Here is a 56,146-nt window from a genome sequence, read left to right as displayed (position 1 = left end):
CATGGCAGATGCTGCTCAAGGGCATCCCCGAGGTGCAGTCCTCCAACCGCCCGGTGAGCGCCGCCGAGATGGTGCTGATCCGGCTGGCGCACGCCGCCGACCTGCCGACGCTGGACGAGGCCTTGAGATCGCTCGAGGGCGCGGCGCCGGTTCCAAATGGCGCGTCGCGCCCCAACGGCGCGTCCACGGGTTCCGGCAATGGTGGCGGCGCCAGCGCGGTCGCACAGACCCGCATGCCGTCCGGGCCAGGCGGCGCGCAGACCATGCGGTTGGTCGAGGCCACGCCCGCGCCTGCCGCTTTCGTCGCGCCCCCGCAACCGGTGCCGGAGACGCTGCAGGTTCCGCTGAAATCGCTGGCCGACATCATTGCCCTGGCCGACGCGCAGCGTGACATCGCCTTCAAGGTGCTGGTCAAGAGCTGTATCCGTCTTGTGCGCATCGAGCCCGGCCGCATCGACGTCGGTCTGACCGCTGATGCGCCCAAGATGCTGCTCAACGACCTGACGACGAAACTGCGCGCCTGGACCGGCCGCAGCTGGCTGGTCTCGCTGTCGAAGGAAGAGGGCGGCCAGACGCTCGCCGAAATGGAATCGACCAAGCGCGAGACTGCCTTCCTCGATGCCAAGAGCGATCCCACCGTCGCCGCCATTCTGGCCCGTTTCCCCGGCGCCAAGATCATCGACGTGCGCATTCCCGACGCGCCGGAAGCCGATACGACCGAGGCCGAAGTGCCGGTCGAGCCCCCGGCGGACGACGACGAAACCTGACCACAGCACGAATCCGCAAAGGACGCGACCATGAAAGATCTTCTCGGCTTGATGGGCAAGGCGAAGGAAATGCAGGCCAAGTTCCAGGCCATGCAGGACGAGATCGCCACGCTGGAAGCATCTGGCCAGGCCGGCGGCGGCCTGGTCAACGTGACGCTGACCGGAAAATTTGAGATGAAGTCGCTGAGGATCGATCCGTCCCTGTTCAAGGAGGATGATGTCGAGATCCTGGAGGACCTGGTGCTCGCCGCGCACAACGACGCCAAGACCAAGGTTGAGCAGATCATGCAGGAGAAGACCAAGGCGCTGACCGCCGGCCTGCCGATCCCGCCAGGAATGAAACTGCCCTTCTAACGTTCGACGGCGTTACGCCCATGATCGAAGAGCCCTCCGAAAGACTGATCGAGCAGCGTGTCAGGAGCAGGATCTACGAGATCCTGGAAATCCTGGCCGATTGCGACGCCGGCGTCGATCTTGTCGGCATCAAGGGCTACTTCGACCTGTTCGAGGATTACGTGCATCGCCCGTCGATCGAGGCCGGCACATCGGCGCTGTCGAAGGACGAGCGGGCGATCGTGCTCGAGATCGCCGAATTCCTGGAGGCGGCCTGCGAGACAAATCCGGACTTCACCAAGGCCGAATTCATCGAAAGCGACTGGCCGGGAAAGATCGCGCCGACGGCCAGGGACGCGCTGGCGCTGTTCCTCAGGCGCGGACTGTTTTCGGAGAAAGTCGAAGAGGTCGAACCTGGTCAGCCGGTCTCGATGGCTGCGGCGCGTTGACAGAATAAAGCCATGCAACTGTGCCAGTTTGGCAACAGTGCCTCGCTAATAACGTTTTAGCCATCATTTTGCCTGAAAGTGTCTCATTCTTGCCGCAGCCTGGGGGCGGGCATCGAAGTGAGGGTTACCTGTTGATTTCCATGCGATGGAAGACGCCGCTGTTGCTCGGCGCCGTCATTTCACCCTTGTTTTTGTCTGCCTGCAGCCAGACCACCTCGCACGGCATGTCCGTCGCCAGCCTGACCGACGCCATCACGCCGAGTTTCCTGAGTTCCCGATCTTACAGTCACACGCCAAAGGACAGGGAATGCCTGGAACGGGCGATGTTCTTCGAGTCCAACCGGTCGAGCCGTGACGGCATGATCGCGGTCGGCACGGTGGTGATGAACCGGCTGCGCTCTGGCAACCACGGCAGCACCATCTGCGATGTGGTCGGCGAGCCCGGGCAGTTCGCGCCCGGCGTCATGACCCGGCCGATGAATTCGCGGGCTATGCCCGATGTCGAGGAAGCGGCCGACGCCGTGCTCAAGGGCGAGCGCAAGGCCAAGCTGAAGAACACGATGTATTTCCACACCGCCGGGCTGCGTTTCCCTTACAAGAACATGCACTACACCATGGTTGCCGGTGGCAATGCCTTCTACGAGAAACGTGGCCGCAATTGGCAGCCGCTGCCGGATGAGCCGCAGGTCGCCATTGCCTCGGCGGCGCCCGTGAAGCCGGCAGCACCGGTGATCCTCGTTGCTTCCGCCGAGCCGGTCCGTCCGGCCAAGGCGGCAACCGTCCGATCCGCGCCTGCCCAACAGACCTACGTGGCCGCCGCGGCGGTGCCAACCGCGAAACCCGCGCGTGCCCCGGCGGAGCCGACGGTTGTGGCTATGCAGGAGCCCATGGAAGAGCCGGATGCCGCCCGTTTTGGCGGAACCTTGAACAAACCGGTCATTTCCTCGGTTGCGAACGCCCCGCAAGAGGCGTCGATGGGATTCCAGTCGACGCCGGAGAACACTGACGCCATCGGCGCAATGATCGCCAGCCAGAGCCGTCCGCTCGAGGTCAACTGATCCGTACTCCATGGCCCGCCAGGACAATATGGCGGGTCATGCGGACGGGGGATGTTCCAAAACGCACTGAAAAATCCTAGATCAGAGCGATGTCCAAGCGAATCGCCGGTCCGGAGATCGAACGCCTGATCCAGCTCCTGGCCAAGGTGCCGGGGCTGGGGCCCCGTTCGGCCAGGCGTGCGGCACTGCATCTGATCAAGAAGAAGGAGCAGCTGTTGTCGCCGCTCGCCGCCGCCATGGCCGAGGCTGCCGACAAGGTGCGCATCTGCTCGACCTGCGGCAATGTCGATACGTCGGACCCCTGCATGATCTGCACCGATCCGCGTCGTGACGCCGGCACCATCATCGTCGTCGAGGACGTTTCCGACCTGTGGGCGCTGGAGCGGGCAGCAGCGATGAATGTGCGCTACCACGTGCTCAGCGGCACGCTGTCGCCGCTCGACGGTATCGGCCCCGACCAGCTCAACATCCGCTCGCTGATTGACCGCGTCGCCGGCGGCGAGGTCAAGGAGATCATCCTCGCCGTCAACGCGACGGTCGAGGGCCAGACCACCGCGCATTACCTCACCGACCAACTGTCCGGCTTCGACATCAAGGTGACACGCCTTGCGCATGGCGTGCCGGTCGGCGGCGAGCTCGATTACCTCGACGAGGGCACGCTGGCTGCCGCACTTCGCTCGCGGACGGCGTTTTGACGCAATTGGCGGAGAAGGATGCTCCTGAGATGACTGCATTCCTTCGCGCCCCCTATGAACTGGCCATTACGCTTTTCCTCGCAATCCTTATTGCGCTGGGTGCCCCCGCCCCCGCTTCCGCGGCAAAAATCGACGATCAATTCCGCGCCTGGCTGCAGAACGACTTGTGGCCGCAAGCCAAGGCGAAAGGCATTTCCAAAAAAACCTTCGATGCCGCGTTCGATGGCATCAAGCCCAATCTCAAGCTGCCCGACCTGGTCAAGCCGGGCGAAAAGGCGGCCACGCCGCAGAAACAGCATCAGGCCGAGTTCGGCTCGCCCGGCGCCTATTTCGCCGAGAAGACCATTGGTGCGGTGACGGCCGGCGGCCGGGCGCGCGAAGCGACCAATGCCCGCACGTTGGCTGCCATCGAAAAGCGCTATGGCGTGCCGGGCGAAGTGCTGCTGGCGATCTGGGGCCGTGAAACCGGCTTCGGCGCGGCGAAAATGCCCTACGATGCCTTCGAGGTGCTGGGCACCAAGGCGTTCATGTCGACCAAGAAGGAATTCTTTCGCACGGAGCTTTTGGCCGCGCTGGAAATCGTCGAGCGCGGACTGGCCCCGGTCGGCGCGATGAAATCATCATGGGCCGGCGCGCTCGGCCAGCCGCAATTCATGCCGACTTCGTTCCTGAAGCACGCCGTCGATTTCGACGGCGACGGCCGTGTCGACATATGGAACTCGACGCCCGACGTGCTGGCCTCGATTGCCAACTACCTCGTCCATTATGGCTGGGTGAGGGGGCGAGGCTGGGGTTTTGAGGTGACCGTCCCGGATACGGTCTCCTGTTCACTGGAAGGTCCGGACCAGGGCAAGACAATTTCGCAATGGGCTGACATGGGCATCAAGCGCGTTGGCGGAAAGCCGTTTCCGGCGAGCGAGCTGAAAGCCGAAGGCTTCCTGCTGATGCCGGCCGGGCGCAGCGGGCCGGCCTTCATCGCCACCCCCAATTTCTATGTGCTGAAGGAATACAACACCAGCGACCTCTACGCACTGTTCATCGGCCACGGCGCCGATCGCATCGCCCATGGCGACAGCAATTTTGCCGGCAGCTGGGGCGCGGTCGGCGGGCTCTACCGGTCGGATATCGCCGCCTTGCAGCGGGCGCTGGAGGCCAAGGGCTATGATGTCGGCAGCGCCGACGGGCTGCCCGGCTTCAAGACCCGCCGCTCGATCGGCAAGTGGCAGGCCAAGAACGGCCGGGCCGCCACCTGTTTTCCCGATGCCAATCTGGTCGCGACGCTGAAGTAGCTGCGAAATTAGCAGATTTTTCCGGATTGGCGGCATCAATTAGCCGGCGTGCGCATCGACTGACCCCAGCCCATTCTGGTCCAATACGCTGTCGTGCAAATGCTCGTTGCCGGCCAGAATACCGCCGGATATGGTGTTGACCAATTGGACAAAAACCACGACGGTAAGTGGGCAGAGGGCCATTGTCGGCCCCGAAAAGAATACTGCAATCCTGAGCCGGGAACTCAGGTCAACAAAACAGGGAACAATCACAATGATGATGGAAAAGTTTGCTCTACGCTCGCGCATCCTGCTCGCGGGTGCCGCCATGTCCGCGCTGCTTCTGGCCGGCGCGCCAGCGGGCGCGGTCACCCCTGCCGACACCCTGGTCGAAGGTTTCGCGATCGACGACATCATTTCCATGGATCCAGGCGAGGCGTTCGAGCTGTCGACCGCCGAGGTCACTGGCAACACCTATGATCTGCTCGTCCGTCTCGACCTCAGCGACACCTCCAAGGTCAAGGGCGACCTCGCCGAAAGCTGGACCGTTTCCGACGACGGCCTGACCTACACGTTCAAGCTCAAGCCCGGTCTGAAATTTGCCTCGGGCAATCCGATCACCGCGGCCGATGTCGCCTATTCGTTCGAGCGCGCCGTCAAGCTGGACAAGAGCCCGGCCTTCATCATCGGTCAGTTCGGCATCAGCGGCGACAACGTCACCGACAAAGCCAAGGCCGTCGACGACACCACCTTCCAGTTCACCGTCGACAAGGCGTACGCGCCGAGCTTCGTGCTGAACTGCCTGTCCGCAACCGTCGCTTCCGTGGTCGATGCCAAGCTGGTCAAAGAACATGTCGTCACGGCAGCACCCACCGCTGACTACAAATGGGACAATGACTTCGGCAATGCCTGGCTGAAGACCGGCTATGCCGGCTCGGGCGCTTTCAAGTTGCGCGAATGGCGGGCAAACGAAGCCGTCGTCATGGAACGCAACGACAATTATTACGGCGAAAAGGCCAAGCTGGCCCGCGTCATCTACCGCAACATGAAGGAAAGCTCGGCCCAGCGCCTGGCGCTCGAAGCAGGCGACATCGACGTTGCCCGCAACCTCGAGCCGAACGATCTCGACGCCATCGCCAAGAACGCCGATTTGACCACCACCAGTGCACCGAAGGGCACGGTCTATTACATCAGCCTCAACCAGAAGAACCCGAACCTCGCCAAACCCGAGGTGCGCCAGGCGTTCAAGTATCTTGTCGACTATGATGCCTTGGGCTCGACCATCCTTAAGGGCATCGGAGAGATCCACCAGACCTTCCTGCCCAAGGGGGTCCTGGGTGAACTGGACGAGAATCCGTTCAAGCTCGATGTCGCCAAGGCCAAGGAACTGCTGGCCAAGGCCGGTCTGCCCGACGGCTTCAGCGTAACCATGGACGTGCGCACTGGTCAGCCGACGACCGGCATGGCGGAATCGATCCAGCAGACGCTCGGCCAGGCCGGCATCAAGCTGGAGATCATTCCGGGCGACGGCAAGCAGACGCTGACCAAGTACCGCGCCCGCAACCACGACATCTATATCGGCCAGTGGGGCCAGGACTATTTCGATCCGAACTCCAACGCCCAAACCTTTGCCTCGAACCCGGACAATTCGGATGCAGGCAAGTCCCATACGCTGGCCTGGCGCAATGCCTGGGACATTCCGGACCTGACCAAGGAGACGGAAGCGGCGCTGCTGGAGAAGGATGCGGGCAAGCGCGCCGATATGTACAAGGATCTCGAGAAGAAGATCCTCGACACCAGCCCCTTCGTCGTTATCCACCAGCAGCTGGAGGTGGCTGGCCTGCGCAAGAACCTCAAGGGCTTCGCACTCGGCCCGAGCTTCGACAGCAACTTCGTCGGGCCGGTTTCCAAGGAATAATGCCGACAGGCGCGCCCATGAGCGCGGTTGAAAACGAGGGCGGGCGCAGCAGCGCCCGCGCCGTCGCCCTTGCATCATCGCTCGGCCGTTTCCTGGTCATCGCGATCACGACCTATCTTGGTCTGCTCGCGGTCACCTTCTTCATCGGCCGTGTCATCCCGATCGACCCAGTGCTGGCGGTGCTTGGCGACCGGGCGCCGGCCAATGTCGTCGAGCGCACGCGCCGCGAGATGGGCCTCGACCTGCCGCTGGTCGAGCAGTTCTACATCTATGTGAAAAGCGCGCTGCATGGTGATTTCGGTACTTCCGTGCTGACCACCAATCCGGTCATGACCGATATTCGCCGCGCCCTCCCGGCAACGACGGAACTGGCGACGCTGGGAACGCTGATCGGCGCGCTGTTCGGCGTGCCGCTTGGCGTGCTGGCCGCGGTCAGGCGCGGCAGTCTCATCGACCAGATCGTGCGCATCATCGGCCTCATCGGTTATTCCGTGCCGATCTTCTGGCTCGGGCTGCTGGCGTTGGTGCTGTTCTACGCCAAGCTGCAATGGGTCGCCTTCCCGGCCCGGCTCGACGTCGTTTACGAATACACCTTCACCCCGATCACCGGCTTCTATCTCCTGGATTCTCTGTGGCAGCGGCAGTGGGATGTCTTCTATGATGCCTTCCGCCACATCATCTTGCCGGCCTCGCTGCTCGGCTACTTCTCGCTCGCCTATATCAGCCGCATGACGCGCTCGTTCATGCTCAACGAACTCGCCCAGGAATACATCGTCGCGGCGCGCGCCAAGGGCCTGTCGGAAACCCGCATCATCTGGGGCCACGCTCTGCGCAACGCCGCGGTGCCGATGGTGACGGTGATCGCGCTCTCCTATGCCGGGCTGCTCGAAGGTTCGGTGCTGACCGAGACCGTGTTCTCCTGGCCGGGCATCGGCCTCTACATCACCAACTCGCTGCAGAACGCCGACATGAACGCCGTGCTTGGCGGCACCATCGTCATCGGCTCGGTGTTCATCGCTATCAACCTTCTCTCCGACCTGCTCTACCGGGTGCTCGATCCGAGGACGAAGTCCGCATGAGCGCCGACGCCATCCAGACCCGTCGCGACTGGCTGCTCAGCGAGCGGCCGGCGTCGCGCATGCAGGCAAGGCTCGGCCGCGCCTATGTCGCGTGGCGGCGCTTTTCCGCCAACCGGCTGGCCTTTCTCGGCCTGCTCATCATCATCGCCCTGCTGGTCGTTGCCGCCCTTGCCGGCGTGCTGGCGCCCTATTCGCCGACATTCGGCGACCTGAAGAACGCGCGCCTGCTGGCGCCGAGCGCCGAGCACTGGTTCGGCACCGACGACCTTGGCCGCGATATCCTTTCGCGCATTCTCTACGGCTCGCGCTGGACGCTCTACGTGGTCATCCTGGTTGCCATTATCGCCGCACCCATCGGCCTTTTGGTCGGCACCGTCGCCGGCTATGCCGGCGGCTGGACCGATGCCATCCTGATGCGCATCACCGACATCTTCCTCGCTTTCCCCAAGCTGATCCTGGCGCTGGCCTTCGTGGCGGCCCTGGGCCCCGGCATCGAGAATGCGGTGCTCGCCATCGCCATCACCTCCTGGCCGCCTTACGCTCGAATTGCCCGCGCCGAAACGCTGACAGTTCGCAATTCCGATTACATCAAGGCGGTGCAATTGATGGGCGCCTCACCTTTCCGCATCGTGCTGCGCCACATCATGCCGCTCTGCATCTCCTCGCTGATCGTCCGGGTGACGCTCGACATGGCCGGCATCATCCTGACTGCCGCCGGTCTCGGCTTCCTTGGCCTCGGCGCGCAGCCGCCGCTGCCTGAATGGGGCACCATGATCGCGTCGGGCCGCCGCTTCGTGCTCGACCAATGGTGGGTGGCCGGTGCGCCGGGCTTCGCCATCCTGATCGTCAGCCTTGGCTTCAACCTGCTTGGCGATGGGCTTCGGGACGCGCTCGATCCGCGCAGTGGTGACCAATGAGCACGCTTCTCGATGTCGAGGACCTGCGCGTCACTTTCCCGACCCGCACCGGGCTGGTCGAGGCGGTGCGTGGCGTCACCTTCTCACTCGGCCGCGAACGGCTCGGCATTGTCGGCGAGTCCGGCTCCGGCAAATCGCAGACCGGCCGCGCCATCATGGGGCTGACGCCCCCGCAGGCCCGTATATCGGCGAACAAGCTTGCCTTCGACGGCATCGATCTGCTCAGCGTCTCGCCACGCGAACGCCGTGCGTTGCGCGGAAAACGCATCGCCATGATCCTGCAGGATCCGAAATATTCGCTCGATCCCGTGATGAGCATCGGCCGCCAGATCGTCGAGACGCTGCGCACCCATGAAAAGGTCGGCAAGGCCGAAGCGCGCGACCGCGCCCTGGCGATGCTGGAAGCGGTGCAGATCCGCGACCCGGCCCGCGTCTTCGACCTGCATCCGCATGAAGTGTCCGGCGGCATGGGCCAGCGCGCCATGATCGCCATGATGCTGATCGCCGGACCGGAAATGATGATCGCCGATGAGCCAACCTCGGCGCTCGACGTCACCGTGCAGCTCGATGTGCTCGGCATCCTCGACCGGCTGGTCAGCGAGCGCGGCATGGGGCTGATTTTTATCTCGCACGATTTGCGCCTGGTTTCGTCCTTCTGCGACCGCGTCATCGTCATGTATGCCGGCAAGGTGGTCGAACAGCTCAAGGCGTCCGAACTCGGCCGCGCCCAGCATCCCTATACGCGCGGCCTGCTCAACTGCATGCCCAAGATCGGCGCTGACCGTCACCCGCTGCCGGTGCTCGACCGCAAGCCGGAGTGGGCGGCATGACAGCAGCGATTGCCGTCGACAGGCTGGGAGTGATCTTCGACCGCTTTCACGCGCTGAAAGGCGTCAGCCTCGATGTGCAGCCGGGCGAATCCTTCGGCCTGGTCGGCGAATCCGGCTCCGGCAAATCAACGCTACTGCGAGCCATCGCCGGCCTCGCGCCGGTCGCTTCGGGCAGCATCACCGTCAATGACAAGAAGCTTGGTACTCGCCGCGACAAGGCCTTCTACCGCGAAGTGCAGATGGTTTTCCAGGATCCGTACGGGTCGCTGCACCCGCGCCAGACCGTCGATCGCCTGCTGCAGGAACCGCTTGCCATCCATGGTTTTGCCGACGGCGAAAAGCGCATCCAGCGGGCGCTCGACGAGGTTGGCCTCGGTAACGGTTTTCGCTTCCGCTACTCGCATCAATTGTCGGGCGGCCAGCGTCAGCGCGTGGCGATCGCGCGTGCGCTTATCCTCGAACCGTCGATCCTGCTGCTCGACGAGCCGACCTCGGCACTCGATGCCTCGGTGCAGGCGGAAGTGCTCAACCTTTTGGAAGAGGTCCGCCGGCGGCGCAAGCTGACCTTCCTGATGGTCAGCCACGACCTCGCCATCATCACCCATATGTGCGAGCGGCTGATGGTGATGCAAAGCGGCGAGGCGGTGGAGAATCTGAGCGCGGACGACCTTGTCGAGCGGCGTGTGACGAAGGATTATACCCGCAATCTGCTTAGGGCGAGCGAAGGGTTTGTGAGGGCGTAGTTTCTATCGCGGGCGCGACCGAAATTTCTGCCTCAGGCTGCCCCACCTTCCGGCACCGTTTCACTGTGCGCGCCTTCGCTTTCCAGCCCCCGCCTCGGCTCCTTGATCCTGAACCACGCCACATAGAGCGCTGGCAGGAACAACAGCGTGATCGCGGTGCCGGCGATGATGCCGCCCATCATGGCATAGGCCATCGGTCCCCAGAACACCTCACGCGCGATCGGAATCAGCGCGAGACTCGCGGCCGCTGCCGTCAGCGCAATCGGCCGCATGCGGTGCTCGGTCGCCTCGATCACCGCCGCCCAGCGGTCCTTGCCTTCGTTGACGAGGTCCTCGATCTGCACGATCAGGATGACCGAGTTGCGGATCAGGATGCCGATCAGCGCCAGCACGCCGAGGATGGCGACGAAGCCGAGCGGCGCGCCGCTAGGCACCAGTGCGGCCACCACGCCGATCAGGCCGAGCGGCGCCACAGCAACGACCAGGAACAGGCGCTGGAAGCTCTGCAACTGCACCATCAGGATGGTCGCCATGACGAACAGCATCAGCGGCACGACGGCGGCGATCGGTCCCTGGCTTTTAGCGCTTTCCTCGACCGAGCCTGCCGTCTCGACCGAATAGCCCGGCGGCAGCTTGGCGATGAAGGCATCGACGGCTGGCTTCAGTTCGTTGACCACAGTGGCCGGCAGCGTGTCGCCGACCAATCCGGCGCGCACGGTGATCGTCGGAATGCGGTTACGCCGCCACACCGTCGGCTGCTCCAGCTCGTAGCGGAAGTTGGCCACCGCCGCGAGCGGGATCGCCTCGCCGGTGCCGGTCGGCAGCTGCATGTTCTGGAGCGTCCTGATCGAGCCGCGTTCGGCATCGCGTGAGCGCGCCACGACGTTGATCAGATAGGTGGCGTCGCGCACCTGCGTGATGGTGGCGCCGCCGACCGTGCTGTTCAGCTCGCTGGCGATATCGGAGGAGGTGATGCCGAGCTGGCGCGCCTTGTCCTGCAGCACGTCGACCCTCAGCACACGCTGCGGCTCGTTCCAGTCGAAGGTTGGCGCTGCAAGCTTCGGATTGGTCGAGATGAGGCCGGCGAATTGCTGCGCCAGGCCGCGCACCGTCTGGATGTCGGGACCGCCGACCCGGTACTGCACCGGGCGGCCGACCGGCGGCCCGAGCTCGAGCGGCTTGACGAAGGCATCGGTACCGACGAACTCCTCGCGAAGCAGCTTCTCCAGGAGCGGCTTCAGCCGGTTGCGCGCCTCGATGCTCTTGGTGACGATGACGGTCTGGCCGAAATACGGATTGGCCGGTTGCACGTCGAAGGCGAGCAGGAAGCGCACCGCGCCCTGGCCGATATAGGAGCTGAAATGGTCGATGTCGGGGTTGCCGGCCAGCGCGCGCCCTTCGAAACGCTCGATCTGGTCGCGCGTCTCGGTGATCGACGAGTTCTGCGGCAGGTTCCAGTCGACGATCAGCTCCGGCCGATCGGAAGGCGGAAAGAACTGCTGCTGGACGAGGCCGAAGCCGGCTATCGAGCCGGCAAACAACAACACTGTGGCGATGATGGTCAGCCAGTGATGCCGCACAGAGCCGAGTAGCACGCGCCGGAACAGTGACGTGAAGCGGCCCGGCCGGTCGTGGTGCTTCGTCTTCATCGTCGCCGGAAGAATTGTGACGCCGAGCAGCGGCGCAAACAGCACGGCCACGATCCATGATACCAGAAGCGATACCGCGATGACGACGAACAGGGTGAAAGTGTATTCGCCGGCGGCGCTGTTGTTGAGGCCGATCGGGATAAAGCCGGCGACCGTCACCAGCGTACCGGTCAGCATTGGGAAGGCAGTCGATGTGTAGACGTAAGTCGCTGCTTTGCGCAGATTGTCGCCGACTTCAAGCCGCGCCACCATCATCTCGACCGCGATCATCGCGTCGTCGACCAGGAGGCCGAGCGCAATGATCAGCGCCCCCAGCGAAATGCGCTGCAGCGAGATGCCGAGATAGGCCATGACCGTGAAGGTGATGGCCAGCACCAGCGGGATCGACAGCGCCACGACGAAGCCGGCGCGCATGCCGAGGCTGATGAAGGACACCGCGAGCACGATGGCGACCGCCTCGAACAGCGCGCGCGTGAAGCCCGAGACGGCCTCCTCGACGATGACCGGCTGGTCCGCGACCAGATGCACACCGACGCCGACCGGCAGGTCGGCCAGCACCCTGTTCATCTCCGTGTGCAGCGCCTCGCCGAACTGCAGCAGATTGGCGTTGGGCTTCATGCCGATGGCGAGCGCGATAGCGTCCTGGCCATTGAAGCGGAACAGCGCCGTCGGCGGATCGACATAGCCGCGCGTGATCGTCGCCACATCGCTCAGCCGGAAGAAGCGGTCGTTGACGCGCAGATTGATGGCACGCAGACTCTCTTCGGAAGTGAACTGGCCACCGACGCGCACGCTGATGCGCTCCGGTCCGGACTCGATGACACCGGACGGCGTGATCGCGTTCTGCGCTTGCAGGCTGGCAATGATCGCTTGCTGGTTGAGGCCAAGGGCGGCGATCTGGCGGGTCGAGAATTCGAGATAGATCGCCTCGTCCTGCGCGCCGACGAGATCGACCTTGCCGGCATTCGGCACGGTCAGGATTTTGGTGCGGACGTCCTCGACATAGTCGCGCAGCTGGCGCGGCGTCAGCCCGTCCGACGTGAAGGCGTAGATGTTTCCGAAGACATCGCCAAAGCGGTCGTTGAAGAACGGCCCCTGCACGCCTTGCGGAAACTGCGTCCGGATGTCGTTGACCATGTTGCGCACCTGAATCCAGTTCGGCGCGACATCGCGCGCCTTGGTGGTGTCCTTCAGGTTGACGAAGATGACGGTCTGGCCGGCGGTGGTGACGGATCTGGTGAAGTCGAGGCTGTCGAGCTCCTCGAGCTTCTTCTCTATGCGGTCGGTCACCTGCTGCCCGGTCTCCTTGACCGACGCGCCCGGCCAGTTTGCCTGGATGATCATCGTCTTGATGGTGAAGTTGGGGTCTTCCTCACGACCGAGATTGAGGTAGGAGAAGATGCCGGCCACCACGAAGACCAGCATGAAGTACCAGACCATGGAGCGGTGGCTGAGCGCCCAGTCGGAGAGATTGAAGCCCTTCATCAGACGCCGCCCTCCGGCACTTTGACCTTTTGGCCTTCGCTCAGGCTGTGGACGCCGGCGGTGACGACGCGCATACCGGCTTCCAGGCCTCCGGCGACGGTGAAGGTCGCGGCGCCCTTGGCGGCGACCTTGATATCTTTGGCGTTAACGCTCGATGTCTGCGGATCGACGATCCACACCCTGTCGACGCCGTCCTTCTCAAGCAGTGCCGACATGGGCAATTCTATCGTCGGCGCAACCTTGGTCACGCGGGTCGCTGTCACTGTCGAGCCGATTCGGAAGGCTTGCGGCGGATCGGTGAGCGTCAGCCGCACGCGCCGCGTGCGGGTCGAGCCTTCGGCCTGAGGCGCGATCTCGCGCAGCTTGGCCTCAGTCTGGATCGCCGGCAGCGACTGCAGGATGACCTGGAATGGCGTGCCGGCCGTGAGGTCACCGATCAACTGGTCGGGAATGTCGACCACCGCCTCGCGTAGGTCCGAGCGCGCCACCGTGACGACCGTCCGGCCAGGCGAGACCGTCTGGCCGACCTCGGCGCCGGTGGCGGTGACAACGCCGTCGAAATCCGAGAACAGCCGGGCGTAGCCAAGCTGCTCCTGCGATTTGGCAAGCGAGGCCTTGGCTCGTTCGACGCCGGCCTCCGCCGCTTTCCTCGCCTGCTGCGCGGCATCGAAGACCGCCTGCGTGGTGTTGGCGGCGGCAAGCAGCTGGCGCTGGCGTTCCTCGCTGCCTGCGGCGTTGGCGAATTGCGCCTCGGCATTGGAGAGTTCCGCCTTGGCGGCCTGGACGGCCAGCTCCAGCGCGGTCGGGTCGAGCGCGGCGATCGTCGTGCCCTTGCTGACGATGTCGCCGACATTGACGTCGCGCGACACAACCCGGCCAAGCAGGCGGAAGGCGAGGTCGGCACTGACTTGCGGCTCGACCGAGCCGGCAAAGCCGAAGGTCTGGGTGGTGCGCGGCTCGATGACTATCGACAGCACCGGCCGGATGATCTCGGGCGGCTTTTCCTCGGACTTCGAGCAGGACACGAGCGTGCCAAGTGCAAACAGGCCAAGCATGAGGTGCGGCAGCCTTCTCATTGGCCCGCTCCCGATATCTCGACCGTTTGCCCGGGACTGAGCAACTGCCCGCCTGCCGTAACGACGCTTTGGCCTGCGTTCAGCCCGCTGGCGATGACGACCGTGCCCGATTCGAATGCCAGCACCTCGACCGGCGCCGTCACAACCGCCTTGGTCGAGGGGTCGACGATCCAGACAGCCGGTTTGCCGGCAGTGGAGGTCAGCGCCTGCCAGGGCAACAGGATAGCCTTCGTCGGACTGGCGCTGACCGAGCCGATGACAGCCGCGCCCAGTGGCATGCCGGCGGGCGTGTCGGGAATGGCGACCTTGACCCGGATCGAGCCCGAAGCCGGATCCACCGCTGGCGAGACTTCGCGCACCTTGCCCACGGCCTTCACCTGCGGGTCGGACAACAGCGTGATCGTCACCGTCGGCGATGGCGCCGTTTTGGCAACCAATGTTTCCTGGACATTGAACACCGCGTCGCGATCGCCGTCCTCGGCGACGGTGAAGACGGTCTGCGCCGCCTGCACCACCTGTCCGGTTTCGACCTGACGGGCGGTGATGACGCCGGCGGCACCCGCCTTGAGCTCGGTGTAGGAAAGGTTCTGCTGGGCGTTGGTGAGTGCGCTCCGTGCGGCATCGACACTACCTTGCGCCACCTTCAGCGCCTGATCGGCGGCGTCATAGTCGCGCCTGGTGGTAAAACCCTGGGCAAGCAGCGTCTTCTGCCGCTCGAAGGTGGCGGCGGACTGGGCTAGCTGTGCCTGCGCGGCGTCAAGGTCGGCCTGTGCCGATCGCAAATCGGATTCCTGCTCATGCGGGTCGATGCGGGCGAGCACGGCACCTTGAGCGACATGCTGGCCGACATCGACCAGCCGCTCGACGACGCGGCCACCCACCCGGAACGACAGATTGTTCAGCGTGCGCGCCGCGATCACGCCGGTCAGCGAGGTCCTTGGCGAAAAGTCTGCGATCGCCACTGTCTCGGTGTGCACCATCACCGGCAGCCTGTGTTCGGCTGCCTCCTGCTTCTGGCAGCCGGCCAGCAGCAGGCTCGCCATCGCAAAGGCAAGGATTGAGGTGTTTCGGTACGGCAAAGGGCTTGGGAGCAATGGTTGCAAGGCGGACGATTTCGCGTTCCTGCTCATGGCTTCCCCTGCCTGCGTAGGACGCTCCCACCGCGGAGCTCGCGGGCCGTCCAAAGATAATCGATCCCGATGAAAAGGGAACCTCCCTCGTACGCGCATCGGTCGACTGGTCAAGGCGGCGCCCGGCGGCAGGCCCAATCGCCTGTTTACGGTGCCGACTTGAGGAAAACGTGAAATAAGGTCAGAAGACGTGTCAGCGACATCAAACAAGAACGGGCGCCGGCCCGATGAGGGATCCCATGAAGAATTCAGCCATTTCCGAACGCAAGAACCAGTCCATCTCGCGCGGCGTCGGCATGACCACGCAAATCTACGCGGACCGGGCTGAAAACTCGGAGATCTGGGATGTCGAGGGCCGCCGCTACATCGACTTCTCGTCGGGCATCGCCGTCGTCAACACCGGTCATCGCCATCCGAAGGTGATCGAGGCGGTCAAGGCGCAGCTCGACCGCTTCACCCACACCTGCCACCAGGTGGTGCCCTATGAGAGCTATGTGCGCTTGGCCGAACGGCTGAACGGCATGCTGCCCGGCAAGTTCGAGAAGAAGACGATCTTCGTCACCACCGGCGCCGAGGCGGTCGAGAACGCCATCAAGATCGCCCGCAACGCCACCGGCCGTCCGGCGGTCATCGCCTTCGCCGGCGGCTTCCACGGCCGCACCTTCATGGGCATGGCGCTGACCGGCAAGGTGGTGCCCTACAAGGTCGGCTTCGGCGCCATGCCGGGCGACGTCTACCACGCGCCGTTCCCGGTGCCGCTGCATGGCGTGTCGATCGCCGATTCGCTGGCCGCACTCGACCGGCTGTTCAAGGCCGATGTCGATCCGGCCCGCGTCGCCGCCATCATCATCGAGCCGGTGCAGGGCGAGGGCGGCTTCTACGACGCACCGCGTGAGTTCCTGACCGCGCTGCGCAAGCTCTGCGACCAGCACGGCATGCTTTTGATTGCTGACGAAGTGCAAACCGGCTTTGCCCGCACCGGCAAGATGTTTGCCATGGATCACCATGAGGTGGCGGCCGACATCACCACAATGGCGAAAAGCCTGGCCGGCGGCTTCCCGTTGGCCGCGGTCACCGGCCGTGCCGAGATCATGGATGCGCCCGGCCCCGGCGGGCTCGGCGGCACCTATGGCGGCAGCCCGATCGGTGTCGCCGCCGCGCATGCCGTTCTCGACGTGATCGACGAGGAGAAGCTTTGCGACCGTGCCAACACGCTGGGTGCAAGGCTGAAGCAGCGGCTGCAGTCGATCCGTGACGACGTGCCCGAGATCGTCGATATCAGAGGCCTCGGTTTCATGAACGCCGTCGAGTTCAACGACGTCAAGAAAGGCCTGCCGTCGGCCGAGATCGCCAATGCGATCAGGCTGAAGGCCCTCGACAAGGGGCTGATCCTGCTGACGTGCGGCGTCTATGGCAACGTCATCCGCTTCCTCGCGCCGATCACCATCCAGGACGGCGTCATGAACGAGGCGCTCGACATTCTGGAAAGCTCGATCCGCGAAGTCTGCGCTGCCTGATCGACGGCGCGTCGGCCTGAAGGGCCGGAATTATCCAGCCGCTCTGGCTGGTTCACCCTCAAGGAAAGCGGCCAGCGCCGCTTTCAAGCCTTCGGGGCCCGCCGCAATTGTCTGCGGCGTCGGCGAGAAGCCGGCGCCGAGCATTTTGCGGCCAAGCATGTGGTCGCCGGGCCGGTTGACCGATTCGATGCCGAGCAGCCGGTCTCCGGCGTAGTGGTAGATCGAGAACTTGTTGTCGGGCAGGTCGCCCAGCACGACATGGCTGTCGCCGCCGGCGGTCAGGCCGACCATCTGCAGCTTCATGTCGCCGATGTCGGACCAGAACCACGGCACCGCCGAATAGGCGTCCGCATGGCCGGTAATGGTGCGGGCGGCGAGCCGCGCCTGGTCGGTGGCGTTCTGCACCGATTCCAGCCGCACGTCGCCGCCTGTGAACCAGTGCCGGTAAGAGGCGGCGTCGCCAATGGCGAGGATTCCCTGCACCGAGCTGCGCATCTGGTGATCGACGCGGATGCCGTTGGCGACAGCCAGGCCGGCTTCCTGCGCCAGCTCGACATTCGGCACGGCGCCGATGCCGATGATGACCATGCGTGCCGGCAGCCTTTCACCGGTTGAGGTGATCGCGGCCGAGACATGGCCGTTTTCGCCTTCGAGCCTTGCAATCGAGGTGCCGGTGAGGATGCGCACACCGATCGCTTCCAGCTTTTGGCGGACATGGCTCGCTACGACCGGCGCCACGGCGCGGCCGAGCAGCCGGTCGACCGCTTCGACCACCGTCACCGTGCGGCCGGCCGCCCGCAATGTGGCGGCGATCTCCAGACCGATGAAACCGCCGCCGAGGATGACGACATCGTCGCTCTGTGCGCTGAGCTCGCGGATCAGCCGCGCATCGGCCAGCGAGCGCAGCGACACCACGCCGGTAAGATCCGAACCGGCCAGCGGCAGGGTGCGCGGGCGCGAGCCGGTCGCCAGGATCAGGTGATCGAAGGCAAGCGCGCCACCACCGGCAACGTCCAGGCTACGACGGGGAGCGTCGATACGCTCGATCCTGACGCCGGGCCGGTAGTCGATGGCGCTGCCGGTGTAGAAGGCCTCGCCGCGCAGCGGCTGCGGCTTGGCCTCGGCGTCCTTGATGAAGGTCTTCGACAGCGGCGGCTTGTGGTACGGCAATTCGTTCTCGTCACTGACGAGGATCACCGGTCCGTCATAACCCTCTTCGCGCAGACTTGCGGCCGCTTGCACGCCCGCATGACCCGCGCCGACAATGACCACACCGTTCTTCATCGCATTCCAATCCCGGGTCAATTCTAGGATGTCCCGCCAAGTGGCAATTGTCTGGCACCGCCGCAAGAGAGCTTTTGCGGGTCGCACCCGGAATGGCGGCTGTCAATCGCACCGTTCATCGGCAAGACCCGGGCATAAAGTTGACTGTCGTAGTTTAGAATAATTCTAAACTATTGTTTCAATTGGCTTTTCCTGTAGATTTTCATTGACTTCCACCAGCGTCGAAGCTTTATGGAGGCTCGCGCAATGGCGCATCCCTTTGATGTCTGGGCCTTGAACCCTTTCGATTGGAGGCATTTCGGTGTCTTTCTTCCGCAGACCACGTCTTGTCGTGGCCATTTTTTTGCCGGATGGCGTTGCCCTGCTCGACTTGTGCGGGCCGCCTGTTGCCGCGCCCATATTTCAGTGAATTCCTGAGGAGATGACAGTCATGAGAGCGATGATAACGGCACGGTATGGCGGCAGGCTCGCCGCGATCGGCGCCACCGCCCTGCTGACGGCGGCGGTGTTCGTGCTGCCGGCCAAGGCGGCAGCCGATGCGAAGGCGGTCATCAAGACCTATGCCGATATTGGGCTCGCCAAATACGAGGATTCGCTGACCACCGCGCAGGCGCTCGACAAGGCGGTCGACGCCCTGATTGCCAATCCATCGGTGGAAACCCTCAACGCCGCCCGCGACGCCTGGAAGGCAGCGCGCGTTCCCTACCAGCAGACCGAAGTCTACCGGTTCGGCAACAAGATCGTCGACGATTGGGAAGGCGAGGTGAACTCCTGGCCGCTCGACGAAGGGCTGATCGACTATGTCGCCAAGAGCTATGGCACGGAATCGGATGCGAATTCGCTCTATACGGCCAATGTGATCGCCAACAAGGAGATCGAGATCAACGGCAAGAAGGTCGATGCCACGAACCTGACGCCGGAATTTCTCTCCGGCACGCTGCAGCAGGCCGGCGGCATCGAGGCCAATGTCGCCACCGGCTATCACGCCATCGAGTTCCTGCTCTGGGGCCAGGACCTGCACGGCACCGGTCCGGGCGCCGGCGAGCGCCCCTATACCGACTACGACCTCAAGAACTGCACTGGCAGCAATTGCGATCGCCGCGCCCAATATCTGAAGTCGGCCAGCGATCTTCTGGTTTCCGACCTGCAGAAGATGGTCGAAGACTGGAAGGAAGACGGTGCTGCCCGCAAAAACCTCGTCGACGGCGAGCCGAACACCGCCATCTCGATCGTCTTCACCGGCATGGGCTCGCTGTCTTACGGTGAACTCGCCGGCGAACGCATGAAGCTCGGCCTGCTGCTGCACGATCCGGAAGAGGAGCATGACTGCTTTTCCGACAACACCTACAACTCCCATCTCTACGACGCCATTGGCATTCGCGCCGCCTACCATGCCAGCTATACCAGGCTCGACGGCACCGTCGTTTCGGGACCTTCGGTGGCCGATATGGTGAAGGCGGCCGATCCGGCGATCGACAAGGAACTGTCGGGCAAGCTCGATTTCACCGTTGCCAAGATGGAGGCGATCAAGGCGCGGGCCCTGGCCGGCGAGGCCTATGACCAGCAGATCGCCGAGGGCAACACGGAAGGCAACGCCACCGTGCAGGCCGCGATCGACGCGCTGATCGACCAGACCAAGTCGATCGAACGCGCCGTCGGCACCCTGAAGCTCAATGCCATCGCCTTCGAGGGTTCCGACAGTCTCGACGCGCCGGACAAGGTGTTCAAGTAACCGCCGACGGGCCATGGCCTGATCCGAAGCCTGACAACCGGCTTCGGAATAGGCGATGGTAAGAAATCAAGCCACACGGCGCGGAAGGCGCCGTCAGCCATCCGAGCCGCCAAATGCTGATCTGCCATTGCAACATCATCACCGAGAGGGAAATCGAGCAGACGATCATCGATCTGCTGGATCAGGATCCCTGGCAATTGATCGTGCCGGCGAAGGTCTATCACACCATGCAGAAGCGCGGCCGCTGTTGCGGCTGCTTCCCAAATGTGGTCGAAACGATCATTCGGGTCACCGAAAATTATCACGCCCGCTCGGAGGCGAGTGGCGTCGACATCGTTTCACACCTGGACCGCGTCAGAGGCCTGCGCGTCCAATATGGGAGCAGAATCCATGAAAGGCGAACCGCAGATCATCGAGCGGCTTAACGAGGCTCTTTTTCTGGAGCTGGGCGCCGTCAACCAGTATTGGGTGCATTTCCGTCTGCTGGAGGACTGGGGATACGCCAAGCTGGCAAAGAAGGAGCGGGCGGAATCGATCGAGGAGATGCACCATGCCGACCGGCTCGTGGCCCGCATCATCTTCCTTGAAGGCCATCCGAACCTGCAGTCCGTGGCGCCGTTGCGCATCGGGCAGAACGTCAAGGAAGTGCTCGAATCCGACCTTGCCGGCGAATATGACGCGCGTACCGCCTACAAGCGCTCGCGCGAGATCTGCGAGGAAGCGGGCGATTACGTGTCGATGAAGCTGTTTGAGGAATTGCTGTCCGACGAGGAAGGTCACATCGACTTCCTCGAGACGCAGCTCGACCTGCTTGCTTCGATCGGCGAGGAAAAATACGGCCAGCTCAACGCCGCATCGGCGGACGAGGCGGACTAAGGACATGTGGGAATGCGGCGCCTGCTAGAATTCGTGCGCCGCTTGCGGCGGGCCAATGGCTCGCCGCTCCGTCACAAAGCGCCAGCCGGATCGGCGCGCGGGCGCTGCGTCATCCTTGCGGTGGCGCTCACCTCTTCGGCGATTGCGGGCGACCTTGTGCCAGCCGGCCTCGCCACCACGCGCACCGACCTCAATCCGAAGGATCAGGCGCGCGTCACCGCCATCACCAGGCCGACGTCGGATTTTTCCAAGCCCGAGCAGTTCGAACGGATGCAAGGGGGCGCCGGCACGTCCAGGAAGGACGTCAGCCGCGATTCCTACTCGCAACCCTCGGCCAACATCACCTTCGAGGAAGAGGGCACCTTCAAGGTCGGCAACGCCCTGTTCCGCAAGAATTGGGTGTCGTCGCCATCGTCGACGCAGGCTTCGGACGGGCTCGGTCCGCTGTTCAACGAACGCGCCTGCCAGAATTGCCATCTGAAGGATGGCCGCGGCCGTCCGCCGCAAGGCGACGTCGGCAGCACCTCGATGTTCCTGCGGCTAGCCCGCGAGGCGAGCAGCGCGGAAGAGAAGGCAGCACTTGCCGACCACAGGCTGCTCAATTTTCCCGACCCGGTCTACGGCGCGCAATTGCAGGAACTGGCCGTGCCAGGCCTGCGCGGCGAAGGCAGGATGCATGTCGACTATCAGGAACGTCAGGTGGCGCTGGCGGACGGCACCGTGATTTCGCTGCGCAAACCCAGCTATTCGGTCGTCGATCCCGGATATGGGCCGCTTGATCCGCGCACCACCTTGTCGCCGCGCCTGACGCCGCCGATGATCGGCCTTGGCCTGATCGAGCAGATCGCGCCGGCCGATATTCTTGCCAATGCCGACCCGGACGACCGGAACGGTGACGGGATTTCCGGCAGGCCCAACATCGTGCGCAACGGCCAGAGCGGAGAGCTGACGCTTGGCCGTTTCGGCTGGAAGGCGCAGACCGCGTCGATCCGCCAGCAGGCAGCGGACGCGTTTGCCGGCGACATCGGCATCTCGACGACGGAAGAGCCGAAACATTGGGGCGACTGTACCACCGCACAGGAAAAATGCCTCGCCATGCCGAATGGCGTGCAGCAGCGCCTTGGCCCGGTCGAGGCGCCGGCGCCGGTGATGGATCTCGTCACCTTCTATTCGCAGAACCTGGCGGTGCCGGCACGCCGCCACCTCGACACGCAGCAAGTGCTCGCCGGCAAGAGAATCTTCTACGAGACAGGCTGCATTTCCTGTCACACGCCGAAATTCGTCACCCGTCGCGATACGCCGAACAAGGCGCAGGCCTTCCAGTTGATCTGGCCGTACTCCGACTTCCTGCTGCACGACATGGGGCCTGATCTGGCCGACAGCCAGGCCGTGGGCGAGGCGACGGGCAATGAGTGGCGCACCCCGCCACTATGGGGCATTGGTCTCACCGAAACGGTCAACGGCAATTCCTTATTCCTGCATGACGGGCGCGCGCGCAGCCTGACCGAGGCGATCCTGTGGCACGGTGGCGAGGCGCAGAAGGCGCGCGACCGATTTGCCGCCGCCAGCGCGGCCGACCGTGATGCGCTGCTCAAATTCCTGGAGTCACTGTGATGCTCAAGCGCTCTGCACTGGTTCTTGTTCTGCCGCTGGCCCTGCTGAACGTCGTCCCGGCGTCGGCGGCTGTGAAAGCCTCCGAAATCATCCAGCGGGCGATCGACGGCTTTGTCCGCCCGGCCTATGCCAGCCTGCACGACCACGCCGGCCGGTTGACCAAGTCGATGCACACGCTCTGCGCCGCGCCCTCTCAAGAAGACCTCGATGCGGCGCGGGCCCAGTTTTCGGCGACGGTCGATGCCTGGTCGTCAGCCGAGATCATCGGGTTCGGGCCGATCAAGGAGAACAACCGGCTGGAGCGCATGCTGTTCTGGCCGGACCGCAAGAGCATCGGCCTGAAGCAGGTTCAGGCGGCGCTGTCCGACAAGGACCCGACCGCAACCGATGCGGCACAGCTGGCCGGCAAGAGCGTCGCCATGCAGGGGCTGGGCGCGCTGGAATTCGTCCTTTACGGCGATGGCGCCGAGGCACTGGCGGGCAAGGGCGACACCTATCGCTGTGCCTATGGCGCGGCGGTTGCCGGCAACATCGAAACCATGGCCGGCGAGGTCAGCGCCGCCTGGAACAAGCCTGACGGCTTTGCTGCACTTTGGGCCAATCCGGGGTCGCAGAACGCGCTTTATCGCGACGGCAACGAAGCGGTGACCGAACTGGTCGGCGTCTTGATCAATGAGCTGGAAATGGTGCGCGATGTGCGCCTGAAGGGCTTTTTCGGCGGCAAGCCGGATGCGGACAAGCCGAGGCAAGCAATCTACTGGCGGTCGCAAAACACCACCAATTCGCTGGCTGCCAACCTGTCGGGAATAGACGATTTGTTCCAGGCCTCGAAGCTTGGCGACGCACTCCCGCCGGACGCGCGCTGGATGGCGGAATCGATCCATATCCAACTGGTCAATGGCGTGGCCACCGCCAAGGCGGTCAGCGGTCCGATCGACAAGGCGCTTGCCGATCCGGCGTTGCGCGAAAAGCTCGATCATTTCGCGCTGATCACCTCCAGCCTGTCGACCTTGATCGGCACCAGGCTGACCGCCGAATTCGGCCTGACCGCCGGCTTCTCGTCGCTCGACGGAGACTGAGCATGCGTACCCCGCTGATCGACCGCCGCGATTTCCTCAGGGCCGCAGGCATTGGTTTTGCCGCCGCGATGGCGCCGTCGGCCTGGGCGAAGACGCTTGCGGCCGACGCCGTCTTCGCCACCGCCTTTGTCAAGCGCGACGGCGGTTTTGGCGCAGCCGTCCTGTCCGAGGCCGGCAAGCTCCTGCATACGATCGACCTGCCCGATCGCGGCCACGACGTCGCTTTCGATCCGGTGTCGAAGCGTTCCGTGGTCTTCGCCCGCCAGCCCGGCACCTTCGCCGTGGTCTTCGATCATTCGGGCCGCGAGGAGCCGCTGACCATCACCAGCATCACCGGCCGGCATTTCTTCGGCCATGGCATGTTCTCGCCCGACGGGGCGTTGCTCTATGCAACCGAGAACGATTTCGACAATGCCGCCGGTGTCGTCGGTATCTACGATGCGCGAGCGAAATTCAGCCGTGTCGGCGAGTTCCCGACCTATGGCATGGGTCCGCACGAGCTTCTGCTCCTGGGCGACGGCAGGACGATTGCGGTTGCCAATGGCGGCATCGAGACCCATCCGGACTTTGGCCGCGCCGAGCTCAACATCGCCACCATGAAGCCGTCCTATGTGCTGATCGACCGCGTCACCGGCGACCTCATCGAGAAGCACGAACTGCCGGCGGCACTGCACCAGCTGTCGATCCGCCACATGGACACCGATGGATCCGGCACCGTCTGGTTCGGCTGCCAGTACAGGGGGTCGGGCACCGATCGTCCGCTGCTGGTTGGCCGGGCCGCGCGTGGCAAGGAGTTGCAGCTGCTCGACATGCCGCAGGACGTGCTGTCCGGTTTCCGCAACTATATCGGCTCGGTCGCCGCCAATCCGGTTGCCGGCACAGTCGCCGTCTCTTCGCCGGAAGGCAATTCGCTTGTGGTGATCGACGCGGCGAGCGGCCGGGTCGTCTCGAACAGCGCGCTGGTCGAGGTCTGCGGCGTGGCGCCCGACGGAACAAGCTTCATGGCGACGACTGGCGCCGGCGAAATCATCGAGGGCAGCGGTGCTACACGCTCCGAACTAGACTATGTCTGGGACAACCACATGCTCCGTATCGAACAGGCCGCATAAATATTTTTGCGCCGGGCAGAAGCGAAGCCGCTTAACAAATTATGCACTATCCCCTTGCGGTGGCGGGCCGTGGCGGGCACAGGAAACTGTGTCCCTCGAACCGGTCGTTTCATGAAATTGCTTGCCATCGACTGTGCCGCCAACCTCTGCGCCGCTTGCGTCTATGACACCGAGGCGAAGCAGGAGCTTGGCCGCTCGGTGCTCGATCTCGGCAAGGGCCATGCCGAGCACCTGATGGCCGTCATCGCTGAAGCGCTGAAGGCAGGCGCAACCGACTATGCCGGTCTCGGCGCCATCGCTGTCTCTGTCGGTCCCGGCTCTTTCACCGGCCTGCGCGTCGGCGTCTCGACCGCGCGCGGTCTGGCGCTGGCGCTGAAGGTCCGGGCGATCGGGGTGACGACGCTCGAGGCGCTGGCCGCCGAGGCGGCAGTGAGATTTCCCGGTCGTGCCGTGCTGGCGGCGCTCGACGCCGGCCGCGAGGAACTCCATGCCGCCCTTTTCGATGAAACGTCAGTTTTGACTTACGGTCCGGCTGTGACCACACTGGCTGACGCCGTGGCCATGGCGACGGAAAGCGCTTCGGTGCTCTGCGGCACCGCGGCTGCGCAAATCGCTACCTCAGCAGGGCGCGCCTTCGATATCGGCCCGGAGACGGCCACCGCCGACATTCTCACCTACGCTTGCATGGCGGCCGGGAAGGGCGAGGGCGAAAGGCCGAAACCGCTTTATTTGCGTGGCGCGGACGCCAAGCCGCAGGCTGGATTCATACTATCAAGGCAACAAAACTAATGCGCATACCTTTTCTTCAACCACGCCGCCGGGATTATGCGCTCGAGCCGCTGAGGATCACCGACAGCCCGGCGGTCTCGCTGCTGCATCGCGAGGATTTTGTCCGCCCCTGGACCGACGGCGAATTCGCCGCCTTGCTCGAACAGGACACCGTCTTCGGCTACGCCGCGCGCGAGACCGGGCAGGGCGCCAAGCCGCCGGTCGGCTTCGTGCTGGCCAGGCTGGCGGCCGGCGAGGGCGAGATCCTGACCGTCGCGGTGGCGCGCTCGCACCGCCGGCAGGGGCTGGGCTGGCAGTTGATGGACGCGGTGCTGCGCGAACTGCACGCGCAGCGCGCCGAAGCGTTGTTCCTCGAGGTCGACGAGACCAATGTTGCGGCGATCGCCCTCTACCGGCGGCTGGGCTTCCGCGAGGTCGGCAAACGCCCCAATTACTACAGGTCGTCCGAGCACGGACCGACCGGGGCGCTTGTCATGCGCCGCGATCTTCGCTAGCCAGAGGCGCCAAATCCAAGGGTTAGCGCTTCCAAAAAGGACGCGCGGCGCTGTAACGGCAGGGCCGGGACTGTATGATCGCAAAAATCAGGATTTTCCTGGCGCTGGGCCTCGTCACTGCCGGTTCGCTGGTCCTCGTGCCGTTGCAGATCCTGTCGATGAAGACCGGCTGGTGGCCGGAAACCTTCATCCTGAAAATCTGGCACAGGCTGATCGTCCGGGCGCTGGGCATGCGCATCCATGTCAAGGGTGCGCTGTCCGACAAACGTCCACTGCTGGTCGCGTCCAACCACATCTCCTGGACCGACATCATGGTGCTCGGCTCGATCGTCGATGTGAAGTTCATCGCGAGAGCCGATATGGAAGGCTGGCCGCTGATCGGCATGCTGTCGAAGCTGCAGCGCACCGTTTTCATCGAGCGCGAGCGCAAGCGTTCGTCCGGCGACCAGGCAAGCGAGATCGCCAACCGCATGGCCAAGGGCGACGCCATGGTGCTGTTCGCCGAGGGATCGACCGGCGACGGCAACATCGTCTTGCCCTTCAAGAGCACGCTGTTCGGCGCCGCATCGATGGCGATTTCGGAAGGCGCGGCCGAGCAGGTCTTCATCCAGCCGGTGGCGATCGCCTACACGCGCCTGCACGGCGTGCCGCTCGGCCGCCGACACCGGCCACTTGCCGCCTGGATCGGCGATGAGGACCTGATGCCGCATCTCAAGGTGTTGCTGGCGGAGGGGGCGCTCGACGTCGAGGTACATTTCGGCGAACCGATCGCCTTTTCCAAGGGCTCCAACCGCAAGGAAACGTCGAAGTTGATGGAAAGCCAGGTGCGCGCGATGATGCAGGCGGCACTCGCCGATCCGCGCCCGAGCCGATAGACAGTTGACGGGTGCGCCAGTGTGCGTGACGGCCGTGGCGGAGAATCGTCTGTTTTTTGTCATCGAAAGGCGTTAGAAGCCGCCGGATGGACTTGAACACGATAGAGCGTGACGACATCGACGCCGCGGCCGAAGCGATGGCCGTGCCGGCGGCAGCCACCAGGAAGGTCTTCATCAAGACCTATGGCTGCCAGATGAACGTCTATGATTCACAGCGCATGGCCGATGCGCTGGCCGCCGACGGCTATACCGCCACCGATGCCATCGGCGAGGCCGATCTGGTGCTGCTCAACACCTGCCACATCAGGGAAAAGGCAGCCGAAAAGGTCTATTCCGAGCTCGGCCGTATCCGCGATATGAAGGCAGAACGCGCCGTCGCCGGCCGCGAGATGCTGGTCGGCGTCGCCGGCTGTGTGGCGCAGGCCGAAGGCGCTGAGATCATTCGCCGTTCGCCGGCCGTCGATCTGGTCATCGGCCCGCAGACCTATCACCGGCTGCCCGATGTGCTGGAGCGAGTGCGCGGCGGCGAAAAGATAGTCGAGACCGACTACGCCATCGAGGACAAGTTCGAGCATCTGCCGCAGCCCAAACGCGCCGAGGTCATCAAGCGCGGCGTCACCGCGTTCCTCACCGTCCAGGAAGGCTGCGACAAGTTCTGCACCTTCTGCGTCGTGCCTTACACCAGGGGCTCCGAAGTGTCGCGGCCGGTGGCGCAGATCGTTGCCGAGGCGCAACGTTTGGCCGAAGCCGGCGTGCGCGAGGTGACGCTACTTGGCCAGAACGTCAATGCCTGGCATGGCCAGGGCGAAAATGGCGAGGAATGGGGCCTTGGCCGCCTGCTGTTCAGGCTGGCCGAAATCCCCGGACTGGCGCGGCTGCGCTACACCACCAGCCACCCGCGCGACATGGATGATGAACTGATCGCCGCCCACCGTGATCTGCCGGCGTTGATGCCTTACCTGCATCTACCGGTGCAATCAGGCTCCGACCGCATCCTCAAGGCGATGAACCGCAGGCATACCGCGAAGGACTATCTGGCGCTGCTCGACCGCATTCGTGCCGCGCGGCCGGATATCGCGCTTTCCGGCGACTTCATCGTCGGCTTCCCCGGTGAGACCGAGGCCGATTTCGAGGCGACCATGGAACTGGTGCGCCGGGTGAACTATGCCTCGGCCTTCTCGTTCAAATATTCGCCGCGTCCCGGCACGCCGGGCGCCGAGATGGCCGACCATGTGCCGGAAACGGTCAAGGACGAGCGGCTGCAGCGGCTGCAGGCTCTGCTTCTGAAGCAGCAGCAGGATTTCGGCACAAGCCTGGTCGGCAGCACCATCGATACGCTGATCGAGAAGCCCGGCCGACAGGCCGGCCAGAAGGTCGGCCGCTCGCCTTGGCTGCAGCCGGTTATTGTTGATGAAAAGGCCGGCGAAATCGGTGACATTATCCAGGTGCGAATCACGAAGACGGGCTACAACAGCCTGTTCGCCGAATTGGCCTAGGGGTCTCGGCAGATGAGGAGAGACGGTTGAGCGCTGCAGAAGTGAAGAGCCTGCCCCCGGCACCGGCATCTGGGGCTTCTGACATGGCGCACATCGTTCTGACTTTCGACAACAACAAGCTTGCCAGCGCCCTTTACGGTCAGTTCGACGAAAACCTGGCCAGGCTCGAGCAGAAGCTCGGCGTCGACATCCGCTCGCGCGGCAACCAGTTGACAATCAAGGGCTCGGCGTCGGCCGCCGAGCAGGCTCGCCGGGCGCTGGATAATCTCTACGGCATTCTCCAGAAGGGCGTCGATATCGGCCAGTCCGACGTCGACGGCGCCGTGCGCATGGCGATTGCCGCCGACGATCAGCTGACCTTGCCGACGCTGGAGCGCAAGGGCAAGGTCTCGGCCGCCCAGATCGCCACCCGCAAGAAGACGATCTATGCCCGCTCGCTCAACCAGGATGCCTATATGCGGGCGCTGGAGCGCTCGGAACTGGTGTTCGGCATCGGCCCAGCCGGCACCGGCAAGACCTATCTGGCGGTGGCGCATGCGGCGATGCTGCTCGAGCGCGGCATGGTCGAACGCATCATCCTGTCGCGGCCGGCCGTAGAGGCCGGCGAACGGCTGGGCTTCCTGCCGGGCGACATGAAGGAGAAGGTCGACCCTTATCTGCGCCCTCTCTATGATGCGCTGTACGACATGATGCCCGCCGACAAGGTCGAGCGCGCCATTGCCGCCGAAGTGATCGAGATCGCGCCGCTCGCCTTCATGCGCGGCCGCACGCTGGCCCATGCCGCCGTCATCCTCGACGAAGCGCAGAACACCACGCCGATGCAGATGAAGATGTTCCTGACCCGTCTCGGCGAGAACTCGCGCATGATCGTCACCGGCGATCCGACGCAGATCGACCTTCCCTCGAACACCAAATCGGGCCTGGTAGAAGCCTTGCGCGTGCTGGACGGCGTGGCCGGCGCGGTAACCGTGCGCTTCAACGATGGCGACGTCGTCCGCCATCCCCTGGTGGCGGAAATCGTCCGGGCGTATGACCGGGATGCCAAACTGGCGCGCGGCCTCGGCGCCGAGAATTGATGTGACGATGCGGCCTCATGCCTGAGGACAACATATCCGGCGACGGGGCACGTCCGGTCCCCGTCGATATTGATATATCAGTCGAAGCAGGCAATTGGCCCGATGAGGCAAGCCTGACACGGCTGGTCGATCGCGCTGTCGCGGCTGCTTTTGCCGAGACCGGCGTGGCGGGCCGTTCCGAACTCAGCCTCGTTTTTTCCGACGATGCCCATATCCGGACCCTCAACGCAGGTTGGCGCGGCAAGGACAAACCGACCAACGTCTTGTCTTTCCCGGCTTTTCCGCTTGTGCAAGGCGCTCCATTGCCGCCGATGCTGGGTGACATCGTGCTCGCCGCCGAGACGGTCGCGCGTGAAGCGGCACTGGAAGACAAGCCTGTCGAGAACCATATCACTCATCTCGTCATCCACGGCCTGCTGCACCTTCTGGGCTACGATCACGAGACCGATGCCGAGGCCGAGGCGATGGAGGCCATCGAGCGCGCAGCGCTCGCAAGGCTTGCCATTCCCGATCCCTACGCGTAACTACAAAAGATCAATTGACCGGACGACGATGAACGACAAACCAGAGACTGCCGCCCGCCCCGACGCCGGCAGTGCGAACAAGGCTTCCGATACGTCGGAAGAGGGATCAAGTCCGAGTACCGTTACCGGCAGCGTTGCCAGCGAAACATCGCCAGCCGGTCCCTCCCTGTTCGACCGCGTGCTGGGCCTGTTCCGGCAGCGCAACGGAACCAGCCTGCGTGAGGAAATCGCCGGCGCGCTTGCCGAAACGGCGAGCGACGCCGGCGCCTTCTCGCCCGGCGAACGCGCCATGCTCAACAACATCCTGCGCTTGCGCGAAGTGCGCGTCGAGGACGTCATGGTGCCGCGCGCCGATATCGAGGCGGTCGAGATCACGACGACGCTCGGCGATCTGCTGGGCACCTTCGAGCAGTCCGGCCATTCGCGCATGCCGGTCTATTCCGAGACGCTCGATGATCCGCGCGGCATGGTCCATATTCGCGACGTGCTGGCCCACATCACCAAGATCGCGCGCGTCAAGAAGGGCCGCTCGACAAGAAAAACCCCTGCCGCCACGGTTCTCGACCTCACGCAGGTCGACCTCGCGCGCACCATTGGCGACCTCAACCTGATCCGCCAGGTGCTGTTCGTGCCGCCGTCGATGCTTGCCTCCGACCTCATGGGCCGCATGCAGACGACACGCACCCAGATGGCGCTGGTCATCGATGAATATGGCGGCACCGACGGCCTTGCCTCGCTGGAAGACATCGTCGAGATGGTGGTCGGCGACATCGAGGACGAGCATGACGACGATGAGCCGATGATCACCCAGAGCGGCGACGGCGTGTTCATCGTCGACGGAAAGGCCGAGATCGACGATGTCGCCAAGATGATCGGCGAGGATTTCGCAGCCGGCGAACATGGTGAGTATGTAGACACCATTGGCGGCATGATCTTCAACACGCTTGGCCGCGTTCCGGCGCGCGGCGAGGTGGTGCAGGCCATCCCCGGCTTCGAATTCCATGTGCTTGATGCCGATCCGCGCCGCGTCAAGCGCGTGCGCATCGTGCAGAGCCAGAAGGGCGAGCGCCGCCGGCGCGCCGCACGCACCGAGCAGGCTTAAGCGTGATGCCGAAAAGTCGCAGACTTTTCGGACGAACATCATGCGACAGCACCAAAGCATGATGCCGAAAAGTTGCAGACTTCTCGGACGAACATCATGAGACAAAACAAGGATATAAGCGCTCGCCGATGACGGTCGAAGACCCCTTCAAGCATTCCACCTTGGGGTCCGGGGTGTTCTACAGGCACCCTCGCGCCGCGCTGGACTGGCTGGAAACGGCCTTCGGTTTCGAGCGCAGCATGGTAGTCAGCGACGCCGATGGAAAGCTCGTCCACTCCGAGATGCGGTTCGGTGACGGCTACATCATCGTCGATTCCGAATGGACCGACTACGTCGCCAGCCCCGCTTCCATTTCGGGCAAGAATACGCAATCCGTCTATGTGCGGCTGAAGGACGGCCTGGACGCCCATTGTGAGCACGCCAGGGCAAACGGCGCCGAGATCATCCAGGAGCCTGCAGACCAGTTCTACGGCGAACGCCAGTATCGGGCACGCGATCCCGAAGGCCATGTCTGGACCTTCACGCAGGCCATTCGTGCTGTTTCCCGTGAAGAGGCCGAACGCCTGGGCGGCGTGCGCATCGAGGGCTGGCACCGGTAGAGCGGCGGCCGCAGCTTGCATTGCAGCCAGCCATCTGGCGTTTGGAGTGCTGACCGCGGCCTGTTAAATCTTGCTTCCTGATTCGCGCGACTCGGAAGTTTGCATGGAGCGCCTGGCCGGCCGGATAATTCTGCTTTGGGGTTGGCGGCGCGCGCTGGTGGCGTTTCTCGCCGGGGCGTTTGCCGTGCTTGGCCAGGCCCCTTACGATTTCTTCGCTGCCTGTTTCATCTCGTTTCCCTTGCTGGTCTGGCTGATCGATGGCGCCACCGGCGAAGCCTCCGGCAGCCTGTTTCGTCGCCTGCGGCCTGCCTTCGCCGTCGGCTGGTGGTTCGGCTTCGGCTATTTCCTTGCCGGCCTCTGGTGGATCGGCTCGGCACTGCTGGTCGAGGCCGACAGTTTTGCCTGGGCGCTTCCCTTCGCGGTGGTCGGCATTCCCTTCGCACTCGCCTTTTTCTACGGCTTTGCGGCAATGGTTGCCCGCCTGCTGTGGAGCAGCGATATCGGCCGCATCGCCGCCCTTGCTTTCGGTTTCGGGCTGGCGGAGTGGCTGCGCGACTTCCTGTTCACCGGTTTTCCGTGGAATGCGATCGGCTATGCGGCCATGCCCGTGCCCGTGCTGATGCAGAGCGTCTCGGTGACTGGCATGATCGGCATGAACGCGCTCGCGGTGTTCATCTTCGGATTGCCGGCGCTGCTGGTGGCGCGCCGGCATCTGCGCCTCGGCGCGGCACTGTTTGCCGTCCTCGTCGCCGCCCATATCGGTTTCGGCTATGTCAGGCTTGCCACTCCCGAAAAGCCGGCGACGCACAGCCTGGATGTCCGCATCGTCCAGCCGGCCGTGGATCTGTCGGAAAAGTGGGATGCCTCGGTGCGCGACCGCATCTTCGCAACTTTGATGGGCCTGTCGGCCAAGGCGCCGGACCCCGGTCATGAAAAGCCGCAATTAATCCTGTGGCCCGAGACCTCGGTGCCGTTCCTCTTCACCGAGCGTCCGGACGCATTGACGGCGCTAGGCGACATGCTCGGACCCGGCCAGATGCTGATCGCCGGCGTCGTCCGCGAGGAAGGCGGCTCGACCGCGAATGCCGACAGCCGCTACTACAACTCCGTGGTGGCGATCGACGACAAGGGTGAAATCGCCGACGCCGTCGACAAGGTTCATCTGGTGCCGTTCGGCGAATACCTGCCTTTCGCCGATCTGCTTGAGCGTTTCGGCATCGAGCAGCTGGTTGCCGGGCCGATGACATTTGCGGCCGGCAACGAGCGGCACGCCATCACTTTGCCTGACGGCATCCGTGCGCTGCCATTTATCTGTTATGAGGTGATCTTTCCCGATCTGGTGGCAGTTGACGCTACGTCAGCGCAGCTTATTGTGAACGTTACCAATGATGCGTGGTTCGGCGACACGCCGGGTCCGTATCAGCATTTCAGGCAGGCCCAGATCCGTGCGGTGGAGAATGGATTGCCATTGTTGCGTGCTGCCAACAACGGCATCTCGGCCGTCGTCGATACGCGCGGACGCGTCGTCGATGCCCTGGCGATCGACGCGCGTGGCGCCATCGATGCACGCGTGCCGATTTCCGGACAGGCGGTCATATCCGCCGGCCAAAGACGCATTAACGGAATGCTGATCATGTTGATGTTTGCCATCGCCGCCGCATTGTTGAACGTAAGGCAAAGGCTACGGGTGAATTGACAGCCCACACATTAGAAACTCATACTGTAAGCGCCTGAAATTTTCTCGAAGTCGGTGGATCGTTCTGTTGGGGCAGTTGCCGCCGGCTTCGTTTGGGCAAGAAAAAATATAGAAAGCCGAAAAAATTCGGCGAGGAAAAAATGACAGAAGACAACAAGAAGAAACCGAATCCGATCGACATCCATGTTGGCAGTCGCATCCGGCTTCGCCGCAATATGCTCGGAATGAGCCAGGAGAAACTCGGCGAGAATCTCGGCATCACATTTCAACAGATTCAGAAATATGAAAAGGGCACCAACCGCGTCGGCGCCAGCCGCCTGCAGGCGATAGCGTCGATTCTCGGCGTGCCAGTCGCCTTCTTTTTCGAGGATGCGCCCGGCCAGGAGGCCGCGCCCGGCCGTGGCTTTGCCGAAGATACGTCGATGGCTTTCGCCGTCGAATTCTGCGGCAGTCCCGAAGGTCTTCAGCTCAACCGCGCCTTTGTCAAGATTGCCGATGCCAAGGTGCGCCGCAGGATCATTGACCTGGTCAAATCCCTCTCCACGGATGATCTCGACTGATCCGCAATCTCGTTTGGACCGGCGGCAGCCTGCCGCCGGTGGCACAAGATAACTGCATCGACATTCATGCCAGAACGGTAGCACCGCTTGACGAGCGGCGCTCCACCCCGCTAACACGTGGCGCGCCAAAGTCGGCAGCCTGCCGATCGTTTTTTCAAGAGGGGACACCCGTGACGCGGCAGAACTACTTCTTTACCTCGGAATCCGTTGCCGAGGGCCATCCCGACAAAGTCTGCGACCGGATCTCCGACGAGATCGTCGATCTGGTCTATCGCGAAGCCAAGAAGACCGGCATGGACCCATGGAAAGTCCGCGTCGCCTGCGAGACGCTGGCCACCACCAACCGCGTCGTCATCGCCGGTGAGGTGCGCGTCCCCGAGACGCTGCTGAAGAAGGACAAGGAAGGCAACATCCTCAAGGATGCCGCCGGCCACCCGGTGGTCAATCCGGCGAAGTTCAAGTCGGTAGCCCGCAAGGCGATCCGTGAAATCGGCTATGAGCAGGCCGGCTTCCACTGGAAGAACGCGAAGATCGAGGTCCTGCTGCACGGCCAGTCGCCCGATATCGGCCAGGGCGTCGACAACGCGTCCGACCGTCAGGGCGAGGAAGGTGCCGGCGATCAGGGCATCATGTTCGGCTATGCCTGCCGCGAGACACCGGATCTGATGCCGGCGCCGATCTACTACAGCCACAAGATCCTCGAACTGCTGGCCGCCGCCCGCCACGAAGGCAGCGGCGAGGCCGGCAAACTCGGCCCTGACGCCAAGAGCCAGGTCACTGTCCGCTATGTCGATGGCAAGGCCGCCGAGGCGACGCAGATCGTGTTGTCGACACAGCATCTCGATGCGAGCTGGGATTCGAAGAAAGTCCGCAAGGTCGTCGAACCCTATATCCGCGAGGCGCTGGGCGAGCTTAAGATCGCCGACAACTGCATGTGGTACATCAACCCGACCGGCAAATTCGTCATTGGCGGGCCGGATGGCGACGCCGGGCTGACTGGCCGCAAGATCATCGTCGACACCTATGGCGGTGCCGCACCGCATGGCGGCGGCGCCTTTTCGGGCAAGGACACCACCAAGGTCGATCGTTCCGCCGCCTATGCAGCGCGCTACCTCGCCAAGAACGTCGTGGCGGCGAAACTCGCCGACCGCTGCACCATTCAGCTTTCCTACGCCATCGGCGTCGCCCAGCCGCTGTCTGTCTATGTCGACCTGCACGGCACCGGCAAGGTCGACGAGGCCAAGCTCGAAGAGGCGCTGCGCACGGTGATGGACCTGTCGCCGTCAGGCATCCGCCGCCATCTCGATCTCAACAAGCCGATCTACGCCAAGACGTCGTCCTACGGCCATTTCGGCCGCAAGGCCGGCCGCGATGGGTCCTTCTCCTGGGAAAAGACCGATCTCGCCAAGGCGCTAAAGGACGCGGTCGCCGCCTGACAGCGGCGCCGCAAAGTCCTGCCATGGACCCGAAGGACAGACCAAGCCGCGCGACCGAAGCCTTCTTCGGTCGCCGGCGCGGCAAGATCATGCGTCCGCAGCAGGCGGCCGCACTGGAAAGCGGCTTTGGCACATATCGGCTCGATCTGACGGCTGAACCGCCGGCAGATCTCAGCACCCTGTTTGAAGCGGATGTTTCGGCGGTTCGTCTCGAAATCGGCTTCGGCGGCGGCGAACATCTGCTGCATCGCGCCACCGAGGCGCCTTCGATTGGCTTTATCGGCGTCGAGCCATTCGTCAACGGCATGGCCAAGATGATGATGGCGGTGCGGGAAAAGCCGCTTGCCAATCTCAAGGTCTACGACGACGACGCCACCCGGCTGCTCGACTGGCTGCCGCAAGCGTCGCTCGCCGGCATCGACCTTCTCTATCCGGATCCGTGGCCGAAGAAGAAGCACTGGAAGCGCCGTTTCGTCAGCCCGATCAATCTCGACCGTTTCGCGCGCGTGCTGAAGCCGGGTTCAAAATTCCGCTTTGCCTCCGATATCGACACCTATGTGAACTGGACCTTGCTGCACTGCCGGGCGCATGGTGCATTCGCGTGGCAGGCTTCGGAGGCGGCGGATTGGCATCGGCCCTACGAAGGCTGGCCGGGTACCCGTTACGAGGCGAAGGCTGTTCGTGAGGGCCGGCCTCCCGCCTATCTTACCTTCATCAGGACGTAAGCGGGCCGATCACACGGCCTCCGGCGTTCGCCGGCGGCAGGGCGCGCCTCATCAGCCCGCCAAACCCTTAGAAACGGCCGATCCTGTTGAAGACAGCCGGATCCATGCCGAGCTTGCGCAGGTCGTCCGCGCGCGGCCTGCGCCCGGCTTCCACGGAACGCGACGCAGCGACTGCACTGCCAAATGTCGTGAAGAGATCGCCTATGGCGGATAGAATCTTGCGGTTGGTCATGGTCGTATCCTTTCGCTGCTGTGACGTGTCGTCATCTTTGTGCGATGCAACACAAATGGTGATGCAGCGTTGTGGCTCACAGGGGCACTACCGCATGGAGGCCATGCGTCTGGCGCAACACTGGCGTTGCCACGGCTCTTGTCCGCGCGGGTACGGCGGGCTTGAAACAGCGGCCATGATCGGTTATATCAGCCTCAAATTCTTGGTCGGTATGACGAAGAGTGGGTCCACCCGGTCCCGCTCTTTTTTATTACCTGCCGGTAGCTTCGGGTAGAACGACAGGGATCGAATGACTGCAACGGCAAGCGAAGGCGACGACCGCATCATCCGCGAAAGCGGCATCGATGCGCGCATCGCGCTGATCGTCCAGCCGGTTCTGCGCGGCATCGGCTTCCGCCTCGTGCGGGTGCATCTGTCGGGCCAGAACGGCCTGACGCTGCAGATCATGGCCGAACGCGAGGACGGCACCATGACCGTCGAGGATTGCGAAGAGGTCAGCCGCGCGGTGTCGCCGGCCCTCGACGTCGATGACCCGATCGAAAAGGCCTATCACCTTGAAGTCTCTTCGCCTGGCATCGACCGGCCGCTGGTCCGCAAATCGGATTTCGCGACCTGGACCGGCCATCTGGTCAAGATGGAGACGTCGATCATCGTCGCCGACCGCAAGCGATTCAAGGGCAAGATCGTCGAGGCCGGTGACAACGATGTGCTGATCGAGCGCGAAAAGGCCGCCTATGGCGACGAGCCGACGGTGCGGGTCCCCTATGACGCGATTTCCGAAACGCGCCTGATCCTGACCGACGATCTCATTCGCGATGCCCTGTCGAAAGACAACAGGGCGCGCAAGGAAGCCAAGAAACGCCGCGGCGAACCGGACGACGATGCACCAGAGGGTGCGGAAGCCGGCGCGGAAAACGAAACCGAACAGGAACTATGATTGAGCTGCCGGGCGCAAAGGTCCGGCAAACAGGCTCGGGAGAAAAACGATGGTTGTAAGCGCCAACAGGCTTGAACTGCTGCAGATCGCCGATGCGGTCGCGCGTGAAAAGTCGATCGACAAGTCGATCGTCATCGCCGCCATGGCCGATGCGATCCAGAAGGCGGCGCGTTCGCGTTACGGCCAGGAGACCAACATCCGCGCCGACATCAACCCGAACACCGGCGAGATGAAGCTGCAGCGGCTGATGGAAGTGGTCGAGAAGGTCGACGACTACGCCACCCAGATCGCCATTTCCTCGGCGCGCGAGCGCAATCCCGACGCCCAGCTTGGCGACTTCATCGCCGAACAGCTGCCGCCGATGGATTTCGGCCGCATCGCCGCCCAGTCGGCCAAGCAGGTCATCGTGCAGAAGGTGCGTGAGGCCGAGCGCGACCGCCAGTATGACGAATACAAGGACCGCATCGGCGAGATCGTCAACGGCACCGTCAAGCGTGTCGAATATGGCAACGTCATCGTCGATCTCGGTCGTGGCGAGGCGATCATCCGTCGCGACGAACTGATCCCGCGCGAAAACTACAAATATGGCGACCGCGTCCGCGCCTATGTCTACGACGTGCGCCGCGAGCAGCGCGGCCCGCAGATCTTCCTGTCGCGCACCCATCCGCAGTTCATGGCCAAGCTCTTCACCATGGAAGTGCCGGAAATCTATGACGGCATCATCGAAATCAAGTCGGTCGCCCGCGACCCCGGTTCTCGCGCCAAGATCGCCGTCATCTCGCGTGATTCCTCGATCGATCCGGTCGGCGCCTGCGTCGGTATGCGCGGCAGCCGCGTCCAGGCCGTCGTCGGCGAATTGCAGGGCGAGAAGATCGACATCATTCCGTGGTCGCCTTCGGCCGCATCCTTCATCGTCAACGCGCTGCAGCCGGCCGAAGTCGCCAAGGTCGTGCTCGACGAGGATGCCGAACGCATCGAAGTCGTGGTTCCCGACGACCAGCTGTCGCTGGCCATCGGCCGCCGCGGCCAGAACGTGCGGCTCGCTTCGCAGCTGACCGGCTGGGACATCGACATCCTGACCGAGGCCGAAGAATCCGAGCGTCGCCAGAAGGAATTCGTCGAGCGTTCGTCGCTGTTCATGGAGGCCCTCGACGTCGACGAGATGGTCGGCCAGGTGCTCGCCTCCGAAGGTTTCACCAGCGTCGAGGAAGTCGCCTATGTCGATTCCGGCGAAATCGCCTCGATCGACGGCTTCGACGAAGACACCGCTTCGGAAATCCAGACCCGCGCCCGCGAGTACCTTGAGAAGATCGAAGCCGAGCACGACGACAAGCGCAAGGCGCTCGGCGTCTCCGACGAATTGCGCGAAATCCCCGGCATCACCACCGCCATGATGGTGACGCTCGGCGAGGACGGCGTGAAGACGATCGAGGATTTCGCCGGCTATGCCGCCGACGACCTGACCGGCTGGAAGGAACGCAAGGACGGCGAGACGAAAGTGTATCCGGGCGTGCTGGCCAGTCATGGCGTGACACGCGCCGATGCCGAGCAGATGGTTCTGGCCGCCCGCCTCAAGGCCGGCTGGATCACCGAAGACGAGCTTGCAGCCGAAGAAGAAACGGCTGACGAAGCCGTTGGTGCGTGAGGTGAAACCGCATCGCACCGAACCCGCCCTTGGACGAGATGAACGATCGCACCTGCATCGTCACCCGCAGGCAGGCCGAACCGGATGAATTGATCCGGTTCGTCGTCGGCCCGGATTCGGCCGTCGTTCCCGACATCAAGAGAAATCTGCCCGGCCGTGGTTGCTGGGTGACCGCCGACCGCCTACATATCGACAAGGCGGCGGCGAAGAACCTTTTTGCCCGCGCCTTCAAGGCACAGGTGATCGTGCCGCCCGATCTTGGCGGCATGGTCGACGGGCTGCTTTCCAGATCCGCTCTGGGCATGCTTGGGCTTGCTCGCAAGGCAGGCGCGATTTCTCTTGGAGCCACAAAGGTCGAGAGCGCGGTGCGCGGCGGCTTGGCGCTTTTCGTACTCCATGCGACCGAGGCGTCCGACGACGGCGTGCGCAAGATCAGCCAGGCGCGACGGGCGACAGTCCATCTTGGCGGGCCCGCTATCCTTGCCTACAAACTTTTCTCCGAGGCCGAGTTGAGCTTGGCATTGGGGGGTACAAATGTGATACATGCTGCCGTTCTCGCGGGAGACGCGGGCAGGGCGGTCCAGAAGCGCATGGTTGCGCTCGACCGGTATCGGGGCGGTTCCCCGGACGATCTGGCAATGCTTGCGGCTGTTGCTGACGAAGATGATGCCGCAGAGGATATGGAATGAGCGATACGAAATCGGGCGACGACAATACGCTGAGTGTGACGCCGAAGAAGACCTTGACGCTGAAGCGCCCCGGTATGGAACAGGGCACCGTGCGCCAGAACTTCTCGCACGGCCGCACCAAGCAGGTCGTCGTCGAAACCAAGAAGCGCAAGTTCTCGATGCCCGGCGATAAGCCGGAGCCGGTTGCCGCACCCGTCTTCACACCGAAGCCGGCGGTTGTGGCCGCACCCGTCGTGCAGGAAGAGACGAAGGCGCCGCCACCGCCGCCGCCTCCGGTCGAGCGCAGCGGCATGGTGCTGAACGAACTGTCGCGCAGTGAAATGGAAGCGCGCCGCAGGGCGCTCGAAGGCTCGAAGGTGCGCGAGGTCGAGGACCGTCAGCGCGCTGCCGAGGACGCCAAGCGCCGCGCCGAGGACGAAGAGCGCCGTCGCCGCGAACGCGAGGAATCCGCGCGCCGCCAGGCCGAGGAGGAGGCGCGGTTGCAGACCGAGGCCGAGTCCCGCCGTCGCGCCGAGGAAGAGGCACGCCGCCGCGCGCCGCTGGCCGCAGAACTGGCAACGGTCGACGACGAGGAAGAGGTCAAGCCGAAGCGGATTGGCGCTGGCGCGCCAGTGCGCCGTCCGGTCACGCCTGAAGTGGCGCGTCCGGCCAAGCCGACCAAGGCCGAGGAAGATCGCCGCCGTGGCAAGCTGACGCTGAATTCCGCATTGTCCGATGAGGACGCGCGGGCCCGTTCGCTGTCGTCGATGCGCCGGCGCCAGGAAAAATTCAAGCGCGCGATGCACAATGAGCCGCGCGAGAAAGTCATGCGCGAAGTGATCTTGCCAGAGACCATCACCATCCAGGAACTTGCGCAGCGCATGTCCGAGCGTGCGGTCGACCTGGTCAAGTTCTTCATGAAGCAGGGCCAGATCCTGAAGCCGGGCGACGTCATCGACGCCGATACGGCGGAACTGGTTGCCACCGAATTCGGCCACACGGTCCGCCGCGTCGCCGAGTCCGACATCGAGGAAGGCCTGTTCAACATCGCCGACAATGCCGAGGACCTGGTGACGCGTCCGCCCGTCGTGACGATCATGGGCCATGTCGATCACGGCAAGACCTCGCTGCTCGACGCCATCCGCAATGCCAATGTCGTCTCCGGCGAAGCCGGTGGCATCACCCAGCATATCGGCGCCTACCAGGTCGAGAAGAATGGTCACAAGATCACCTTCATCGACACGCCCGGCCACGCTGCCTTCACGGCGATGCGTGCTCGTGGCGCCCAGGCGACCGACATCGCCATCCTGGTGGTTGCGGCCGACGACAGCGTCATGCCGCAGACGATCGAATCGATCAGCCACGCCAAGGCGGCCGGCGTTCCGATCATCGTGGCGATCAATAAGATCGACAAGCATGATGCCGATCCGCAGAAGGTGCGCTCCGAACTGCTGCGCCACGAGGTCTTCGTCGAATCCATGGGCGGTGAAGTGCTCGATGTCGAAGTGTCGGCGACCAAGGGCACCAATCTCGACAAGCTGCTCGAGGCGATCCTGCTGCAGGCCGAAATCCTCGACCTCAAGGCCAATCCGGACCGTACCGCCGAGGGTGTCGTCATCGAGGCCCAACTCGACAAGGGTCGTGGTCCCGTCGCCACCGTGCTGGTGCAGACCGGCACGCTGATGCCGGGCGACATCCTTGTCGCCGGCAACGAATGGGGCCGGGTGCGCGCGCTGGTCAACGATCGTGGCGGGCAGATCAAGGAAGCACCGCCGGCCATGCCGGTCGAAGTGCTTGGCCTGCAGGGAACCCCGCAGGCCGGCGACCGCTTCGCCGTGGTCAACAACGAAGCCCGTGCCCGCGAGATCACCGAATATCGCCAGCGTCTGGCGCGCGAGAAGGCGGTTGCCAAGCATGCCGGCCAGCGCGGTTCGCTCGAGCAGATGATGTCGCAGTTGCAGACGAGCGGGCTGAAGGAATTCCCGCTGGTCATCAAGGGCGACGTGCAGGGTTCGATCGAGGCGATCAACGCGGCGCTCGACAAGCTCGGCACCGACGAAGTGCGTGCGCGCATCGTCCATGCCGGCGCCGGTGCCATCACCGAGAGCGACGTGTCGCTGGCGGAGACTTCGGGCGCGGCGATCATCGGCTTCAACGTTCGTGCCAACGTGCAGGCACGTGCCGCCGCCGCTGCCGCTGGCATCGAGATCCGCTACTATTCGATCATCTACAACCTTGTGGATGACGTGAAGGCGGCTCTGTCGGGCCTGCTGTCGCCGGAGCGTCGCGAGACCTTCATCGGCAATGCGCAGATCCTCGAGATCTTCGACATCACCAAGGTCGGCAAGATCGCCGGCTGCCGTGTCACCGAAGGCAAGGTCGAGCGTGGTGCGGGCGTGCGTCTGATCCGCGACAACGTCGTCATCCACGAAGGCACGCTGAAGACCCTGAAGCGCTTCAAGGACGAGGTTGCGGAAGTTCCCGGCGGCCAGGAGTGCGGCATGGCCTTCCAGAACTACGAGGACATGCGCGTCGGCGACATCATCGAGTGCTTCCGCGTCGAGATGGTGACCCGTACGCTCTGAGTTCGAGTGACTTGTCGGCACCGGGCGGTGGTCGAAAGATTGCCGCCCCTAGTCTATTGAGCAGGTCCTATTGAGAATGACCATATGAGACATGCGGCACGGTCCCATCCCGCGCCTCACGCTTTCAGGATCGAGAAAAATGCCCCGTCCAACGACATCCAGCCCATCCCAGCGCATGCTGCGCGTCGCCGAACAGGTGCGCCATGCCTTGTCCGAAACCTTGCAGCGCGGCGAGATCATCGATCCGCTGATCGAGAACACCGTGGTTTCGGTCTCGGAAGTGCGCATGTCGCCCGACCTGAAGGTTGCCACCGCTTTCGTCTCGCCGCTCGGCGCCAAGGATACCGATGCGGTGGTCGAGGCGCTGAACAAGCATGCGAAGTTCGTGCGTGGCCGTGTCTCCGGCGCGCTGCGGCAGATGAAGTTCATGCCGGAGTTTCGCTTCAAGCTCGACACCTCCTTCGACAATTTCGCCAGGATCAACGATCTCTTGAAGTCGCCCGAAGTGGCGCGCGATCTCGGTTCCGAAGGCCAGGACAAAGAAGACAACAAGGACTCTGAATAGTGGCGCGTCGCGGCAAGAAGAAGGGCCGGCCGATCTCGGGCTGGCTGGTCCTGGACAAGCCGGTCGGCATGGGTTCGACCGAAGCTGTCTCCAAGATTAAATGGCTGTTCCAGGCGGAAAAGGCCGGCCATGCCGGCACGCTGGATCCGCTGGCGTCCGGCATGCTGCCGATCGCGCTTGGCGAAGCCACCAAGACCGTGCCTTACGTGCAGGACGGCGCCAAGATCTATCGCTTCACCGTTGCCTGGGGGCAGGAGCGTTCGACCGATGACCTCGAAGGTCCGGTGACGAAGAGCTCGGACCTGCGTCCAGCGGAAGCCGAGGTGCTTGCGCTGCTGCCGAAATACACCGGCGTCATCATGCAGACGCCGCCGCAATTCTCGGCCATCAAGATATCAGGTGAGCGCGCCTATGATCTGGCCCGCGACGGCGCGACGGTCGACATACCCGCACGAGAGGTCGAGATCGGCCGACTCGATATTGTCGAGCACGATGCCGACCATACTGTTTTTGAAGTCGAATGCGGCAAGGGCACCTATGTGCGCTCGCTGGCCCGCGACATGGGCCGCGATCTCGGCTGTTTCGGCCATATTTCCGAACTGCGCCGGGTCGAGGTCGAGCCGTTCACGCCGGAGGACTTCGTCACCATCGCCGACCTGGAGGCCGCCCGTTTCGGCGTGCCGGGTGAAGACGACCCGGACGCGACAGATGCCGCTGACACGGTTGAAGCCGCTGGCGCGGTGGAAGCGCCGATCGACTTCGACGCCATCGACGCACTTCTGGTGGATACATCCGCTGCCCTCGACTGCCTACCGCAGGTCGCCATCAGCGACGACGCGGCGACGAAGATCCGCCTCGGCAATCCGGTCATCATCCGCGGCCGCGACGCACCGGTGGAAGCCGAAGAAGCCTGCGCCACGGCGCGCGGCAAGCTGGTCGCCATCGGTGCCATCGAGCAGGGGATGTTCAAGCCCAAGCGGGTCTTTGCCGGCTGACGGCCAAAGCAATTCCAGGAAGAGCGAGAGCGGTTTTCCGTCCGGAATTGCGACAAAAACGAGGTTCTAACTTCAGGTCGACTTTACGCTCGAGGGGCATATGGAAAAGGCCGAGGCGGTGAAAAAGCGGGCGCCGGTGAAGACGCGGCGGCCGCCGGTCGGGGCGTCGCCTGGCACGCTGATCGCCGATCCGGCGGCGCGGCGGTCGGAACTGCGGCTGACCCTCATCTCGCCGCAGAAATTCAAGACCATCGAAAATGCCAGCATCGACGACCTGAACACCCATTGCGACAAATGGCCGGTCATCTGGCTTGACTGCACCGGCCTCGCCAACATTCCGCTGATCGAGGAGATCGGCCGCATTTTCAGCCTGCATCCGCTGGCGCTGGAGGACGTCGTCAACACCGGCCAGCGGCCGAAGGTCGACTTCTTCGAGGATCATGCCTTCGTCGTCGTCAGGATGATCGACGATGTCACGTCGCACCGCTACGAGCAGATCGCCGTCTTCTTCGGCAACAACTTCGTCGTCACCTTCCAGGAGCGTGAAGGCGATCCGTTCAATCCCGTGCGCAAGCGCATCGAGAGCTCGGCGCCCAACCGGCTGCGCGCACGCGGCGCCGATTATCTCGCCTATGCACTGATCGACGCCATCGTCGACAGTTATTTCCCGCCGATCGAGGCCGCCGGCGACATGGTCGACGGCATCGAGGACCAGATGCTGCACACGACGCAAAAGCATCAGATGCGGCAGTTGCATGAATTGCGGCGCGACGCCAATGTGCTGAAGGGGGTGCTGTGGCCGATGCGCGATGCGCTGGCAACGCTGATCCGCAACGACGTGCCCTATGTGAAGGCCGAGACCAAGATCTTCCTCAACGACACGCTCGACCATTCGCTCAGGCTGATCGAACTGGTCGAAACCCAGCGCGACATGCTGACCGGCCTGATCGAGATGCATCTGTCGCTCAGTCAGGCGCGCACCAACGACGTCATCAGCTACCTCACCATCGTCTCGGTCATCTTCATGCCGCTCACCTTCCTGGTCGGCATCTGGGGCATGAATTTCGATCCGGAGTCTTCGCCCTGGAACATGCCGGAGCTGAAAGCCTATTATGGCTATCCGGCATCGTTGCTGTTCATGGCGCTTGTCGCGTTTGGGCTGATCACCTTCTTCAAATGGAAGAAATGGCTTTGAAAAGGATAAAACCTGTCATTTTGGGCTGAAAAGCCGGCTTGTGAATTGGGCTGGTGTTTTCCCGGGAATTGCACTATACGCGCCGCAGCATAGCGCTATGACGCTTTGCTTGCACCGGCCCCTGCTGGACGACATCCCGGCTGAGGGCGACCCGTTTCCTCAAACAGATAAGGAAAAACACGATGTCGATTACTGCCGAGCGCAAACAGGAATTGATGGGTGAATTCGCAACCGCCAAGGGCGATACCGGGTCTCCGGAAGTCCAGGTGGCCATCCTTTCCGAGCGCATCAAGAACCTGACCGACCATTTCAAGGACCACAAGAAGGATAACCATTCCCGCCGTGGTCTGCTCGCTCTCGTCTCCCAGCGCCGCAGCCTGCTTGACTATCTCAAGCGCAAGGATGACGCGCGCTACCAGACGCTGATCGAGAAACTCGGTCTGCGCCGTTGACGAATTGACCGGCGGGCTTTCTTCGGAGCGCCCGCCGGTCGCGCATTCTGCCAGTCGTATCGACTGGCCAGACCCGGTTTCGAGCGTGCAGAGGGCCACTCGAAACCGCCCATGGACGGTCATGGGGCAGGATTGCAGGACGCTCGCGCGCTCGCCGCGCTGAAATCACCCGAGCTTCCCGTTGTCTTGCCCGTGGCTGCCCGAGAAAGGAAGCCAGGGAAAGGGCATCCGCGCACCGTGAAACGGCGCGGCCCTTTCCGCTTATTAAGGACAAGACATGTTCAATCACCACAAAGTGGAAATCGAATGGGGCGGTCGTCCGCTCATCCTCGAAACCGGCAAGATCGCGCGCCAGGCCGACGGCGCGGTGCTCGCGACCTACGGTGAGACCAAGGTTCTCGCCACCGTCGTTTCGATGAAGGAGCCGAAGCCAGGCCTCGATTTCTTCCCGCTGACCGTCAACTACCAGGAAAAGACCTACGCCGCCGGCAAGATCCCAGGCGGCTATTTCAAGCGCGAAGGCCGTCCGAGCGAAAAGGAAACGCTGGTTTCCCGCCTCATCGACCGCCCGATCCGCCCGCTTTTCGCCGCAGGCTACAAGAACGACACCCAGATCGTCGTCACCGTCGTCCAGCATGACCTCGAGAACGATCCCGACATCCTGTCGATCGTCGCCACCTCGGCGGCTCTGACCCTTTCGGGCGTTCCCTTCATGGGCCCGATCGGCGGCGCCCGCGTCGGCTACATCAACGGCGAATACGTGCTCAACCCGCATGTCGACGAGATGCAGGAATCCAAGCTCGACCTGGTCGTTGCCGGCACCACCGACGCCGTTCTGATGGTCGAGTCCGAAGCCAAGGAACTTGGCGAAGAGCTGATGCTCGGTGCCGTCATGTTCGGCCACAAGGGCTTCCAGCCGGTCATCGATGCCATCATCAAGCTGGCCGAAGTTGCCGCCAAGGAGCCGCGCGACTTCACCGCGCCGGACTATTCCGCGCTCGAAGCAGAAATGCTGAAGATCGTCGAAGGCGAGCTTCGCGATGCCTACAAGAACACCGACAAGCAGAAGCGCTACGCCGCCGTCGACGCCGTCAAGGCGAAGGTCAAGGCCGCGTTTGCTCCGGCTGAGGGCGAAGACGCCAAGTACACGTCCGAGCAGATCGGCGCCGTGTTCAAGGAACTCCAGGCCAAGGTCGTGCGCTGGAACATCCTCGACACCGGTTCGCGCATCGATGGCCGCGACCTCAAGACGGTCCGCAAGATCGTCTCCGAAGTCGGCGTCCTGCCGCGCACCCACGGTTCGGCGCTGTTCACCCGCGGCGAGACCCAGGCACTGGTCGTTGCCACGCTCGGCACCGGCGAGGATGAGCAGTATGTCGATTCGCTGACCGGCATGTACAAGGAGAAGTTCCTCCTTCACTACAACTTCCCTCCCTACTCGGTCGGTGAGACCGGCCGCATGGGTTCGCCGGGTCGCCGCGAAATCGGCCATGGCAAGCTCGCCTGGCGCGCTATCCGCCCGATGCTGCCGAGCGCTGACCAGTTCCCCTACACGCTGCGCGTCGTCTCGGAGATCACCGAGTCCAACGGCTCGTCGTCGATGGCGACCGTCTGCGGCACCTCGCTGGCGCTAATGGATGCCGGCGTTCCGCTGGCCAAGCCAGTTGCCGGTATCGCCATGGGCCTGATCAAGGAAGGCGAGCGTTTCGCCGTTCTCTCGGACATCCTTGGCGACGAGGATCACCTCGGCGACATGGACTTCAAGGTCGCCGGCACCGCCAACGGCATCACCTCGCTGCAGATGGACATCAAGATCGACGGCATCACCGAGGAGATCATGCAGATCGCGCTCGGCCAGGCCAAGGACGGCCGCCTGCATATCCTCGGCGAGATGTCGAATGCGCTCTCCGGCGCGCGTTCGGAACTCGGTGAGTTTGCGCCGCGCATCGAAGTCATGCACATCCCGACCGACAAGATCCGCGACGTTATCGGCTCGGGCGGCAAGGTCATCCGCGAGATCGTCGAAAAGACCGGCGCCAAGATCAACATCGAGGACGACGGCACGGTCAAGATCGCTTCGTCGAACGCCAAGGAGATCGAAGCGGCGAAGAAGTGGATCCACACCATCGTCGCCGAGCCGGAAGTCGGCGAGATCTACGAAGGCACGGTCGTCAAGACCGCCGACTTCGGCGCTTTCGTCAACTTCTTCGGTCCGCGTGACGGTCTCGTCCACATCTCGCAGCTTGCCAACGACCGGGTGGCCAAGACCTCGGACGTCGTCAAGGAAGGCGACAAGGTCTGGGTCAAGCTGATGGGCTTCGACGAGCGCGGCAAGGTCCGCCTGTCGATGAAGGTCGTCGACCAGGCCACCGGCAAGGAACTCGCCCGCGACAAGAAGACCGAAGGCGAAGAAAACGCCGCCTGATCGGCCTGAGATCGTAAATCGAAGCGGGCGCGGCTATGGTCGCGCCCGTTTTCATTTTCAGCCCGGGTTTCATTTTTAGCCCTCCTTCCTCAGTCCTCGTTTCGAGATCGAGCAATGTCCGCCGAGCCACTGAAGACGCTTTTTCATCCCTTCGAGGCCGAGGCGGTTCCGTTGCCGGGAAAGGGCGATCGCGCCTTGTTTCTTGGCGCTGAACCGGGCTTTCGCCCGCCCGAAGGCGTCGAGCCCTCACTTCACCTGGTACAAGGCTTCCGGCCATATTTTCGCGCGTTGCAGGCGTCCGGGCTCATCGTCACCGCGCAAGCCGAAGGTGGTGGCTTCGACATGGCACTTGTGCTTGCCGGCCGGCACCGCGGCTTGAACGAATTGCGCCTCGCCGAGGCGCTCGAGCGCGTGGCGCCGGGCGGGTTGATCGTCGTCGCCGGCGGCAAGGACGACGGTATCGCCAGCCTGCGCAAGCGCGTCGGCGAACTCGTGCCGCTTGAGGGCCATCTGCCGAAATATCACGGCATCGCCTTCTGGCTTCGACGTCCTGCAGATCTGGCCGCCGCGCAAGACCTGCGCGCCGCCAATCCCGCTCTGCTGGTGGAAGGCCGGTTCCGCACGGCGCCCGGCATGTTTTCCTTCGATAGGGTCGATACAGGCTCGAGATTGCTGGTCGAGAACCTGCCCAATGATCTGCGTGGGAGCGTTGCCGATTTCTGCGCCGGCTGGGGGTATGTGGCTGCCGAGATAGCCGCCCGGGCGCCGGGCATCTTGGCGCTCGACCTTTATGAGGCGGACTTCGCCTCGCTCGAAGCCGCAAAGCTCAATCTGGCAGGGATTGGCCAGTCGATCACCAGGGACTTCTTCTGGACTGATCTGCTGAAGGAGCCGGTCGAGAAGCGCTACGACGCGATCGCCATGAACCCGCCCTTTCACCGCAGCCGCGCAGCCGAGCCGGAGATCGGCGCCGGCATGATCCTTGCGGCGGCCGAGGCCCTGAAGCCCGGCGGGCGGCTGTTCATGGTGGCCAACCGCCAGCTCCCCTACGAGCCGGTGCTGTCGGCTGCCTTTTCGAGCCATGCAGAGCTCGCCCGCGACGGCATGTTCAAGGTGCTTGTCGCGCGTCGTTAAAGCTTGATCCCGAAAAGTGGAAACCGGTTTTCGGAAAAGATCATGCTCGAGAGAGCGGCGCCGCGTTCAATGCAGATTGGCGACTCGCCGTGTCTCGTCGGTGACGTGAGCGTCGCCGACCCTGAACCTGAGTGGCGCCGGCCTGCCGAACAGATAGCCTTGCACCACTTCGCAGCCGGCAGCCCTAAGCAGCGTCGCCTGGCTTTCGGTTTCGACGCCTTCGGCGATGATGCTGACGCCAAGTGCGCGCGAAAGCCCGACGATGGTCGAAACGACCGCACCGGAACTGGTGTCCGTGTCGAGGCGGCTGACAAAGGAGCGGTCGATCTTCAGCTTGCCGAACGAGAAGTCGATCAGGTAGCTCAGATTGGAATAGCCGGTGCCAAAATCATCGACGGCAACCGAGATGCCCATGTCTGCCAACTCCTTCAGGATGGTGGCGGCGCGGTCGCGGTCCTGCATCATCGCCGTCTCGGTCACTTCCAGTTCCAGCCGCGACGGCTTGATGCCGGTGCTGGTCATGGTGTCGCGCACGATACCGACGAAGTCCTTGGTCATGAACTGCACGGGCGAGATGTTGACGGCGACGAAGCAGTCTTCGGGCAGATGGCGCGCGTCGCTGCAGGCCTTGCGCAGCACCCATTCTCCGATCGGACCGATCATGCCGGTTTCCTCGGCGATCGGAATGAACTCCATCGGCGGGATCATGCCGCGTTCGGGATGCCGCCAGCGGATCAGCGCTTCATAGCCGACGATGCGGCCGGTCGGGAGATCGAGCTGCGGCTGGTAGTGAAGGTCGAAGTCGCCCCGCTCGAAGGCAACGTTCAGCTCGGATTCGACCCACTGGCGATGGTCGGCGACCCTGCCCATTTCCGCGTGGAAGACCGACCAGTTGCCGAGGCCGCTGGCGCGCGCATTCTGCAGCGCCAGATTGGAGCGGCGCAGGATGAGAACGGGATCGACACCGTCTTTTGGCATCGCCACGATGCCCACCGACAGGCTGACCGATTGCATGTGCGTGCTGAGCTCATAGGGCTCCATCATCTCGTCGATGAGCCTCTCGATGGCACTTTCCAGTGACCCTGACACCTGATTGTCGGGGAGGAGGATCGCGAATTCACCGGCGCCGATACGTCCGATCACCGCGCGTTGCGGTAGGCAAGTCTTCAATCGCTTGGTGAACTCACGGATCAACTCGTCGCCCTGGCTGTAGCCGATGGCGTCGTTGATCTGCTTGAACCGATCGATATCGATGTCGATGAGGAACACCGGCTCGCCGGTCCGGCTCGTCGCGCATGCCGCCTCGGCGATCTTGCCGACCATCGCCGGACGGGCCAGCAGGCCGGTCAGCTTGTCGAAATGGGTTTCCTCGAAGACGAAATCCGCCGATTCATCGACGCCGGCGAAGAAGGACATCGCGGCCACCGACGCCGCCAGTGCGCACAGGGCGGCCATCATCGCGACCATCATGTCCGCCGATATCCCGACAAAACTATCGCCGAGACCGTGCTTCAGGCCCCAGAGTCCGAGGACGAAACTGCCGATACCCGAGCTTGCTATGGTGAGCAGCCGGAACACCGGTGTTCGCTTCGGGTTGCTGACGGCCGACATTGAGAGGTCCCCAGAGTACAGGGCTTTCTAGCGGATATGTCCTTAAAATGAGTTTCCGCGAATGCGTCCAATTTTATTGGACCGGTAGTATTTCTTGGGCGGATTAGAGCGCGTCGCGTTGAAACGGGTTTAGTCGGCGCATTTTAAGCTTTTGTTTTATGCGCGTCGTCGTCCCAAAACCGCTGCGCACTTTTGGGCGCCATGCATTAGTCTCGCCCGTTATCGGTCTGCTTCAATTCATCGAGCGTAGGCATGGAAACGATGTGATAGCCGGAATCGACATAATGGATTTCGCCGGTGACGCCCGAAGACAGATCCGACAGCAGATAAAGCGCGGAACCGCCGACCTCGTCGATGGTCACGGTGCGGCGCAGCGGCGAGTTGCGCTGCTGGTAGGAGAACATGTGGCGCGCATCGGAAATCCCGGCGCCGGCGAGCGTGCGCACCGGTCCAGCCGATATGCCGTTCACCCGGATGCCGCGCGGACCGTAGTCGTTGGCGAGGTAACGCACACTGGCCTCCAGCCCGGCCTTGGCGACGCCCATGACATTGTAGTTCGGCATGACACGGACCGAACCCGCATAGGTCAGCGTGATCATCGATCCGCCGTCCTTCATCAAGGCGGCTGCATGGCGGGCGATCTCGGTGAAGGAATAGCAGGAGATCACCATGGTGCGGACGAAATTGTCCCGGCTGGTGTCGGCGTAGAGGCCCTTCAGTTCGTTTTTGTCGGAAAAGCCGATGGCGTGGACAACGAAATCAAGCCCGCCCCAGGCGTTGCCCAGGGTCTCGAACGTGGCGGCGACCGAAGCGCTGTCCTCGACGTCGCACGGCACGACCAGCGAGGCGCCGAGCTTGTCGGCGAGTGGCTTGACCCGGCGCCCGAACGCGTCACCCTGATAGGTGAAGGCGAGGTCCGCCCCATGTTCGGACAATTTCTGGGCGATGCCCCAGGCGATCGAATGATCGTTGGCGACACCCATGACAAGCCCGCGCTTGCCCTTCATCAATCCGTCCATGGCCGCCAATCCTTATAAAAACAACGCTGGCCTTATGCGGAATAGCGCTGGAAAATGAGCGTTGCGTTGGTGCCGCCGAAGCCGAACGAATTTGACAAAACAGTGTCGATCTTGGCGTTGTCGATGCGCTTTCGCACGATCGGCATGCCCTCGAATTCGGGGTCGAGGGTTTCGATATGGGCGCTCTCGCCGATGAAACCGCCCTGCATCATCAGGATCGAGTAGATGGATTCCTGCACGCCGGCGGCGCCCAGCGAATGGCCGGTCAGCGATTTCGTCGACGTGATGTATGGCATCTCTTGGCCGAACACCTCGCGGATCGCGGCCATTTCCTTGGAATCGCCTACTGGCGTCGACGTGCCATGGGTGTTGATGTAGTCGACCGGTGTGGAAACCGTTGCCATTGCCTGGCGCATGCAGCGGACCGCGCCTTCGCCGGATGGCGCCACCATATCGAAGCCGTCCGAGGTCGCGCCATAGCCAACGATCTCGGCATAGATCTTGGCGCCGCGCGCCTTGGCATGTTCCAGCTCTTCCAGCACCAGCACGCCGGCGCCGCCGGCGATGACGAAGCCGTCGCGATTGGCGTCATAGGCGCGCGAGGCGGCGGATGCCCGGTCGTTGAATTTCGACGACATGGCGCCCATGGCGTCGAACAGGTCGGACATCGTCCAGTCGAGGTCCTCGTGGCCGCCGGCAAAGACCATGTCCTGCTTGCCCCACTGGATCAGTTCGTAGCCATTGCCGATGCAATGCGCCGAGGTCGAGCAGGCCGACGAGATCGAGTAGTTGACGCCGTGGATCTTGAACCAGGTGGCAAGCGTTGCCGATGCGGTCGACGACATCGCTTTCGGCACCGCGAACGGACCGATGCGCTTGGGGCTGCCGTTCTTCAGCGTGATCTCTGCCGCCTCGACGATGGTGCTGGTGGATGGTCCGCCCGATCCCATGACGATGCCGGTGCGCTCATTGGTGATGTCGCTCTCGCTGAGGCCGGCATCCGCGATCGCCTGATCCATGGCGACGTGGTTCCAGGCGGCACCTTTCGACAGGAAGCGCATCGCACGACGATCGATCATGGCGGATGGATCGAGCGTCGGCGCTCCCCAGACATGGCAGCGAAAACCATGCTCGGCAAAGGAATCGGAGAAGCTGATGCCGGATCTGGCGTCATGCAGCGAGGTCTGAACCTCGTTGGCATTGTTGCCGATCGACGACACGATGCCGAGGCCTGTGACTACGACACGTCTCATTCGCAACTCCTTCCAGGGGTCAGCCGGTGATGCCGGTCAGCCGACCGCCGACTGCTTGGACAGACCGACCTTCAAATCCGTTGCCGCGTATATGGGTTCGCCATCCGCCTTCAGCCAGCCATCGGCAATGCCGAGCACCAGCCGGCCGCGCATCACGCGCTTGAAGTCGATCCCATACTCGACCTTTTTCACCGAGGGCGTCACCATACCCTTGAATTTTACCTCACCTGTCGACAGCGCCATTCCCTTGCCGGGTTCTCCGAGCCAGCCGAGATAGAAGCCCGTCAATTGCCACATCGCGTCGAGGCCGAGGCACCCGGGCATGATCGGATTGCCAATGAAATGGCAGGCAAAGAACCACAGGTCCGGCTTAATGTCGAATTCCGCGCGGATGAAGCCCTTGTCGAAGGCGCCGCCCGTCTGGCTGATCTCGGTGATGCGGTCGAACATCAGCATGGGCGGATAGGGAAGCTGGGCGTTGCCCGGTCCGAACAGTTCGCCGCGGGCGCAGGCCAGCAATTCGTCGTAGTCGTAGCTGGATTTCGAACCCGCCATCAATTTCGTCCCCACATCGTTCCGGGCTATCGGGCGCCCTTGTCGTTGGTTTCCTAACACAATCTGTTTCAGGCCGGAAACCGGCGTTTGCGCTTAACCTGCTCGTCTGCTCGGGTCAATGCGCGCTATTGATCGCATTCGGACGACAGAATATATGTCAGCAGGGGTCCGGTTTCGGCAGACATTCATTTTTTTGCCATTCTGGGCGTGTCTTAGGGCGGAACTGTGGGGTTCGACGAGAAGATGGGCCTAGACGGTCGGAAGGAAAATGTCGCTGTGGACAAGCGGGTCCGTGAAGCCGGCCTGAGGCCGACACGCCAGCGCATTGCGCTGGCCGACCTGCTTTTCGCCAAGGGCGACCGCCATCTGTCGGCCGAGGAACTGCACGAGGAGGCGGTCGCCGCCGGCGTGCCGGTGTCGCTGGCCACCGTCTACAATGCCCTTCACCAGTTCACCCAGGCGGGCCTGTTGCGTATCCTCGCCGTCGAGGGCGCGAAGACCTATTTCGACACCAACACCTCCGACCACCACCATTTCTACATCGAAGGTGAAAACCGCATATTCGACATCGACAGCGGTCCGGTGACGGTTGCCAACCTGCCGGATCCGCCGGAGGGGATGGAGATCGCCAATGTCGACATCGTCGTGAGGCTGCGCCCCAAGCGCTGCGAATGAACGGTGACGTCCGAATAAACGGCAAGGCCGGAATGATCGGCCAAGAATGATCGGCCAGGAATGAAACCCCTCGACCTGACAATCCGGTTCGAATGGGCCATCGTTGCGGTGGCTGCCGTCGTCTTCTACGCTTCAACTGGTATAAGTTGGTGGCTCTTCGGATTGCTTATCCTGGCGCCTGACCTGTCTATGTTCGGTTATCTGGCGGGGCCGCGCGTCGGTGCCCTGGCCTACAACGCCTTGCATATCCTGATCGTGCCTGTGCTGCTGCTGCTTGCCGGTCACCTGTCAGGCAAAGCGACCGCGACGGCGGTTGCATTGGTCTGGATCGCCCACGTCGCCATCGATCGTGCGCTAGGCTACGGCCTGAAGCTGTCAACCGGCTTTCAGGACACGCATCTTGGCCGTATCGGCCGCTAAGCGGCTGTTTGGAAACTCTTTGGTCCGGAACGATCGTGGTCAAAGGGTCAAAAGATCAGTCCTTGACCCGTTCACCGGGATAGGCGCCCCAGACAAGCGACTGGGCGAGCCAGCCGGTGTGGCCCTCGAACGTCATTTCGCACCACTGGCCGTCGCAGGACTTGATCGTGCCCATGACGCCAGGCTCGACCATCGCGACCACCCTTGCGTCCTGCTCAGGGCTGTTGAGAAGGTTGACCTGGGCGCCCTTGCCGCGCTGCCACGGGGCGACGATTGCGGTGCGCCGGCCGGAAAGCAGCGACTGGTTGATCCAGCCCTCCGAACCGTCGGCATCGCGTACGCGGCGCCATGTATCGAATTCCTGGATGATCTCCATCGGCAGGCCGGCTTTCATATACATCCAGTCGACCGAGTAGTTGGCGCCGGGGCCGACGCGCGAGTTGACGCGGCCGGATTTCAGGCTGACGAATCGCGGCAGCGGCAGACCGCTCGGGCCGAGCGTGACGACGCTCTGGGCAGGTGCGGCCGCACTCTGCGCCGCGGCAAGCGGAGAATGAAGCAGAGCGCCGAGAAATGCTGCACTGAGGGTCAGGCGAAGCGACGCGAAACCAGACACTTTCATTCCTTTCGGCGCTTGCCTTGGCGCCCCTTTTTCTTTGTCTTCGGCGGCACCGCTTGTTACATGGGGTAATCGGCACCGCGACCGGCTTTCAGTTTCGCCGGTCTTGGTTAAAGAGGTCTCAACGAGATCGGGGTACGAGGAAACAATGGCAGGCAAAAAGAAGCCTCTCGTGGTCATCACGCGAAAGCTGCCCGATCCGGTCGAGACCCGCATGCGCGAACTGTTCGACGCCCGGCTGAATGTCGAGGACAGGCCGATGACGCAGCCGGAACTGGTCGCGGCGGTCAAGGAAGCCGACGTGCTGGTGCCGACGGTGACCGATCAGATCGACGCGGCGCTGATTGCCCAGGCCGGCGACAATCTCAAGCTGATCGCCAATTTCGGCAATGGCGTCGACAAGATCGATGTCACGGCGGCGGCCAAGAAGGGCATCACCGTCACCAACACGCCCAATGTGCTGACCGAGGACACTGCCGACATGACCCTGGCGCTGATGCTGGCTGTGCCGCGGCGGCTGGCGGAAGGCGCCAACGTGCTCACCGGCGACAAGAAATGGGCCGGCTGGTCGCCGACCTGGATGCTTGGCCGCCGCATCTGGGGCAAGCGGCTCGGCATTGTCGGCATGGGGCGCATCGGCACCGCCGTCGCGAGGCGCGCCAAGGCCTTCGGCTTGTCGATCCACTACCACAACCGCCATCGCGTGCTGCCGGCCGTGGAAGACGAGCTGGAGGCGACCTATTGGGAAAGCCTCGACCAGATGCTGGCCCGCATGGACATCATTTCGGTCAATTGCCCGTCGACGCCGGCGACCTTCCATCTGCTGTCGGCGCGGCGGCTGGCGCTGCTGCAGCCTACGGCCTATGTCGTCAACACCGCACGTGGCGACATCATCGACGAAGAGGCGCTGGTGAAGATGATCCAGGACGGCAAGCTCGCCGGAGCCGGCCTCGACGTCTATGAGCACGAGCCGGCACTGAACGGCAAGCTGCTGAAGCTCGCCGCCAAGGGCAAGGTCGTGCTTCTGCCGCATATGGGCTCGGCGACGCTCGAAGGCCGCATCGACATGGGCGAAAGGGTCATCATCAACATCCGCGCATTCGTCGACGGCCATCGGCCGCCGGATCGCGTGCTGCCGCTCAGAACCTGACGCCAGCCTTCGAACGAAAGTCCAGGCTTAC

53 protein-coding genes and 1 pseudogene (2 of these 54 only partly in view) are annotated in these 56,146 nt (G+C 63.3%); 43 read left to right on the top strand and 11 right to left on the bottom strand.

The annotated features are described in order from the left end of the window. The 11 genes from AC0ZT5_RS28220 to AC0ZT5_RS28170 all read left to right on the top strand — a co-directional run. Window positions 1-767: the end of a DNA polymerase III subunit gamma/tau gene (locus AC0ZT5_RS28220; protein WP_488499095.1), read on the top strand. The gene continues 1,036 nt to the left of window position 1, outside the view; the window shows 767 of its 1,803 coding nt (coding positions 1,037-1,803); the start codon falls outside the window, past its left edge; the stop codon is at window positions 765-767. Between the two features lie 30 nt (window positions 768-797). Next, on the top strand, window positions 798-1,121 hold the full coding sequence (locus tag AC0ZT5_RS28215) for a YbaB/EbfC family nucleoid-associated protein (protein ID WP_488499094.1): 324 nt from the start codon (window positions 798-800) through the stop codon (window positions 1,119-1,121). 20 nt (window positions 1,122-1,141) lie between these two features. Next, on the top strand, window positions 1,142-1,549 hold the full coding sequence (locus tag AC0ZT5_RS28210; protein ID WP_488499093.1) for a hypothetical protein: 408 nt from the start codon (window positions 1,142-1,144) through the stop codon (window positions 1,547-1,549). Between the two features lie 131 nt (window positions 1,550-1,680). Then, entirely contained in the window at window positions 1,681-2,607 is a 927-nt protein-coding gene (locus AC0ZT5_RS28205; RefSeq protein ID WP_488499092.1) for a cell wall hydrolase, read from the top strand. An 89-nt stretch (window positions 2,608-2,696) separates the two neighbouring features. Continuing rightward, window positions 2,697-3,302, top strand: coding sequence for a recombination mediator RecR (gene recR / locus AC0ZT5_RS28200; protein ID WP_488499091.1), 606 nt, complete (start codon window positions 2,697-2,699; stop codon window positions 3,300-3,302). A gap of 29 nt (window positions 3,303-3,331) precedes the next feature. Further along, the gene (locus AC0ZT5_RS28195) at window positions 3,332-4,591 is read left to right on the top strand and encodes a lytic murein transglycosylase (protein WP_488499090.1); all 1,260 of its coding nucleotides are present in this window, start codon (window positions 3,332-3,334) and stop codon (window positions 4,589-4,591) included. A gap of 253 nt (window positions 4,592-4,844) precedes the next feature. Then, entirely contained in the window at window positions 4,845-6,488 is a 1,644-nt protein-coding gene (locus tag AC0ZT5_RS28190; RefSeq protein ID WP_488499089.1) for an ABC transporter substrate-binding protein, read from the top strand. Between the two features lie 17 nt (window positions 6,489-6,505). Beyond that, window positions 6,506-7,567 carry an ABC transporter permease gene (locus AC0ZT5_RS28185; protein ID WP_488499088.1) on the top strand — a complete coding sequence of 354 codons (1,062 nt, stop codon included), beginning with the start codon at window positions 6,506-6,508 and terminating at the stop codon, window positions 7,565-7,567. Further along, window positions 7,564-8,484, top strand: a complete 921-nt coding sequence (nikC, locus tag AC0ZT5_RS28180; protein WP_488499087.1) for a nickel transporter permease — start codon at window positions 7,564-7,566, stop codon at window positions 8,482-8,484. Before AC0ZT5_RS28185 ends, nikC begins: the two co-directional genes overlap by 4 nt. Then, window positions 8,481-9,314: an ABC transporter ATP-binding protein gene (locus tag AC0ZT5_RS28175; RefSeq protein WP_095082464.1), complete on the top strand. Its 834-nt coding sequence runs from the start codon at window positions 8,481-8,483 to the stop codon at window positions 9,312-9,314. Before nikC ends, AC0ZT5_RS28175 begins: the two co-directional genes overlap by 4 nt. After that, complete coding sequence (locus tag AC0ZT5_RS28170) at window positions 9,311-10,057, top strand: ABC transporter ATP-binding protein (RefSeq protein WP_488499086.1); 747 nt, start codon at window positions 9,311-9,313, stop codon at window positions 10,055-10,057. Before AC0ZT5_RS28175 ends, AC0ZT5_RS28170 begins: the two co-directional genes overlap by 4 nt. 32 nt (window positions 10,058-10,089) lie before the next feature. Here AC0ZT5_RS28170 and AC0ZT5_RS28165 read toward each other — a convergent pair whose 3' ends face one another. The 3 genes from AC0ZT5_RS28165 to AC0ZT5_RS28155 are packed head-to-tail and all read right to left on the bottom strand — an operon-like array spanning window position 10,090 to window position 15,397. Next, window positions 10,090-13,191 carry an efflux RND transporter permease subunit gene (locus AC0ZT5_RS28165; RefSeq protein WP_488499085.1) on the bottom strand — a complete coding sequence of 1,034 codons (3,102 nt, stop codon included), beginning with the start codon at window positions 13,189-13,191 and terminating at the stop codon, window positions 10,090-10,092. Beyond that, window positions 13,191-14,267 carry an efflux RND transporter periplasmic adaptor subunit gene (locus tag AC0ZT5_RS28160; RefSeq protein WP_488499084.1) on the bottom strand — a complete coding sequence of 359 codons (1,077 nt, stop codon included), beginning with the start codon at window positions 14,265-14,267 and terminating at the stop codon, window positions 13,191-13,193. Before AC0ZT5_RS28160 ends, AC0ZT5_RS28165 begins: the two co-directional genes overlap by 1 nt. After that, the gene (locus AC0ZT5_RS28155; RefSeq protein WP_488499083.1) at window positions 14,264-15,397 is read right to left on the bottom strand and encodes an efflux RND transporter periplasmic adaptor subunit; all 1,134 of its coding nucleotides are present in this window, start codon (window positions 15,395-15,397) and stop codon (window positions 14,264-14,266) included. The genes AC0ZT5_RS28160 and AC0ZT5_RS28155 overlap by 4 nt, the downstream gene beginning before the upstream one ends. A gap of 239 nt (window positions 15,398-15,636) precedes the next feature. Here AC0ZT5_RS28155 and AC0ZT5_RS28150 point away from each other — a divergent pair, with 239 nt between their 5' ends. Further along, window positions 15,637-16,914 (top strand): 4-aminobutyrate--2-oxoglutarate transaminase, encoded by a 1,278-nt coding sequence (locus tag AC0ZT5_RS28150; protein ID WP_488499082.1) that lies wholly within the window; start codon window positions 15,637-15,639, stop codon window positions 16,912-16,914. 30 nt (window positions 16,915-16,944) lie between these two features. Here AC0ZT5_RS28150 and AC0ZT5_RS28145 read toward each other — a convergent pair whose 3' ends face one another. After that, the gene (locus AC0ZT5_RS28145) at window positions 16,945-18,198 is read right to left on the bottom strand and encodes an NAD(P)/FAD-dependent oxidoreductase (RefSeq protein WP_488499081.1); all 1,254 of its coding nucleotides are present in this window, start codon (window positions 18,196-18,198) and stop codon (window positions 16,945-16,947) included. 439 nt (window positions 18,199-18,637) lie between these two features. Between AC0ZT5_RS28145 and AC0ZT5_RS28140 the strand changes: the two genes are divergently transcribed. The 18 genes from AC0ZT5_RS28140 to trmB all read left to right on the top strand — a co-directional run bounded on the left by AC0ZT5_RS28140 (window position 18,638) and on the right by trmB (window position 35,980). After that, window positions 18,638-19,930, top strand: coding sequence for an imelysin family protein (locus AC0ZT5_RS28140; protein ID WP_488499106.1), 1,293 nt, complete (start codon window positions 18,638-18,640; stop codon window positions 19,928-19,930). A 113-nt stretch (window positions 19,931-20,043) separates the two neighbouring features. Continuing rightward, entirely contained in the window at window positions 20,044-20,355 is a 312-nt protein-coding gene (locus AC0ZT5_RS28135) for a (2Fe-2S)-binding protein (RefSeq protein ID WP_488499080.1), read from the top strand. After that, on the top strand, window positions 20,321-20,806 hold the full coding sequence (gene bfr, locus AC0ZT5_RS28130) for a bacterioferritin (RefSeq protein WP_095082450.1): 486 nt from the start codon (window positions 20,321-20,323) through the stop codon (window positions 20,804-20,806). The genes AC0ZT5_RS28135 and bfr overlap by 35 nt, the downstream gene beginning before the upstream one ends. A 12-nt stretch (window positions 20,807-20,818) precedes the next feature. After that, a complete protein-coding gene (locus tag AC0ZT5_RS28125) occupies window positions 20,819-22,420 on the top strand; it encodes a di-heme oxidoreductase family protein (protein ID WP_488499079.1) in 1,602 nt (533 codons plus the stop codon). After that, complete coding sequence (locus tag AC0ZT5_RS28120) at window positions 22,420-23,499, top strand: imelysin family protein (protein ID WP_488499078.1); 1,080 nt, start codon at window positions 22,420-22,422, stop codon at window positions 23,497-23,499. The genes AC0ZT5_RS28125 and AC0ZT5_RS28120 overlap by 1 nt, the downstream gene beginning before the upstream one ends. Before the next feature lie 2 nt (window positions 23,500-23,501). Continuing rightward, window positions 23,502-24,608, top strand: a complete 1,107-nt coding sequence (locus AC0ZT5_RS28115) for a DUF1513 domain-containing protein (protein ID WP_488499077.1) — start codon at window positions 23,502-23,504, stop codon at window positions 24,606-24,608. A 111-nt stretch (window positions 24,609-24,719) separates the two neighbouring features. Next, on the top strand, window positions 24,720-25,397 hold the full coding sequence (gene tsaB / locus AC0ZT5_RS28110) for a tRNA (adenosine(37)-N6)-threonylcarbamoyltransferase complex dimerization subunit type 1 TsaB (protein ID WP_488499076.1): 678 nt from the start codon (window positions 24,720-24,722) through the stop codon (window positions 25,395-25,397). Continuing rightward, window positions 25,397-25,891: a ribosomal protein S18-alanine N-acetyltransferase gene (rimI, locus tag AC0ZT5_RS28105; protein WP_095082444.1), complete on the top strand. Its 495-nt coding sequence runs from the start codon at window positions 25,397-25,399 to the stop codon at window positions 25,889-25,891. Before tsaB ends, rimI begins: the two co-directional genes overlap by 1 nt. A gap of 74 nt (window positions 25,892-25,965) precedes the next feature. Continuing rightward, entirely contained in the window at window positions 25,966-26,766 is an 801-nt protein-coding gene (gene olsA / locus AC0ZT5_RS28100; protein WP_488499075.1) for a lyso-ornithine lipid O-acyltransferase, read from the top strand. An 86-nt stretch (window positions 26,767-26,852) separates the two neighbouring features. Then, entirely contained in the window at window positions 26,853-28,262 is a 1,410-nt protein-coding gene (gene miaB / locus AC0ZT5_RS28095) for a tRNA (N6-isopentenyl adenosine(37)-C2)-methylthiotransferase MiaB (protein WP_488499074.1), read from the top strand. A gap of 83 nt (window positions 28,263-28,345) precedes the next feature. Then, window positions 28,346-29,338, top strand: coding sequence for a PhoH family protein (locus AC0ZT5_RS28090; protein WP_023758127.1), 993 nt, complete (start codon window positions 28,346-28,348; stop codon window positions 29,336-29,338). Between the two features lie 17 nt (window positions 29,339-29,355). Beyond that, window positions 29,356-29,862 carry an rRNA maturation RNase YbeY gene (gene ybeY / locus AC0ZT5_RS28085; protein WP_488499073.1) on the top strand — a complete coding sequence of 169 codons (507 nt, stop codon included), beginning with the start codon at window positions 29,356-29,358 and terminating at the stop codon, window positions 29,860-29,862. 28 nt (window positions 29,863-29,890) lie between these two features. Beyond that, window positions 29,891-30,964 carry a hemolysin family protein gene (locus AC0ZT5_RS28080; protein ID WP_095082435.1) on the top strand — a complete coding sequence of 358 codons (1,074 nt, stop codon included), beginning with the start codon at window positions 29,891-29,893 and terminating at the stop codon, window positions 30,962-30,964. Between the two features lie 128 nt (window positions 30,965-31,092). Then, window positions 31,093-31,563, top strand: coding sequence for a VOC family protein (locus AC0ZT5_RS28075; RefSeq protein ID WP_488499072.1), 471 nt, complete (start codon window positions 31,093-31,095; stop codon window positions 31,561-31,563). Window positions 31,564-31,666: 103 nt separating this feature from the next. Further along, window positions 31,667-33,259, top strand: a complete 1,593-nt coding sequence (gene lnt, locus AC0ZT5_RS28070; protein ID WP_488499071.1) for an apolipoprotein N-acyltransferase — start codon at window positions 31,667-31,669, stop codon at window positions 33,257-33,259. A 140-nt stretch (window positions 33,260-33,399) separates the two neighbouring features. Next, complete coding sequence (locus AC0ZT5_RS28065) at window positions 33,400-33,819, top strand: helix-turn-helix domain-containing protein (RefSeq protein WP_095082429.1); 420 nt, start codon at window positions 33,400-33,402, stop codon at window positions 33,817-33,819. A gap of 170 nt (window positions 33,820-33,989) precedes the next feature. Continuing rightward, the gene (gene metK, locus AC0ZT5_RS28060) at window positions 33,990-35,255 is read left to right on the top strand and encodes a methionine adenosyltransferase (protein ID WP_184877533.1); all 1,266 of its coding nucleotides are present in this window, start codon (window positions 33,990-33,992) and stop codon (window positions 35,253-35,255) included. A 23-nt stretch (window positions 35,256-35,278) separates the two neighbouring features. After that, the gene (gene trmB, locus AC0ZT5_RS28055) at window positions 35,279-35,980 is read left to right on the top strand and encodes a tRNA (guanine(46)-N(7))-methyltransferase TrmB (protein WP_488499070.1); all 702 of its coding nucleotides are present in this window, start codon (window positions 35,279-35,281) and stop codon (window positions 35,978-35,980) included. A 67-nt stretch (window positions 35,981-36,047) separates the two neighbouring features. Here trmB and AC0ZT5_RS28050 read toward each other — a convergent pair whose 3' ends face one another. Continuing rightward, window positions 36,048-36,212 carry a hypothetical protein gene (locus AC0ZT5_RS28050; protein ID WP_095084276.1) on the bottom strand — a complete coding sequence of 55 codons (165 nt, stop codon included), beginning with the start codon at window positions 36,210-36,212 and terminating at the stop codon, window positions 36,048-36,050. Between the two features lie 289 nt (window positions 36,213-36,501). Here AC0ZT5_RS28050 and rimP point away from each other — a divergent pair, with 289 nt between their 5' ends. The 10 genes from rimP (at window position 36,502) to AC0ZT5_RS28000 (ending at window position 48,813) form a co-directional block, all read left to right on the top strand. After that, window positions 36,502-37,149, top strand: coding sequence for a ribosome maturation factor RimP (rimP, locus tag AC0ZT5_RS28045; RefSeq protein WP_488499069.1), 648 nt, complete (start codon window positions 36,502-36,504; stop codon window positions 37,147-37,149). Between the two features lie 49 nt (window positions 37,150-37,198). Next, window positions 37,199-38,794 (top strand): transcription termination factor NusA, encoded by a 1,596-nt coding sequence (gene nusA, locus AC0ZT5_RS28040; protein WP_184877555.1) that lies wholly within the window; start codon window positions 37,199-37,201, stop codon window positions 38,792-38,794. A 38-nt stretch (window positions 38,795-38,832) separates the two neighbouring features. Continuing rightward, on the top strand, window positions 38,833-39,483 hold the full coding sequence (locus tag AC0ZT5_RS28035; protein WP_488499068.1) for an RNA-binding protein: 651 nt from the start codon (window positions 38,833-38,835) through the stop codon (window positions 39,481-39,483). Next, on the top strand, window positions 39,480-42,047 hold the full coding sequence (infB, locus tag AC0ZT5_RS28030) for a translation initiation factor IF-2 (RefSeq protein ID WP_488499067.1): 2,568 nt from the start codon (window positions 39,480-39,482) through the stop codon (window positions 42,045-42,047). The genes AC0ZT5_RS28035 and infB overlap by 4 nt, the downstream gene beginning before the upstream one ends. A 139-nt stretch (window positions 42,048-42,186) precedes the next feature. Further along, window positions 42,187-42,612: a 30S ribosome-binding factor RbfA gene (rbfA, locus tag AC0ZT5_RS28025; RefSeq protein WP_477305082.1), complete on the top strand. Its 426-nt coding sequence runs from the start codon at window positions 42,187-42,189 to the stop codon at window positions 42,610-42,612. Continuing rightward, window positions 42,612-43,607 carry a tRNA pseudouridine(55) synthase TruB gene (gene truB / locus AC0ZT5_RS28020; protein ID WP_488499066.1) on the top strand — a complete coding sequence of 332 codons (996 nt, stop codon included), beginning with the start codon at window positions 42,612-42,614 and terminating at the stop codon, window positions 43,605-43,607. The genes rbfA and truB overlap by 1 nt, the downstream gene beginning before the upstream one ends. Before the next feature lie 100 nt (window positions 43,608-43,707). After that, entirely contained in the window at window positions 43,708-44,802 is a 1,095-nt protein-coding gene (corA, locus tag AC0ZT5_RS28015) for a magnesium/cobalt transporter CorA (protein ID WP_488499065.1), read from the top strand. A 140-nt stretch (window positions 44,803-44,942) separates the two neighbouring features. Further along, window positions 44,943-45,254 carry a 30S ribosomal protein S15 gene (rpsO, locus tag AC0ZT5_RS28010; protein ID WP_269470859.1) on the top strand — a complete coding sequence of 104 codons (312 nt, stop codon included), beginning with the start codon at window positions 44,943-44,945 and terminating at the stop codon, window positions 45,252-45,254. 277 nt (window positions 45,255-45,531) lie between these two features. After that, complete coding sequence (gene pnp / locus AC0ZT5_RS28005; protein ID WP_184877565.1) at window positions 45,532-47,679, top strand: polyribonucleotide nucleotidyltransferase; 2,148 nt, start codon at window positions 45,532-45,534, stop codon at window positions 47,677-47,679. 114 nt (window positions 47,680-47,793) lie between these two features. Continuing rightward, window positions 47,794-48,813 (top strand): class I SAM-dependent methyltransferase, encoded by a 1,020-nt coding sequence (locus AC0ZT5_RS28000; RefSeq protein WP_488499064.1) that lies wholly within the window; start codon window positions 47,794-47,796, stop codon window positions 48,811-48,813. Between the two features lie 66 nt (window positions 48,814-48,879). Here the strand turns inward: AC0ZT5_RS28000 and AC0ZT5_RS27995 are convergent, their stop codons facing one another. The 4 genes from AC0ZT5_RS27995 to fabA all read right to left on the bottom strand — a co-directional run bounded on the left by AC0ZT5_RS27995 (window position 48,880) and on the right by fabA (window position 53,251). Continuing rightward, window positions 48,880-50,424 carry a putative bifunctional diguanylate cyclase/phosphodiesterase gene (locus tag AC0ZT5_RS27995; RefSeq protein ID WP_488499063.1) on the bottom strand — a complete coding sequence of 515 codons (1,545 nt, stop codon included), beginning with the start codon at window positions 50,422-50,424 and terminating at the stop codon, window positions 48,880-48,882. Window positions 50,425-50,630: 206 nt separating this feature from the next. Next, complete coding sequence (fabI, locus tag AC0ZT5_RS27990) at window positions 50,631-51,443, bottom strand: enoyl-ACP reductase FabI (RefSeq protein ID WP_488499062.1); 813 nt, start codon at window positions 51,441-51,443, stop codon at window positions 50,631-50,633. Window positions 51,444-51,475: 32 nt separating this feature from the next. Next, window positions 51,476-52,696, bottom strand: coding sequence for a beta-ketoacyl-ACP synthase I (gene fabB, locus AC0ZT5_RS27985; RefSeq protein ID WP_457153191.1), 1,221 nt, complete (start codon window positions 52,694-52,696; stop codon window positions 51,476-51,478). Window positions 52,697-52,732: 36 nt separating this feature from the next. Beyond that, entirely contained in the window at window positions 52,733-53,251 is a 519-nt protein-coding gene (gene fabA / locus AC0ZT5_RS27980; protein WP_095082399.1) for a 3-hydroxyacyl-[acyl-carrier-protein] dehydratase FabA, read from the bottom strand. 243 nt (window positions 53,252-53,494) lie between these two features. On the opposite strand from fabA, the gene irrA reads away from it, so the two are divergent. Then, on the top strand, window positions 53,495-53,926 hold the full coding sequence (gene irrA / locus AC0ZT5_RS27975; protein WP_488499061.1) for an iron response transcriptional regulator IrrA: 432 nt from the start codon (window positions 53,495-53,497) through the stop codon (window positions 53,924-53,926). 60 nt (window positions 53,927-53,986) lie between these two features. Next, entirely contained in the window at window positions 53,987-54,346 is a 360-nt protein-coding gene (locus tag AC0ZT5_RS27970; protein ID WP_488499060.1) for a DUF4260 domain-containing protein, read from the top strand. 55 nt (window positions 54,347-54,401) lie between these two features. Here the strand turns inward: AC0ZT5_RS27970 and AC0ZT5_RS27965 are convergent, their stop codons facing one another. After that, window positions 54,402-54,962 carry an SH3 domain-containing protein gene (locus AC0ZT5_RS27965; protein ID WP_095084275.1) on the bottom strand — a complete coding sequence of 187 codons (561 nt, stop codon included), beginning with the start codon at window positions 54,960-54,962 and terminating at the stop codon, window positions 54,402-54,404. 151 nt (window positions 54,963-55,113) lie between these two features. Here AC0ZT5_RS27965 and AC0ZT5_RS27960 point away from each other — a divergent pair, with 151 nt between their 5' ends. Then, a complete protein-coding gene (locus AC0ZT5_RS27960) occupies window positions 55,114-56,115 on the top strand; it encodes a 2-hydroxyacid dehydrogenase (RefSeq protein WP_488499059.1) in 1,002 nt (333 codons plus the stop codon). A 27-nt stretch (window positions 56,116-56,142) separates the two neighbouring features. Here AC0ZT5_RS27960 and AC0ZT5_RS27955 read toward each other — a convergent pair. Next, window positions 56,143-56,146: pseudogene (locus AC0ZT5_RS27955) on the bottom strand (GNAT family N-acetyltransferase) (it continues 484 nt past the right edge of the window).

The sequence above is a fragment of the Mesorhizobium sp. CNPSo 4670 genome, assembly GCF_057784235.1.
This window is presented reverse-complemented; position numbering and strand designations above follow the sequence as displayed.

What these genes read in the sequence shown, in the direction of transcription:
- AC0ZT5_RS28215 (WP_488499094.1), top strand. Translation starts at nt 798, where the DNA reads ATGAAAGATCTTCTCGGCTTGATGGGCAAGGCGAAGGAAATGCAGGCC.
- AC0ZT5_RS28210 (WP_488499093.1), top strand. Translation starts at nt 1,142, where the DNA reads ATGATCGAAGAGCCCTCCGAAAGACTGATCGAGCAGCGTGTCAGGAGC.
- recR (WP_488499091.1), top strand. Translation starts at nt 2,697, where the DNA reads ATGTCCAAGCGAATCGCCGGTCCGGAGATCGAACGCCTGATCCAGCTC.
- AC0ZT5_RS28195 (WP_488499090.1), top strand. Translation starts at nt 3,332, where the DNA reads ATGACTGCATTCCTTCGCGCCCCCTATGAACTGGCCATTACGCTTTTC.
- AC0ZT5_RS28190 (WP_488499089.1), top strand. Translation starts at nt 4,845, where the DNA reads ATGATGATGGAAAAGTTTGCTCTACGCTCGCGCATCCTGCTCGCGGGT.
- AC0ZT5_RS28185 (WP_488499088.1), top strand. Translation starts at nt 6,506, where the DNA reads ATGAGCGCGGTTGAAAACGAGGGCGGGCGCAGCAGCGCCCGCGCCGTC.
- nikC (WP_488499087.1), top strand. Translation starts at nt 7,564, where the DNA reads ATGAGCGCCGACGCCATCCAGACCCGTCGCGACTGGCTGCTCAGCGAG.
- AC0ZT5_RS28175 (WP_095082464.1), top strand. Translation starts at nt 8,481, where the DNA reads ATGAGCACGCTTCTCGATGTCGAGGACCTGCGCGTCACTTTCCCGACC.
- AC0ZT5_RS28170 (WP_488499086.1), top strand. Translation starts at nt 9,311, where the DNA reads ATGACAGCAGCGATTGCCGTCGACAGGCTGGGAGTGATCTTCGACCGC.
- AC0ZT5_RS28165 (WP_488499085.1), bottom strand. Translation starts at nt 13,191, where the DNA reads ATGAAGGGCTTCAATCTCTCCGACTGGGCGCTCAGCCACCGCTCCATG.
- AC0ZT5_RS28160 (WP_488499084.1), bottom strand. Translation starts at nt 14,267, where the DNA reads ATGAGAAGGCTGCCGCACCTCATGCTTGGCCTGTTTGCACTTGGCACG.
- AC0ZT5_RS28155 (WP_488499083.1), bottom strand. Translation starts at nt 15,397, where the DNA reads ATGAGCAGGAACGCGAAATCGTCCGCCTTGCAACCATTGCTCCCAAGC.
- AC0ZT5_RS28150 (WP_488499082.1), top strand. Translation starts at nt 15,637, where the DNA reads ATGAAGAATTCAGCCATTTCCGAACGCAAGAACCAGTCCATCTCGCGC.
- AC0ZT5_RS28145 (WP_488499081.1), bottom strand. Translation starts at nt 18,198, where the DNA reads ATGAAGAACGGTGTGGTCATTGTCGGCGCGGGTCATGCGGGCGTGCAA.
- AC0ZT5_RS28140 (WP_488499106.1), top strand. Translation starts at nt 18,638, where the DNA reads ATGATAACGGCACGGTATGGCGGCAGGCTCGCCGCGATCGGCGCCACC.
- AC0ZT5_RS28135 (WP_488499080.1), top strand. Translation starts at nt 20,044, where the DNA reads ATGCTGATCTGCCATTGCAACATCATCACCGAGAGGGAAATCGAGCAG.
- bfr (WP_095082450.1), top strand. Translation starts at nt 20,321, where the DNA reads ATGAAAGGCGAACCGCAGATCATCGAGCGGCTTAACGAGGCTCTTTTT.
- AC0ZT5_RS28125 (WP_488499079.1), top strand. Translation starts at nt 20,819, where the DNA reads ATGCGGCGCCTGCTAGAATTCGTGCGCCGCTTGCGGCGGGCCAATGGC.
- AC0ZT5_RS28120 (WP_488499078.1), top strand. Translation starts at nt 22,420, where the DNA reads ATGCTCAAGCGCTCTGCACTGGTTCTTGTTCTGCCGCTGGCCCTGCTG.
- AC0ZT5_RS28115 (WP_488499077.1), top strand. Translation starts at nt 23,502, where the DNA reads ATGCGTACCCCGCTGATCGACCGCCGCGATTTCCTCAGGGCCGCAGGC.
- tsaB (WP_488499076.1), top strand. Translation starts at nt 24,720, where the DNA reads ATGAAATTGCTTGCCATCGACTGTGCCGCCAACCTCTGCGCCGCTTGC.
- rimI (WP_095082444.1), top strand. Translation starts at nt 25,397, where the DNA reads ATGCGCATACCTTTTCTTCAACCACGCCGCCGGGATTATGCGCTCGAG.
- olsA (WP_488499075.1), top strand. Translation starts at nt 25,966, where the DNA reads ATGATCGCAAAAATCAGGATTTTCCTGGCGCTGGGCCTCGTCACTGCC.
- miaB (WP_488499074.1), top strand. Translation starts at nt 26,853, where the DNA reads ATGGACTTGAACACGATAGAGCGTGACGACATCGACGCCGCGGCCGAA.
- AC0ZT5_RS28090 (WP_023758127.1), top strand. Translation starts at nt 28,346, where the DNA reads ATGGCGCACATCGTTCTGACTTTCGACAACAACAAGCTTGCCAGCGCC.
- ybeY (WP_488499073.1), top strand. Translation starts at nt 29,356, where the DNA reads ATGCCTGAGGACAACATATCCGGCGACGGGGCACGTCCGGTCCCCGTC.
- AC0ZT5_RS28080 (WP_095082435.1), top strand. Translation starts at nt 29,891, where the DNA reads ATGAACGACAAACCAGAGACTGCCGCCCGCCCCGACGCCGGCAGTGCG.
- AC0ZT5_RS28075 (WP_488499072.1), top strand. Translation starts at nt 31,093, where the DNA reads ATGACGGTCGAAGACCCCTTCAAGCATTCCACCTTGGGGTCCGGGGTG.
- lnt (WP_488499071.1), top strand. Translation starts at nt 31,667, where the DNA reads ATGGAGCGCCTGGCCGGCCGGATAATTCTGCTTTGGGGTTGGCGGCGC.
- AC0ZT5_RS28065 (WP_095082429.1), top strand. Translation starts at nt 33,400, where the DNA reads ATGACAGAAGACAACAAGAAGAAACCGAATCCGATCGACATCCATGTT.
- trmB (WP_488499070.1), top strand. Translation starts at nt 35,279, where the DNA reads ATGGACCCGAAGGACAGACCAAGCCGCGCGACCGAAGCCTTCTTCGGT.
- AC0ZT5_RS28050 (WP_095084276.1), bottom strand. Translation starts at nt 36,212, where the DNA reads ATGACCAACCGCAAGATTCTATCCGCCATAGGCGATCTCTTCACGACA.
- rimP (WP_488499069.1), top strand. Translation starts at nt 36,502, where the DNA reads ATGACTGCAACGGCAAGCGAAGGCGACGACCGCATCATCCGCGAAAGC.
- nusA (WP_184877555.1), top strand. Translation starts at nt 37,199, where the DNA reads ATGGTTGTAAGCGCCAACAGGCTTGAACTGCTGCAGATCGCCGATGCG.
- AC0ZT5_RS28035 (WP_488499068.1), top strand. Translation starts at nt 38,833, where the DNA reads ATGAACGATCGCACCTGCATCGTCACCCGCAGGCAGGCCGAACCGGAT.
- infB (WP_488499067.1), top strand. Translation starts at nt 39,480, where the DNA reads ATGAGCGATACGAAATCGGGCGACGACAATACGCTGAGTGTGACGCCG.
- rbfA (WP_477305082.1), top strand. Translation starts at nt 42,187, where the DNA reads ATGCCCCGTCCAACGACATCCAGCCCATCCCAGCGCATGCTGCGCGTC.
- corA (WP_488499065.1), top strand. Translation starts at nt 43,708, where the DNA reads ATGGAAAAGGCCGAGGCGGTGAAAAAGCGGGCGCCGGTGAAGACGCGG.
- pnp (WP_184877565.1), top strand. Translation starts at nt 45,532, where the DNA reads ATGTTCAATCACCACAAAGTGGAAATCGAATGGGGCGGTCGTCCGCTC.
- AC0ZT5_RS28000 (WP_488499064.1), top strand. Translation starts at nt 47,794, where the DNA reads ATGTCCGCCGAGCCACTGAAGACGCTTTTTCATCCCTTCGAGGCCGAG.
- AC0ZT5_RS27995 (WP_488499063.1), bottom strand. Translation starts at nt 50,424, where the DNA reads ATGTCGGCCGTCAGCAACCCGAAGCGAACACCGGTGTTCCGGCTGCTC.
- fabI (WP_488499062.1), bottom strand. Translation starts at nt 51,443, where the DNA reads ATGGACGGATTGATGAAGGGCAAGCGCGGGCTTGTCATGGGTGTCGCC.
- fabB (WP_457153191.1), bottom strand. Translation starts at nt 52,696, where the DNA reads ATGAGACGTGTCGTAGTCACAGGCCTCGGCATCGTGTCGTCGATCGGC.
- fabA (WP_095082399.1), bottom strand. Translation starts at nt 53,251, where the DNA reads ATGGCGGGTTCGAAATCCAGCTACGACTACGACGAATTGCTGGCCTGC.
- irrA (WP_488499061.1), top strand. Translation starts at nt 53,495, where the DNA reads ATGGGCCTAGACGGTCGGAAGGAAAATGTCGCTGTGGACAAGCGGGTC.
- AC0ZT5_RS27970 (WP_488499060.1), top strand. Translation starts at nt 53,987, where the DNA reads ATGAAACCCCTCGACCTGACAATCCGGTTCGAATGGGCCATCGTTGCG.
- AC0ZT5_RS27960 (WP_488499059.1), top strand. Translation starts at nt 55,114, where the DNA reads ATGGCAGGCAAAAAGAAGCCTCTCGTGGTCATCACGCGAAAGCTGCCC.